Raw genomic sequence first — 57671 nt, 5'->3', positions numbered from 1 at the left:
GCGTCGGAGGCGTCATTCCGGCGTGCGCCGATGCGTGCGAGGCGGACGGCGGTCTCGGCAACAAGGAATATCCCGAAGAAATCGACGCCGCAGGAGGCCGCAAGCGGGCGAAGCTGGTTTCGCTCGTCTTCCTTCAGGAACGCTGCGTCGACCAGCGCGGAAAATCCCTGCGCCAGCATAGCTCGCGCGCGATCGAGCATTGCGTCATAAACGCGCGCGGACGTTCCGGGCGCGTACGCTGACTCGGGGAGCTTGACCAGGGGGCCGACTCCGAAGATCTTCTTGCGGATCACGTCCGAGCGCAGCAGCACCGCGCCGGGCGCCGGCTGGATCACTCCGGCAATGGCGCGCGCCAACACGCTCTTGCCGGTGCCTGAGCGGCCGCCGACCGCGATCAGCGACGGCTTGCCCGGCGCGATCAGTTCGCCTGCGAGTTCGAAATACGACTGCGCATCTGACAGCACGGCGGCGCCGCCGCCTTGCGCATGCTTGGTCAGGAGCACATTGGCTCTGATTGCCGCGCGGATGGACAGGAACAGCGGCAGCAAGGCAAGCGCGCCGGCGTTCTGCTGCCACGTGGCCTGCAGATAGGAGTTCAACAGCCGGTTCGCGGCAGCACGGTTGCCGAAATGCAAGAGGTCCATCAGCGGAAAGGCGAGGTCATAGAGCACATCCGTGGTGGCGATGACGGGGTCGAATTCGATCGCATCGAACAGGCGCGGCTTGCCATCGATCATCACGATGTTGCCGAGATGCGCGTCGCCATGGCATCGGCGCACCCTACGAGCGGCGGCGCGCTGCTTGAGAAGCACCTTGTTCTTGGTGAGCAGATCGCAGCTCAGCAGATGCAGGCGCTCGACCTCGGCGCTTGCAAGTGCGGGATGGCTGCGAAACGCTGTTGTGTTGCGCTCGATGATTACGGGGAGCGAGGCGAGCCAGGTCTCGCCATCCGAAACCGGTGCGCTGTCGTGGGACGCGGCGATCGCCTCGGCCAGCGGTTCGGCGAGTTCTGGCGTGATCTCGCCTCGTGCCGCCAGATGGTCGAGCGTCTGGTTCTCGTCGAACCGCGCCATCTCGACCGCCCACTCGATGACGTCGCGCTTGCCGCCGATTTCAGGGCCAGCTTCGCCTTCCGTGATCGGCACCACGCCGCGATAGATTTCCGGCGCGAAACGCCGATTGATGGCGATCTCCTCCTCGCAGGCGTGCTTGCGTTTGTCGAGCGAGGAGTAATCCAGATAGGGCAGCCGCACCGCACGCTTGACCTTGTAAACGCGGTCGGGCTTCAGGAACACGATCGAGCCGTGCGTGTCGACGCGAAGGGTATCATGCCCGCCGGACGGCTTGCCGAGAAAATCCAGCACGCGGTCCTGGTCGGTCGTGCCTTGATGCGAGGACGGTGGCGTCATGGCCGCAGCACCGCCGCGCCGACCAGATTGCCGCTGCGCAGGCGCGCCAGCGCTTCATTGGCCTGATCCAGAGGAAAGGTGGTGGTCGTCGTCTTGATGTTCGCCTCGCGCGCCACTTTCAGAAAATCCCTGCCGTCCTGGCGTGTCAGATTGGCGACCGAGACGATCTGCCGCTCCTCCCAGAGAATATCATAAGGAAAGGACGGAATGTCCGACATGTGGATGCCGGCGCAGACCACGCGGCCGCCTTTGCGTACAGCGCGCAACGCCTGCGGCACCAAGGCGCCGACAGGGGCATAGATAATGGCGGCGTCGAGCTCGGCCGGCGGCTTGTCACCGGAGGCGCCCGCCCAGTCGGCGCCGAGCGACAAAGCAAGCTGTTGCGCCTCGGTGTCGCCGTCGCGCGTGAAGGCGCAGATGCTGCGGCCCTGCCAGCGCGCGACCTGCGCGATGATGTGGCCGGCAGCACCAAAGCCGTAGATGCCGAGGCGCTTGCCGTCGCCGGCCATCAGCAGCGAGCGCCAGCCGATCAAGCCGGCGCAGAGCAGCGGCGCCAGCGCGACATCGTCGCCGCCTTCGCCGAGCGGAAAGCAATAGCGCGCATCGGCGATCAGGTGGCTCGCAAATCCCCCATCGCGGGTGTAGCCGGTGAAGCGCGGATGGTCGCAGAGATTCTCCTTGCCCTCGCGGCAATAAGGGCACGTGCCACAGGTGAAGCCGAGCCAGGGCACGCCGACGCGCGCACCTGGCGCGAGGCCGTCAACGCCTTCGCCGAGCAGATCGACCCGGCCGACGACCTCGTGACCGGGAATGATGGGATAACGGATGTCAGGCAATTCGCCGTCGACGACATGCAGGTCGGTGCGGCAGACGCCGCACGCGGAAACTTCGATGCGCACCTCGCCCGGTCCGGGCAACGGATCGGGACGCTGCTCACGCATGAGCGGCCTGTTGGGTGCTTGAAGAACCATGGCGTACATCAACAACACCTCTCTGAGGCCTCAAGGGAAACCGCTCACCTTCTCGCGTTAATTCCAGTCTGCCGCACATGTGCCGGGTCTCGCTTGATTTCGCTCAACGCCCGTTGTTCGGCCGGGCGTAAAGTTCCGACACCGGTTCGGCTTACATAGGAGGCAATCATGATCAAGCCTATGCGGCCGGCAGAAGGCTGCCGAGCATGGATGTCAGCGAGACCGACAAGGCGATCGAGATCACGGCGGAACTTCCCGGTCTCGAGCAGAAGGACGTCGAGCTCAATCTCACCGACAACCTTCTCACCATTCGCGGCGAAAAGAAGAACGAGCGCGAGGAGAAGAGCAAGGATTACCACCTGGTCGAGCGAAGCTTCGGCTCGTTCGCGCGCTCCGTCGAATTACCGCCGGGTGTGAAAGCGGAAGATATCTCCGCTGAGATCTCCAAGGGCGTCCTCAAGGTGACCGTGCGCAAGCCCGAGCCGAAGCAAAGCAAGCAGATTGAGATCAAGACGGCGCCGTGACGCGGAAGATGGGGACGACGGTCGTGGGTTAGACGTCGTCAAACCGGCTCGGTCATTCCGCGGCGATGCGCAGCCTCGAACCCGGAATCCATTTCACAACTTGCGGCACGCGGCATAATGGCTTCCGGGCGCGCGCTGCGCGCCCCGGAATGACAAGTTGCTGGAATCGCTGAACGTTGCGCTATATGCTGCAGCGCGATGATCGATGGTACAGGCGAAGTTCTTATCCTTACCGGTCCGCCAGGATCGGGAAAGACAACCACGGCAAAAATCCTTGCCCACGAGCCGGGTATGCCCAAGGTGCATCTTCATGCCGACGATTTCTGGCATTTCATCAAGCACGGTGCGATTCCCCCCTATCTGCCGGAGGCGCACGAGCAGAATCGGAGCGTGGTTCGTATCCTCGCAAACGTGGCGGAGGGATACGCCAGAAGCGGCTATTTTGTTCTCCTGGATGGCATTTTCGGGCCGTGGTTTCTGGGGCACTTCCACTCACTCAGGGTCGCTCTGCACTACATCGTTCTCAGGCCCCCGCTCGAGATTGCCATCCAACGCTGTCGCGCACGCGGAGGCGATACACTGACCGATGCGGAACAGATCACGGTGATGCATCAGCAATTCTGCTCGTTGGGAGATCTCGAACGGCATGTACTCCAAACCGACGGATATGACCCGGAACTGACAGCGCGCGAGGTGAGCAGGGCGGTGCAGAGCGGAGCGTTCCGATTGCCTGGATGATGGGGTGCTGTGCTGGAACGATGATTGCCGGGCCGCGGCACTCTTCACCGTTCTCGGCGTTGTAGCGCTGGGACTTGCGCAGTCCGCATCCAACAGCAATACGGAGCAAGCATGGCTGTCGAGACGGAACTGAAATTCCGCGTGGCCGCGCGCGACCTCAAATCTCTCGCCGGCTGGCGCATTCCCGGTGGAAAAATGGGTGAGCGATCGGACAGCGATCTTGTCTCGACCTATTTCGATACCGGGAAACACAAGCTGAAGAGTCGCGGTCTGACACTGCGCGTGCGGCAAAACGGCAGCACGAACATCCAGACGATCAAGTCGGCGAACGGCGCGCAGTTTGGCCGAGGCGAATGGGAAGCGGAGATCAAGGACGACGCGCCGGACCTTCGTGAGGTCGACGACACGCCGCTCGAGCCGCTCGCCACCGGCAAGCTACGCCGCAAGCTGAAGCCTGTGTTCAAGACATCGGTTCATCGCACCATCGTTCCGGTCCGGACCCGCAGGAGTGAGATCGAACTCGCCATCGATCGGGGAAAGATCGTTGCGGGTCACCGTGCGAGCCCCATCGAGGAACTCGAACTTGAGCTGAAAAGCGGCCGGCTCGCTGACCTATTCCGTATTGCCAGAGCGATCGAGCAACGGTTGGGAGCCGAACTCGACTTGCGATCAAAATCGGACCGCGGCTATGGCCTCGCCGAGGGCAGGGAGGAACAGGTCGTTTTCGCCGAGCCGATCGAGCTCCCCGCCGACATGACGGCGGGCGAGGCATTCCGGGTCATCGCCCGCGCGACGGTTCGTCATTTCTCTGGAAATGCGGATGCGGTCCGCAATCTTGACGCGGAAGGTGTTCATCAGATGCGGGTGGGCCTGCGCAGACTCCGCGCGGCGATCTCGCTGTTTTCGAAGGTGCTGCCTGGTGCCGGGACGGGAGCCGCCAAGCGCGAGCTGAAGTGGCTCACGGCTGAGCTCGCGCCTGCGCGCGAAATCGACGTGTTCATCAGCGAGCAGGTCGAGCCGGTTACGCACGACCGCGCGCTGAGCCGCGGCGGCAAGGCCATCAAGGACGAGTTCGACGAGAAGCGCGCCCATGCCCTTACACGGGCGAAGAGGGCGGTGAGCTCGATACGGTTCCGCAGGCTGCTGGTCGACACGCTGGAGTGGGTCGAGTCGAAGCCGCCTTCGGCGAACGAGCATATGGACGTTCCGATCGAAAAATTTGCGGCTGACGTCTTGCACCGTCGCATCAGGAAGGCGCGCAAGCAAGGCCAGCACCTTGACCGCCTGTCGCCGCGCGCGCGGCATAAGCTCCGGATCAGGATCAAGAAGATCAGGTATGCGGTGGACTTCTTCAAGTCGCTTTTTCCGGCCAAGCGCGAGCAGAAGAGACTTAAACGCCTGTCCGGCCATCTCAAGAAGATCCAGGATGCGCTTGGCGCGCTGAACGACTTTGTTGCGCATCGGAAGATGGCCATGGCAGCAGCGCTGCAGGCGCCGCGCGAGAACAGGCGCGCCCGCGCACTTGCGGCCGGCGTGGTGGTTGGCCGGGAGGACAAGGCGATCAGGCCGCTGATGAAGGTCGCCCTCAAGGAGGCGCAACGGCTGCAAGTGGCGTGAAGCCGACGGCGTCTATGTCGATTTGCCCGGCGTCGCGCGTTTGCTGCCGGCGATCTCCGCTTCCCATCCGAACACCGAGCGGCCGCCGAGCGCGGGCGATCGGTTGCGCTCTTGCGCGACGAACGCATCGAAGGATGGGCCGGTTGCGGTTCGCTCCAAGAGGCGCGCCTGACTGTCGAGGCGCTTCAATGCCTGGATCTCCTCCTCGCGGCCAAGGCTCGCCTGCTGCACGGCGGATTTCAGCACGCGGATGGTCTCGTCATAGACCTTGATCGGCACCGGATAGGGATGGCGGTCCTTGCCGCCATGGGCGAGCGAAAACCGCGCGGGATCCTTGAACCGGTAGGGTGCGCCGTGGACGACCTCGGCGACCATCGCGAGCGACTGCACGGTGCGCGCGCCGACGCCCGGCGTCAGCAGCAATTCCCGAAAATCGCGCGGGCCGCATTCGGCGGCCGCCGCCAGCGTGCCGTGCAGGCGGCGCGTAAACACGTCGCTGGCGCGGACGTCGTGATGCGCGGGCATGATCAGATGCGGCAGCTCCGGCTGCGCCTCGGGCTGTTTCGACAGCGCGGCATATTCGCGCGCGATGCCGTCGGGCCCAAGCGCGCCGAGCAGATCGAGCTGCGCCGCGCGCGATTGTTCGGCGCGATGATCGGTCAGGTTGATGATCTCGCCCTGCGCGGGACCATCGATGGCGCTGTGCGGCTCGTCGACGAAGCTCTTCAGAGTTTCGGAATGCCAGTGATAGCGGCGCGCCTGCCGCTTGTCGCCGTTCATGCCCTGCTGCACCACGGTCCACTTGCCGTCCTCGGTGACGAAGAAGCCGTGCAGATAAAGCTCGAAGCCGTCCTGGACGGCGGCGCTATCGACCTTGGCCACCAGCCGGCTGGCACGCGTCAGCGCCACGCCATCGAAGCCGGTGCGTTCGCCGAGCGCGGTCAACTCGTCCGGCGTGCGGCGCGAGTTGCTGCCGCGGCCGCCGCAGACATAGATGCCAAGCTCGTCTTGCAGCGGCACGAGCCCGCGCTTCAATGCGCCGATCACCGACGTGGTGATTCCAGAGGAATGCCAATCCATCCCCATGACCGCGCCGAAGGATTGGAACCAGAACGGATGGGCGAGCCGCTGCAGGAACTCCTCGCGCCCGTAATGGTGGACGATCGCCTGCGTGATGATCGCGCCGAGCGTGGACATGCGCTGGCCGAGCCACGCGGGCACGCGCCCGTTATGGAGCGGAAGATCGGCGCTACCGGTTCGTCGTGCCATGAGGCTCCTGGTGCTGAATCAGGTGGAGTATAGCAGTTCTTGCTTCACCTCTCCCATAGGGAGAGGTGATCGAAGCGTCCCTCGCGACTAGTCCCGCATCGTGCGCAACGTAATGGAATAGCGCGGCGCTTCGACCGCTGGGATGCTGTGCTCCCAGATTTGTCTCGCCTCGCCCGAGAGCAGGTAGATCGATCGGGGCTGCGCCTCCAAGGTGAAACGTTCCCACTTGTCGCCGGCCGGGCGGCGGAAGCGGAACTTGCACGGCGATCCCAGCGACAGGCCGAAGACCCGCTCGTAATGCGGCTTGTCGCGATGCCAGCCGATGCCGACGCCGGTCTCGTATTCGGTGCAGAGCGCCTGGGCGATCTCGGTCCGTGGCCCGCCGAAGGCCTCAACCTGCTCGATCAAGGGGCGGAGCCAGTCCGGGATGAAATCGGCCTCGCGCATCCGGCGCTCCGTATAGTCGTAGCGGAAGCCGAACGAGGCCACCCGCCGCTTGCCCTGATATTGGCCGAACTGGAACGGTTGCAGCGGCAGCGCAGCGATGCGCGCGATCAATTCCCGCTCGACGTCAGGCGAAATGAAATCGGCGGCATAGCGCAATCCCTCCGGCGCTGATGACGCGGAGGAATTGTCGGCAAAGAGGGCGAGCTGCTCGGTCAAGCCGGCGGTCCTTATCTCGGCCTGCAGGGGCACCACCTAAATATAGGGCGGAGCAGCGCGACATGAAGGGGCGCGGGTAGCATCGCCGGACCAGGCGCGATGGCCCTTCACGCGGGCGTGCGTTACTCCGCGGCCATCTCCTGCGCACCGCCGAGCAGTTTCACATTGAGCCGGCCGCCGGCGAACAGCATGTCGTCGAGCGCCTCGTCGATGTCGGCCGACATCACCGACTTGCCGCCGTCGCGGGCGATGCTGGCCTGTGCGAGGCGCCGCATCAGCTCCTTGATGAAGGCGGCGCTGACGCCGTCCGTGCGCCGCACCGCTTCATCGACGGTGGTCTCCTCAAGCGGCAGGTTCTTGCCATAGAGCCGCACGAGCTTGCCGCGCCCGATCGCATCCGGCAGCGGCACCTCGATCGCCTGGTCGATGCGGCCGGGCCGGCCGGCCAGCGCGCTTTCGAGCTCCTCGGGTCGGTTGGTGGTGAGCACGAACAGGATGTCGGCATCCTCCTTCAACCCATCCATCTCGTTGAGCAGCTTGTTGAGCAGCGATTCCTCGCACGGGCCCATCAGCTCGCGGTCGGTGGCGATCAGGTCGACGTCCTCGATCACGACCATCGTCGGCTGCAGCAGCCGCGCCAGATTCATGTAGGCTTCGAGCAGCCCGATCTGTTCGGCGGTGATGATCAGTGTCGTATGTCCCGGCAGGTTGGTGGCGAGGTAGCGGATGGTGTGAGTCTTCCCGGTGCCCGGCGGTCCATAAAGCAGGATGCCCTTGCGCGTCGACTGGCCAAGCCGGCGCAACGCGTCGCGGCTGCCGACAAAGTTCAGGACGTTGCGCTCAAGCAGTCTCAGGGTCGGTTCGTGCAGGATAACGGCCTCGCGATCGACCGGCGGCAACCGGTGCACAGTTACGCCCCTTGAACGTCCGCGATACTCGGCCCCGCTGTCGAGCGAAAGAATCTTGCCGCGATAGGAGCGTGCTGTCTGCACCGCTTGCTCGAGTTCCGAAAAACAGCGCTGAACGAAGGTGTCGCCGGCCGCGCCGGTCGGCACCGCGATCTCGATTCGGATCGCGTCCTCGTTGCGGGATTCGCGATAAATGGACAGCAGCACCGCGTAGCGAAGCTCGCCGGCGCGGCACAGCCACAATCCGTTGTTAAGACATTTCACCGCCGCCGGCTCACCGACATCGACTTCATAATATTGCGGCGGAGCGATCACCGGCGCATTGCGCCCGTCGTTCATCAATCCCGCAAAAGTCAGCGTCTCGTAGCGATATTCTTCGTGAACGCCGAAGAAGTGGATCGGTGAGGAGAGCAGTCGATCCAGCGCGACCTGAACGTCCGCACGCATGTGACCCGGAAAGCCGCGCGCCCGCGTCACGAGCTGGTTGCGTGGAATGCCCGCAAAATGCCAATCGATCGCGACGTATGTGTATCTGAATTCTTCGCCCTGCAATTTTTCGGATGCATCCCTTGCCGCGAGCAGGCAGTCGCTGCAGAGGCAGGCAATCTTGTCGTCGAGTTGCACCTCCTGCACCGGCGGCGGCGCGCCGCACAGATCGCAGGGACCGCTGGTCCTTACCGCTTCGCTGGTAATCTGAAGACCATGCCCGGCTGCGTTGATGCGCTGTTGCGCTGTTTTCCATAGCGCTGCCGCGACCCGGGACGGATAGGGGCCACAGGTGGCGTTGCCCTGCTGGTCGATCTCGGCCGCGAACAGGATGGCCTCCCGCTCCGACTTGCCGAACACGGCGCGCAAAAGCTCTCTGACGAACTCTCGAGGCGTCTCGTTATCGTTGTGGAAGACAAATTGAAACGATTCGGCGCCGGTATACCCGTCGTCCATGAAATACCTCTTGCGCACAATTTAAGATCGAAAGAACAAAAAAAGAACATCATGAAACCTGCCGTTCGTCAAGCAGGCCAAACTGGAAAATGTTGGGAGCGCTTCGCTGGAGAGCCATTCGACACATCTTCGGCAGATTGACGGCGCACAGACCGCGATACCGATTCGCCGTTTCGCGCGGCCGCGCTTGTGAACTGCCTCTCTCTGCCGCTTGATCAAATCGGCGGGCATGTCCATAAGCGGCGCCTTGCGACCGGCGGTTCGGTTGCTTCGAAGTGGTGCAGAGGGAATTGCGTGGCAAAGATTCATCAGCAGATTGCGCAGGAGCTTGGCGTGCGCGAGCAGCAGGTCGAGGCGGCCGTCACGCTGCTCGACGGCGGCGCCACGGTGCCGTTCATTGCCCGCTATCGCAAGGAATTGACCGGCGCGCTCGATGACGCGCAATTGCGCACGCTGGAAGAACGGCTGACCTATCTGCGCGAGCTCGAGGAGCGCCGCACCGCGATCCTCAATTCGATCCGCGAGCAGGGCAAGCTCGACGCCGCGCTCGAAGCGCAGATCATGGCCGCCGACAACAAGGCGCGTCTCGAGGATATCTATCTTCCCTACAAGCCGAAGCGTCGCACCAAGGCCGAGATCGCCAAGGAGGCCGGGCTCGAACCGTTGTCCGAGCTGTTGATGACGCAGCCGCAGCATGATCCGAAAGCGCAGGCGGCAGCCTTTGTCGATGCCGACAAGGGTGTGGCCGACGTGGCCGCGGCGCTGGAAGGCGCGCGCGCGATCCTGGTCGAGCGCTTCGACGAGGATGCCGATCTGATCGGCGCGCTGCGCGAGGAGGTGTGGGCGAACGCGCGCATGGTCTCGACCGTGCGCAAGGGCAAGAAGACCGAGGGCGAAAAGTTCAAGGACTATTTCGACTTCAGCGAGCCGCTGCACAAGCTGCCGTCGCACCGCATCCTGGCGCTGTTCCGCGGCGAGAAGGAGGAGATTCTCGATCTGCAGATGCAGCCGGAGGCGGAGCCGCCGGTGGCCGGCGTGCCCAGCGCCTATGAACTGAAGATCATGAAGCGTTTCGCCATTTCCGATCTCGGCCGTCCCGGCGACAAATGGCTGATCGAAACCGTGCGTTGGGCCTGGCGCACCAAGATCCAGGTGCATCTCAACATCGACCTGCGCATGCGGCTGTGGACCGCGGCGGAGACCGAAGGCGTGCGCGTGTTCGCCTCCAACCTGCGCGACCTCCTGCTGGCGGCGCCCGCCGGTGCGCGCGTGACCATGGGGCTCGATCCCGGCTATCGCACCGGCGTCAAGGTCGCCGTCGTCGATGCGACCGGCAAGGTGCTGGCGACGACAGCGGTCTATCCGCACGAACCGCAGCGGCAATGGGACGAGGCGCTCGCGACCCTGGGCAAGCTCGCGATTCAGCATCGCGTCAACCTGATTGCGATCGGTAACGGCACGGCCTCGCGCGAGACCGACAAGCTCGCGACCGAACTGGTGAAGCGGCTGCCGGACTTGAAGATGACGAAGATCGTCGTCTCCGAGGCCGGCGCTTCCGTCTATTCGGCTTCGGCCTATGCGTCCGAGGAACTGCCCGGGCTCGACGTCACCCTGCGCGGCGCGGTGTCGATCGCGCGGCGCCTGCAGGATCCGCTCGCCGAGCTCGTGAAGATCGATCCCAAGGCGATCGGCGTCGGCCAGTATCAGCACGATCTCGGCGAGAGCAAGCTCGCACGCTCGCTCGACGCCGTCGTGGAAGACTGCGTGAATGCCGTGGGCGTCGACGTCAACACCGCCTCCGTGCCGCTGCTGTCGCGGGTGTCGGGCATCGGGCCCGGCTTGGCGCAAAGCATCGTGCAGCACCGCGACTCGAACGGCCCGTTCAAGTCGCGCAAGGCGCTGAAGGAGGTGCCGCGGCTGGGGCCGAAGGCCTTCGAGCAATGCGCGGGCTTCCTGCGCATCAACGACGGCGAGGATCCGCTCGATGCCTCGGGCGTGCACCCCGAGGCCTATCCGGTGGTGCGCCGGATTCTCACGGCGACCAAGAGCGACATCAAGGCGCTGATCGGCAACAGCGAGATCATGCGCCAGTTGAAGCCGCAGTCGTTCGTGGACGAGACCTTTGGTCTGCCGACGGTCACCGACATCCTGCGCGAACTGGAAAAACCCGGCCGCGATCCCCGTCCGGCGTTCAAGGCCGCGGTGTTCAAGGAAGGCGTCGAGGAGATCAAGGACCTCAGAGTCGGCATGATCCTCGAGGGCACCGTCACCAATGTCGCCGCCTTCGGCGCCTTCGTCGATATCGGCGTGCATCAGGACGGTCTGGTGCACATCTCGGCGATGTCCAGGACCTTCATCAAGGATCCACGCGAAGTCGTCAAACCCGGCGACATCGTCAAGGTGAAGGTGCTCGACGTCGAAGTCGCCCGCAAGCGCATCGCGCTGACGCTGCGGCTCGATGATGAGACCGGCAAGAAGGATTCGAAGGGCTCGTCGAGCGACCGTGTTCGCGGGCCGATGACGTCCTCCGCCCCGCGCAAGCAAGAACAACCCGGCAACGCCTTCGCCGACGCCTTCCGCCGCGCCAGCGAGAAGAACGGCAAGCCGCTACGCTGAGCGGAACTGCTTAGTCTGGCACGGAAGCTAACTTCCGTGTCAGAATCTGTCGCCTTTGTCAGTTGAAGTCGAAGGAGCTTTTAGCTCTCCTGATCGTTCTCCTGTTGCGACGCGATGCGTCGCTGCAATTCAACCAGGGAGGAATCGGGATGAAGAGCAAGCTCGTCAATTCCCTTATCGCGGGTGCGCTCACGACCGCGCTTGCGTTCGCGTCGCCGGCCTTCGCTCGCGGTGGCTTCGGGGGCGGCGGCGGTGGCTTCCATGGCGGCGGCATGGGCGGCGGTTTTCACGGCGGCGGCATGGGCGGAGGCTTCCGCGGCGGTGGCATGGCCGGAGGTTTCCGCGGCGGCGGCTTCGGAGGCGGGATGCACGCCATAGGCGGAGGAACGCGCTTCGGCGGCATGGGTGGAGGGACGCGTTTCGCGAGCATTGGCGGAGGACCGCGTTTTGCTACCATCGGCGGAGGACCGCGTTTTGTGGGTGGGCGGTTTGCTGGTGCGCGGTTCGCGAATGCGAATGCTGCATTCGCGCCGCGCTTCGCGAGCCCCGGCTTTCGAGGCGCAGCTTTTCGAAGCGCAGCCTTCCGGCATGGCTTCCATAACCGCTTCTTCCGCAACCGCTTCAATCGCTTTGCGTTCATCGGCGTGCCCTTCGGCTACGCCGCCTACGCTGGCTACTACGACGACTGCTGGACCCAAGTGTGGACGGGCTATGGGCTGCAGTGGGTCAACGTCTGCGGGTACGACGGTTACTACTGACTGCCGACCCACGGTGTGATGAGCGCGACACGGCACCTTCCGGCGCAGCCTCGCCGGGTGGGCCTGGGGTGACCGTCACATTCATGGGAGCCGTCCCGCGCAACCATCGGAGTACGATGAGCATCTCCGACAAAGCCAGCTGCGCGACGTCCTGGACTGCAGGAACGCCGCGCGTTCGTGGCCAGTCATTCGGAAGAAGACCATGACGGCAGGTCATCGCCGCATTCTCGTCGTCGAGGACGACGCGGAAACTGCCGGCCAACTCGCCGAGCAACTCACGAGCAGCGGCTATGAGGTGGATCTGGCCGCGAGCGGCAACGAAGCCCTTCGGCGCGGCACGTCTCGCGATCATGCCGTGATCACGATCGACCGCATGCTTCCCGACATCGATGGCCTCACGGTCATGCGTCAATTGCGCGACGGTGGCGTCGCTGCTCCCTTCCTGATCATCAGCGCGCTCGGCGAGGTCGATGATCGGGTCCGTGGCCTGCGCGCCGGCGGCGATGATTATCTGGTCAAGCCCTTCTCCTTTGTCGAATTGCTGGCGCGGCTGGAAGCGCTTGGCCGGCGCAGCGAGACCATCGCCAAGGACACCATCCTGCGGGTCGGCGATCTCGCCATCGACCTGATCTCGCGCACCGCCAACCGCGGCGGCAAGGCCATTCCACTGCTTCCGCGGGAATTCCAGCTTCTGGAGTATCTGGTCCGCAACGAAAACCGCGTTGTCTCCCGCGCGATGCTGCTGCAGCACGTGTGGGATCTCCACTTCGATCCCTCGACCAATATCATCGACGTCTATGTCGGACGCGTGCGGCGCAAGGTCGACGACCAGCAGGCCTATCCGTTGATCCATACCGTCCGCGGCATGGGGTACTGTCTCCGTGCTCCTGGCTGATACCCTGAGGTCGACGACCTTCAAGCTGGCGCTGGCCGCGATCGTGACCTTTGGCGTAATCGCCGCCACCATCTTCGCCTATGTCTATCTGTCGACCGCCTCTTTCGTGCGCAGCCGATCAGATCAGGCCATCATGGCCGAATATTCCGGCCTGCTCGGCGCTTACGAGCGATCAGGACGCAAGGAATTGATTGAGCTGATCCGAAACCGGATGGCCGACAGCAGTTCCGCAGAAAAACTGTATCTTCTGGTCGATCATGCGTCCGCCGTTCTCGCCGGGAATCTCGACAAATGGCCTTCGGCGGCCACGACTGCGCAGGGATTGACGGAGTTTCATGCCCCTCGTGCGTCGGATGCCGCAAGCCAATCGCGGTTTCGTGCCATGTCTGCAACGCTACCGGGCGGCGATCGTCTGCTGGTGGGAACTGATATCAGCGACCTCGACAGCTTTGCCGCCAAGATCTGGGCGGCGGTGATTGCAATCATTTTCCTGATGTTCGTGGTTGCGGTGGTGGCGAGCATCCTGGTCACGCAGCGGACAGTGGGACGAATAGAAGAGATCAACGCCACCAGCCGGGCCATCATGCAAAGCGGCCTCGACAAGCGCATTCCGCTGCGCGGCAGCCATGACGAATGGGATCGTGTGGCGGAGAATCTGAACCTGATGCTCGACCGCATCGAGGCCTTGATGGGAGACGTCAAGCAGGTGAGCGACAATGTCGCCCATGATCTGCGGACGCCGCTCACGCGGATGCGCGGACGGCTGGAGAAGGCCTATCACGGCGAACGTATTGGCGAGAAAGATCTAGCGCTGATCGGCGACACGATCGCGGACCTCGATGCCGTCCTGGGGATGTTCTCCTCGATCACGCGGATCGCGCACATCGAGACCCAGGTGCGCAAAGGCGCGTTTCGCAACGTGAACCTGGTCGAGATCGCAAGCGAGGTCGTCGAGCTCTATGACGCCGCGGCGGAGCGCGACGGTACCGATCTCTCCATCACTGGCGACCGCGAGGTGCGGGTGACCGGCGACCGCGATCTGTTGTTCGATGCCATCGCCAACCTCGTGGACAATGCCATCAAGCACGGTCGCGCCGGAGGCAAGATCGTCGTTGCCTGCGAAAACGTCGATGAGGAGGCCGTCATTGCGATCACCGATGACGGGCCCGGAATTCCTCCCGGCGAACGCGACCATGTCTTCAAGCGGTTTTACCGGCTCGAGCAGAGCCGCTACACGCCTGGAAACGGCCTTGGACTGAGCCTCGTCGCCGCCGTGGCCCACCTCCATGGCGCCCGGATCGAGCTGCTCGATCAGTCACCGGGTGTTCAGGTCAAGCTCTGGTTCTCAGCGCCAGCGAATTAGAGCATGATGAGATCACATTGAATCTTCACCTCTCCCGCTTGCGGGAGAGGCCGGCGCGTAGCGCCGGGTGAGGGCTCTCTCCACTCGGGGAGTCCCAATGCGGAGACACCCTCATCCCAACCCTCTCCCGCAAGCGGGAGAGGGAGCGCAGTTCCGCCGGGACTATCTTTCACCTAGAACGATCCCTTAGTCAGGTTGAGGCTGCTCGCGATCCGCTCCAGCGATGCGCCGCGATAGCCCTGTTCATTCACCATCATGGTGGCCGCGCGCAAGAAGGCCTCTGGAACGACATCCCGTGCGGTCGCGGCTCGCAGCCAACCGAGCTCGGGCGCTGCGCCTTCCCGCCAGGACTTGGGCGATCGGGCAAGGCCATCGATCAGGATCGCAGACATCCGTTCAGCCGCTGGCCGATAGTCGGACGGCTCATAGCGTGAGATCCACGCCCGCATCATATTAACGAGCGACAGCAGGAGGTGGGTCCGGGCATTTCGCGACAGGCGATCTTCCGTCGACTCGCTGCGGGGAAGCAGCGAGCGCACGCTGCGGAACAGATCGTTGTAGGCGTCGAATACGCGACGCGCATGAGATCCGGTCAATGCGCGGATATCGTTGAAGAACACCAGCTCGTCCCGCGCGCCGGTGGTGATCTCCGCCAACAGATCGGCGTAGCCGCATACGTAGCTGCGGATTCTGTCTTCCGGCCGGTTCTCCCGTGCCGCGTCGAGGACCACGGTTTTGGTTGTCTCTATCGCCGCAAGCAGACAGGCCGCCGCGAGATCCTCCTTGCGGCGATAGTAATAGGTGATGCTGTGGGTCAGCAGCCCGACATCCCCAGCGATCTCGGCCAAAGTCGCGCCCTTCAGGCCATCGCGGTTGAAAAGGCGCGCCGAGGTTCCGATGATCGCCTCGCGCCGCTTCAGGTATTTTTGCGTGTACGCAGCCGGATCACCGCGCCGCGTCGACCTCTCGGACGGCATTATTGTGCGGCCATGTCGTGCAGGTGGCAAGCCACGGCCCGACCGGCACCGAGGTCGCGCAACGCAGGGTCCTCGTGTCGGCAGCGATCGATCGCAAGCGGACAGCGCGTGTGGAAGCGGCAGCCGGACGGCGGATTCATCGCGCTCGGCACCTCGCCCGAGACCGGAACGCGCTTGCGGGTGGCCTCGACAACGGGATCGGCGACCGGCACGGCCGCCAGCAGCGCCTGGGTATAGGGATGGAGCGGCTTTCGATAGATCTCGTCCCGTGCCGCGATTTCGACGATCCGGCCAAGATACATCACGGCGATGCGGTCACTGACGTGGCGGACCACGGCAAGGTCGTGGGCGATGAAGAGGTAGGCCATTCCGAGCCGCTGCTGCAGCTCGACGAAGACGTTCACGACCTGCGCCTGGATCGACACGTCGAGCGCGGAGACTGGCTCATCGCAGATAATCAGCGCGGGCTCGAGCGCCAGCGCGCGCGCGATGCCGATCCGCTGTCGCTGGCCGCCGGAGAATTCGTGTGGAAAGCGGTCGGCCATGTCAGGCAGCAGCCCGACCGTCCGCATCAGCTGCGCGATCCGTTGATCAAAGGCCTTTCTGTCGTTCGCGAGGCCATGAACCTCGAGCGGTTCGCCGATGATGTCGCGGACCTTCATGCGCGGATTGAGCGATCCGAAGGGGTCCTGATAGACCATCTGCATGCGCCGGCGCAGCGGACGCAGGCTGGACTTGTCGAAATGGGTGATGTCCTTGCCCTCGAACTCGATGCGCCCCCCAGACGGCTCCAGCATCCGGAGGATTGCAAGGCCCGTTGTCGACTTTCCGCAACCGCTTTCGCCGACAAGGCCAAGCGTTTCGCCGCGCTTCAACTGGAAGGAGACGCCGTCGACGGCCTTTACCGTCGCCACCTGCTTGCGGAACACCGCGCCCTTGTGCACGGGAAAGTGCACCCGCAGATCGTCGACGCGGAGGAGGACATCGGCCTCAGACATGTGCAGGTGTCTCCAGCCAGCAGGCGGTTTGGTGTTGCGGTCTGATCTCGGCCAGCGCCGGCCGCTCGCGGTGGCAAAGGTCGGTGGCCTGCTTGCAACGCGGCGCGAACGCGCATCCTGTCGGGAGCCGGGCGAGGTTGGGCGGCTGTCCGTCGATCGGCACCAGACGTTTATTGGTGTCGCCGTCGAGCCGCGGCACCGATGCCATCAAGCCGCGCGTGTAGGGATGGCGGGGATTGGCATAAAGCTCGCGCGCGGGCGCCTGTTCCACCACGCGCCCCGCATACATCACGACGACCCGGTCGGCATAGCGTGCGACCACTCCGAGGTCGTGCGTGATCAGGATCAGCGAGCAGCGAGAACCTTGCGCGAGATCCTTCAACAGGTCGAGGATCTGCGCCTGAACCGTGACGTCGAGCGCCGTGGTCGGCTCGTCCGCGATGATCAGCCGCGGCTCGCAGGCCAGCGCCATCGCGATCATGGCGCGCTGGCGCATGCCGCCCGAGAACTGATGCGGATAGGCGCGGAGCCGCGATTCCGTATCCGACATCCGCACCCGGCCGAGCAGTTGTTTCGCGGTGCCAAGCGCTGCATCCCAGGGCTTGCGTCGATGGACATTGATCGGTTCGGCAACCTGCAATCCCACCGTGAGCACCGGGTTGAGCGAGCTCATCGGCTCCTGGAAGATCATGGCGATTCGGTTGCCACGAATCTCCATGATCTCGCGCTCGGAAAGCTTGGTGAGATCGGTGCCTTCGAACAGGATCTCGCCGCTTTCGATCCGGCCGGGCGGCGAGGGAATCAGGCGCAGGATCGACAGCGCGGTCACGCTTTTGCCTGAGCCCGACTCGCCGACAACAGCCACCGTTTCTCCCACGCCGACATCGAAGGAGACATCATCGACGGCGGTCACCGCTCCCCGGCCGCGACCGAACCGGGTCACGAGGTTGCGTACGCTGAGGAGAGGTTTGGCTGCCGCCGTCATTGCGAGGCCTCTAGTAACCAAGCTTCTTCTTGAGATCCTGATCGATCCAGAGTCGAGCATGGATCGGACCGGGTCGTTCGGAGCCGACACGCAGTTCGCCGCCATAGTTCTTCACCCACGGCCACCATGCCGTATAAAAGTAGTCGACGGGCAGCCAGATATAGGGGGCCTTGTCCACGATCTCGCGCGTCAGCGCCTTGATCATTTCCTGGCGCTTGGACTCGTCCCGCTCCAGGTAGACGTCGTTCATCTTCTTGTCGAATTCGGGATCGGAGTATTGCGACGGATTCCAGGTCTGCTTGGTGACGAAGCTCTTGCGGATCGAGGTCGTGGGATTGGTGTGGCCGTTGCGCATGAAATAGCCGGCGGCGTTGGTCTTCGTCGTCATGGCGGAGAGGAAGGCGCCATATTCCATCGGCTGGATCTCCAGCTTGACGCCGACTTTCTCCAGATAAGCCGCAACCAGCGGCAGCAAATCCATGTGATCCGGCGAGCAGGAGCAGACCTGGACCTTGAAGGAGAAGCCGTTGGGATAGCCGGCTTCCTTCAGCAGGGCCTTCGCCTTCTCCGGATTGTAGGTGAAGAGCTCCTTCACACTGTCGGGCATACTTTCCAGTGGCTCGTAGTAGCCGATGTAATCCGGATGCATGGGATAGGCGAACAGTTCGGCATTGCCATTATAGTAGGAAGCCACGATCTCCTTCTTGTTGACCGCCATGTTCAGCGCGCGCCGCACGCGAATGTCGTCGAACGGCTTGGTGTCGACGCGCATGGCGAGGAAGGTGCCGCCGGTGCCGAGCGAACGCGACCACTGCAATTGGGGCGCACTCTTCTTCAATTCGTCTACGGCGGTCCATCTGATCGCTTCGAGAAGGTCGAGCTTGGCCGTGCGCAGCGCGGTGAGGAACGTGGCCTCATCCTTGATAGTGCGATAGACGATCTTGTCGACGAACGGGAGCTTGTACTCCTGGCCGGCGATCTTTTCCTTGTCCCAGTAGACCGGGTTCTTCGAGAATGTGACGGCGTTGCCCTGGATATAGTCCGTCAGCATGAACGGGCCGGTGCCGTTGGCGTTCTTCCAGTTGCCGGCGCCGGCGTCGACCACTTCCTTCGGCACGATGCCGGAATAGTAGCCCCAGCCGAAACGGTAATCCCACTCGGCGTGATAGTTGTTGAAGGTAAAGACAACCGTGTGCGGGTCCGTCGCCTCGACTTTCTGCACATGATCGAAATAGGTCGGGACCTTCTTCGGGCTCTTGTCGAGGCGGTAGTAGCTTTGCACGACGTCGTCGGCGACGAGCTCGCGTGAGGCCATCACGCCTGGCTTTTCGGGAAACATCACGCCCTTGCGGAGCTTGACCTCGACGCGGAGCGGATTTTCCTTCCATTCCCAGCTTTCCGCGAGTTCGCCCTTGACGGCGTCGCTCGGCAGCCAGGCATCCGGCACGAAGCTGTATTTGCCGCCGTTGCGCTTTGTCTTGGAAAGATCGCCGACAAAGAGCTGCTCGTACATCAGCCCGGTGTCCTGCTGGAATTTCCAGGTCCAGTCGGCGGGATCCCACGATAGCGGCGACAGCGTCACGTAGACCATGCCGATGTTGAGCGTGCCGCCGACTTGCGGCTTTTCGTCCGCCAGGGCAGGCGACTGGGACAGGCCAAGGGTAGCTGCGATGGCCAAACCTCGCGCGAGACTGCCGAACGTCGTCTTCCGATCCATGCTTCTCTCCCTCCTCTTTGTTTGTTTTGTATGGCCGCCGGCTATCGCGACCCGCGCATGCGCGGGTCGAGCAGATCGCGCAGGGCATCGCCAAAGACGTTGGTGGCATAGACCACGATGGTCAGGCAGAGGCCCGGCGCCAGCGCCAACCATGGACCCTGGAACATGTAGGTTCGGCCGCTGCCCGACAGCAATCCGCCCCAGGTCGGCGCCGGCGGCGGAACGCCAAGCCCGAGGAACGACAGTCCGGACTCGACGAGGATCACGGCGCCGACGCGGGTGGTGAACAGCACGATGATCGGCGGCATGATGTTGGGCAGGATATGCCGCCAGAGGATGCGGCCGGTGGAGGCGCCGATCGACTGGCTGGCGTGCACATACATGTGCTCGCGCACGGAGACGACGGCGCCACGGATGATGCGCGAACCGGCGATGCCGAAGGCAAGGCTCAACACGCCGATGATTTGCGGCATGCCCGGACAGACCACGGAGACGACAGCGATCAGGATCACGAGTTCGGGAAAGGACATGTAGGCATCGACGAATCGCTGCGTGATCAGATCGAAGCGGCCGCCGAGATAGCCCGTCAGTGCGCCGATCAGCACCGAGATCACGGTTGCAAGAAACGCGGCCGAGAAACCGATGATCACCGAAAGGCGGGCGCCATACAGGCAGCGCGAGAACAGGTCCCGGCCGAGATTGTCGGTGCCGAAGAGATGCGCCCAGGACGGCGGCTTGAGCCGCTGTATGGGATTGATCTCGTTGAAGCCATAGGGCGCCAGCACATCCGCGAACAGGCCGGCAAAGACGAACAGCAGAAAGATGATCCCGGCCGCGGCACCAAACGGCTTCTCGCGGAACAGGCGGCCCAGAAACTGCAGTGCCGGGTTGCGTCTCGTCTCCTGACCGACGGAGGGATTGGCCTGTTCGATCGCCGTCATCTGGTCCTCACTCGCGGATCGAGCAGTCCGTAGCTGAGGTCGACCATGAGGTTGATGAGCATCACTGCGAGTCCCACCGTCAGGAACACGCCGGTGACGATCGGGTAGTCTCGCTGATTCACCGCCTCGAGCAGGAGAAGCCCCATGCCGGGGATGACGAAGATCTGCTCGATGATGATGGCGCCGCCGATCAGCAAGGGGGCCTGGAGACCCACCAGGGTAATCACCGGGATAAGCGCGTTGCGCAAGGCGTGGCGCATGATGACGAGGCGTTGGTTGAGACCCTTGGCGCGGGCGGTGCGGATGTAGTCCTGGCGCAGCACCTCCAGCATCATGGTGCGCGTCATGCGCATCGTGACGGCCGACAGGCTCGCGCCGAGAACCATGGCCGGCACGATGATCTGCTTGAGATTCTGGATCGGGTCGTCGGCGAACTTCACATAGTTCACTTCGGGCGACCAGCCCCACCAGATCGATGGGAACACCATGACCATGGTGCCCATCCAGAAGCTCGGCACGGCCAGTAAAAGAATCGAAAACGAGCGCGCGACGAAATCTCCCACCGTGTCCTGCCGGACGGCGGAGTAGACGCCGATCGGCAGCGCGATCACGAGACCCACCGCGAGCGCGATGACGCCGAGCTCAAAGGTGACGGGCAGGCGCTGCAGGACGAGTTCCAGGACCGGAGTCGATTGCCAGAGCGAGCGGCCGAAATCGCCTTTCAAGATGCCGGCGATCCAGATCAGGTATTGTTCGGCCATGGGCTTGTCGAGGCCGAGCGCTTGAACGAGCTGCTCGCGGCTCAGCTTGTCGGCCGCCAGATCGTTCTGGCTCAGCATCATGTCGATCACGTCGCCCGGAATCATCCGTACCGTGGCGAACACGATCAGACTCGCAAACAGCAGCGTGGGGATCAGCGCCAGCAGCCGGCGCACAATGTAGCCGTACAAGGGCCTACCCGCTGATCGTAGCAGCCATCAAGCATGCCGAAAGTTCGAAAAGAGTGTTCGCTGGCTTCACCTTGCAGTCCTCCCTCTTGCAATCGGTCTGTTGCCGATTTTTCGTGAGGAGAAATTTGCCGCTCAGCTTGCGTTGCAACGCGGCAATTTCAAGCGTTTCCCCACTATTGTTTGGATCGTATCACCGGCTAGCGCGCTTGCAACAGCTTCGTGGATGCGTCGACTGCTTCCGAGCACGCTGGCAGCTACCATACTCGGTTTTTGAAAATGCAGATGCGGCTCGTGGCCGCAGTGGAGACTCATAGCGCGTCATCATCACGCCAGAACCTGTCGCCGGGCGCGCCTTTGGCTAGCCCGGTGGGTGGGGCGTCTCGGAGAAGCGTAACAGGTGTGAAGTGGGATTGAAGCGCTATGGCTTTGCTTGAATCGGCGTGACGGCAGTTGTTCACCTCTCCCCGATGGGGAGAGGTGAGGCACCTTCGACCGGGCACCAACTCGAACCTGACCTTATCACGCGCTAGCTCAACCGGAATATCGCCACGGCTACTCCGCGGCTTCCGCACCGCGTGACTCGTCCTTCCGCTCGAAAGGCGACTGCAACACGAGCATGGTCTGCGGTGGCCGGGCGATCTGGATGTTGAGCTCGTGGAAGCGCTTCTTCATGCGCCGGTAGAACTCGCGCTGCACCGGCCAGCGGCCGGAGTCCGTGCATTGGATCTGGCCGACGATGGTCGTCATGGTGGCATCGACCTTGTCGACACCCCAGAGGTCGAGATCGCCGCGGATCATGTGCTGGAATGCTGGATCCTTGCGCAACTCGGCGCCGATCTCCTTTAGCACGGCGCCAACCCGATCGGGATCTTCCTTGTAATCCACGTTGACACTGACCGAGGCATTGCCGATGCCACGGTTGGTGTTGGTGACTGATGTCACCGAGCTGAAGGGGATGATGTGCACGGAGCCGTCGCCGGCCCGCAGCCGAATGGTGCGGATCGAGAGGTTCTCGACGACACCAGACAGGCCCGACACGGTGACGAAGTCGCCGACCTGCATCGCGTTCTCGAGCAGAAGGAACAGCCCGGTGATGACGTCCTGCACCAGTTTCTGCGAGCCGAAGCCGATGGCGATGCCGACGATGCCGGCGCCGGCGAGCAGCGGGGCGATGTTGACGCCGAGCTGGCTCAGCGCCGTCAGCGCGACGACGGTGAGGATGATCGACAGCAGCGTCGTGCGCAGCATCGGCAGGAAGGTACGCATCCGCGCCGCGCGGGCGTAGCGTCCTTCGCGCGAGAGCTGCAGCAGATGCTGCTCGACGGCGGCGTTGACCGCTTCCCAGATCGCAAGCGCGACCACGCCGGCGATCGCGACCGTGATCAGCGCCGATAGCAGGCGTCCGCCGATGTGATCGCTGGTGAACCATGCCGCCGCATCCAGGCCCCAGACCTCGAGCAGCGCGATCACGGTGATGACAGCGATCACGCCCGAGACGATGCTCCGCAATGCAGGGAAATACCGGTTGGCGCGTGCTTCGAGGCCCGGAAACTGGCGCGTGAATTCCGGGCTGATGCGGAACACGCGATCCAGCGCCGCCATCATCGCAATCTGTGCCAGCCGCGCGATCAGGAGCACGGCGACACTGGCGACGAAATAGCGGAACAGCAGCGCATAGCCGTTCTGCACCCGCAGCGCCCACACGGTCCATAGCGCGAGGTCGAGGACGATCGCGAGAATGTGCCAGACATCGGCGAAGCGGTTGCGCATCACCACCAGCGGGCCGCGCGCGCCCTCCGGCGCCCGGATCCAGTCGGCGACGCTGCGGCGGCATTGCAGGATGATGACGACCACGAACAGGTGCACCACCAGCATCACCAGCCGAACTACCGCGTGATAGGCCGGGCGGTACAGGCCGAGCAGCAGCGCGATGTTGGCGAGGGCGATGCCGAACACCGTGAAGGCGACGATCCGCCGCCACCAGATGTCGAGATAGGCGGCAGCCTCGTCGCGGATAATGAACAGGCTGGGCTGGCTGGAGGCCGGCGACATCACCGCCGCGGTGACGGCGAGGATGCTGCGGTAGATCACGTAAGCATTGACCATCGCCAGGATGACGACGCGGGGCGTCGGCGCCCGGCCGATGTCGGTTGCGAGCAGGAGATTGCCGATCGCCGCGAAGCAGACCACCGGCAGCAGGTCCAGGAACAACCGTGCCAATGCAAAGGGAAGCCGGATGGCGAGTTGCCAGGCGTAGGTGAGCGTTGCATGCCAGCGCCGGACCGGCTGCGTTTCGTTGGCCGCACTCGGATCCCGTACGGTATCGACATGCCGCGCGCGTAATGGAATGTAGCGGTCGATGGCGTTGAGCGGACGCCGGATCGCGCGGCGAATGATCCATTCCGCCATGAAAGCGCAGGCGATCACGAGCACGAGCCGCCACGCCGTGTCGAGCAGCATCTGCTGCATGTACGGATTGGTGGTGAGATTGACCAGCCAGCCCCAGATCATCGGAAAGTCGGACACCGCGCGGGCCGCGGTGGCGAGCTGGTCAGAGACGTCGCCGAACCAGTCCGAGACTTCGGCCAGAAGCTGCACGCCGAGATTATCGGTGAAGACCGGCGGCGACGCCGAACCTTGCGGCTGCGCTGGCGCGCCGGAGGAGGACGCTTTCGCAATGGTCTGCAGCGTCTGGATGAGCTGGGCCCGCTTCTGGTCGTCCTGCAGGATATCCAGCGTCGCTTGCGCCTGCGCCGCTGCTGACGGCTGCGGCGGAGGAGGCGGCGACGTGTTCGGGATCATCATCTGCGCTCGCGCAGGCGACATCAGCAGCAGACAGGTGAGCGCAATCGTGATGAGTCGGAGACAGTTGCTCGGCATGAAAACGCTGCGATGATGAGGGGTGGCGGGAATCGCGTGTATTTAACGCGGGTACGGCCATAGTTTGGCATGCCTGTGACAGGCGGCTCACTGCCTGCCAATGCATAGAGCGTTTTCGAGCGAAGCATGCCCTCGGACTTGATCCGAGGGTGGACACCGGTTAGCGTGAAGAAAACGCGCCAAAGCAAGAATCTAGAGCTTCGGTTCTGATGCAATTAGAACCGAAAACGCTCTAGTCACAAGATGTTCCAGTACCCCTACGAAAATGCCGCTGCAGGAAGCCCTGCCACTACGCCGCCCCGAGCGTAGTTCCGTAGACGACGCCTTTTTCCTTCAGCCAGCGCCGGTATACCACGGAGGAGGCATCCGCCCGGGGTCGGGATTTCCGCGCGCGGTTCCAGCGGCAGCAGCCGCGGGCGCTGGTTTTCCAGGATGATGCGGTCCTGCAGGAAGATCATCTGCTGGAACTGGATGAGATCGGCGAGTTCTGAGGTGTCGTCGATCAGGAACCCCACCGGGTGGGCGCGGCAATGGTCGGGGTCGAGCGGCTGTACGAACAGGCAGATCACATCCAAGCGATCGGCGGCATTCGGGCAGGTCTTGTAGAGCAGCGTCGCGAAGGGGGCGGCGACCCGGTAAATATATTGCGTGACAATGCCGTCGCTTGCCGATAGCGCCGCCTGCGGCTGGAAGAATTCGCAGTCGGTGGCCCAGACCTCGTCCACGTCGCGGCGGATCTCGGTCGTGTAGTGGCGCACCTCGGTGTGCGGCTCGGCGCCGAGGATGTCGGTGTGGACGAACGGGAAATGCGCCATGTCCAGGAAGTTCTCGACGATGCGCAGGCCCGAAGCGTGCACCGAGACTGCGCCGCAGACGATATGCCGCCGGTCCGCTTCGTCAGCTTCGGGAAGCGGCAACACGTCGCGATCGGGCTTTCCGAGCGTGGTCCAGAGGTAGCCGTAACGCTCGCGTACCGGCAGCGGATCGTCGCGATCTTCCGCCGAGACGACGACCGCGCCATCTGCGTCGCGGAGCGTGGTCAGCTCAACGCCGAGCAGGCGATTGCGCCGCGGCGATGCCGGGATGTCGCTGAGCGCATCCAGCACATACCACTGGTTCAGCGTGCCGGGGTCGATATTGCCATTCATGGTGCAAGCTCCGCTTCGTTGCGGTGGGGCTATTGCCGGTAGATTCGTTGCATGATCTTCGCGTGATCCGCAAGCGAGGCCTCGACGTCGTGATGCACAAATTCTCCGCGGCGGATGATGTTGCGCCCGTTGATGAAGGAATAGTCCACCTTGAACGGGCCGCACATGATCATCGCCGCCAGCGGATCGCGCTGGGTGCCGGAGAGCCCGAGCTGGTTCAATCTGATCGCGATGAAATCCGCGCTCATGCCGGGCGCGAGATACCCGATATCGTCGCGGCCGAGCAGTCTGGCGCCGCCGCGCGTCGCCATGTCCAGCGCCTCGCGCGCCGACAGCGCTTTCGGGCTGCCACCAAATCCGCCGCGGCCGCCTGGCGTCTCGGAGAGATAGCGGTGCGGCGCGACCCGCTGCAGCATCTGCGCCAGCCGCGCCTCGAGGAAGAGGTTCGAGGTGTCGTTGGAGGCGGAGCCGTCGACGCCGAGCCCGCAGGTGACCCCGGCGTCACGCATCTCGCGGATCTTTGCGATCCCCTGGCCGCACCGCATGTTGGCGGAGGGGCAATGCGCCATGCCGGTGCCGGTCTCGGCGAAGGTCTTGATCTCGTTGCTGTCGAGGAAGATGGCGTGCGCGAACCAGACGTCCGGCCCGAGCCAGTCGACCGAGCCGGCGAATTCCACCGGCCGCATGCCGTAGATATCGCGGCAATAAACCTCTTCGTCGAGGTCTTCGGCGAGATGCGCGTGCAGGTGCACGGCCTTGTGGCTGCGCGCAAGCTGGGCGGCTTCCTTCATCAGGCCTGGTGTCACCGAGAAGGGCGAGCAGGGCGCGAGCACGATCCGGCTCATCGCGTGCCGGCTCGGGTCGTGGTAGGTCTGGATCAGCCGTTCGGCGTCCTTGAGGATGTCCGCTTCCTTCTCGACGCAACTGTCCGGCGGCAGTCCGCCCTGGCTCTTGCCGCGGGACATCGCGCCGCGCGCGGCGTGGAAGCGCAGGCCCAGCTCCTGCGCCGCCTGGATCGTGCTGTCGAGCCGGACATTGTTGGGCTGGATGTAGAGATGGTCAGAGCTCGTAGTGCAGCCGGAGGCGATCAGTTCGGCCATCGCGACGCGGGCCGAGACATAGATCGCCTCGTCATCGAGCTCGGACCAGATCGGATAGAGCGTGGTCAGCCAGACGAACAATTCATCGTCCTGCACCATCACGCGCGTCAGGTTCTGGTACATGTGATGATGCGTGTTGACCATGCCCGGCATCACCAGATGGCCGGAAAGATCGAGCACGTCGTCGGCAGCAAGATGCGCCAGCTCCGCATTGCTGCCGACCGCCTCGATCACATTGTCGCGGACGAACAGCGCGCCACCCTTGATCTCGCGATTGGCGTCGTCGAAGGTCGCGAGGTGATCGATGTTCTTTACAAGCAGCGTCGACATAAGCTCACCGCAGGTCACGATAATAGGGAATGCCGAGCGCGGCAGGTGCGGCCATCACCTGGCGCATGCGGTGCCAGGCGACGACGGGAACGACGATGAAGGCGATGGTGCCGAGATAGGGCAGCATCGAGAGCACGGGTGCGGCGATCGGCCAGTTGCGCGCCTGCCCGACGAAGCCGAGCGAGGTGATGACGCCGAACAGCAGCGCGGCCAGCACCGCATTCAGTGGGCGATAGCCGGCGAAGATCACCAGCGCCACCGCGATCCAGCCGCGGCCGGCGACGACGCCTTCGGACCATGACGGCACGAAGGCGAGCGTGAGATAGGCGCCGGCGCCGGCAGCGAGCGCCGCGCCCGCGGTTACATACCAGAAGCGGATCCGTTGCACGGCGATCCCTGCCGCATCGGCCGCGGCCGGGTTCTCGCCGACGGCGCGCAGGTTGAGGCCGTGGCGAGTGCGGAAGATCAGGACGTGCAGCATCACCGGCAGGATGATGTAGATCAGGTAGACCAGCACATTCTGCGTGAACAGCACCTGGCCGATCAGCGGGATCGAGCTGAGATAGGGGATCTCGACGCTCGTAAACGTCGCCGGCGCCGGGATTCCGGAATAGGCCTTGCCGACGGTCGCGGCAAAGCCCGTGCCCATCAAGGTCAATGCGAGTCCGCACAGCACCTGGTTGGCGCGCAGATAGACCGTGATCGCGGCAAACACCATGCCGACCACAAACCCCACCGCGAGCGCCAGCGCGAAACCGGCGGTCGGACTCCTGGTCGTGACGACGGCGGCAATCCCTGATATCGCGCCGAGCGCCATCAATCCTTCGACACCGAGATTGACCACGCCGACACGCTCGGCCAGCACCTCGCCGAGCGCGGCCAGCGCCAGCACGCCGCCGGCGAGCAGAGAGGTGTGCAGGATGCCCGCGATCAGATCCATCTTCAGGCCTCCGCCGGTTTGCTGCTGACGATGCGGAAATGCGCGAGCTCGTCGCCGACAGCGGTGAAGAACAGGATCAATCCGGTGATGGCGAGCACCGTGGATGTGTTGACGCCCTGGGTCTGCAGGATGATGCCGGAGTTGAGGATCACGGCCATCAGCGCCGCGCCGGCGATCACGCCGATGCAGGAGCCGCGCGCCAGCACCGCGACCATGATGCCGAGATAGCCGAAATTGTTTGATATGCCGCCCTGCAGGCGATGCACGGTGCCGGCGACCTCGAGCATGCCGGCGATGCCTGCGATCGCGCCCGACAGCAGCATCACCACGATCAAATGGCGGCGGAACGGCATGCCGGCATATTTGGCGGCCTGCGGGTTCGAGCCCGCGATCCGCACCTCATAGCCCCAGCGCGTGAAGCTGAAGGTGGCGGCCGTGATCACGGCCACCAGGATCGCGATCGGAAAGCCCCAATGCACCATGCCGATGAATTCGGGGATGTCGTGCTTCAGCCGCGCGGTGGTCCCCAGCGCATGGCCGCCAGGATCGAGCCAGGGGCCGGTCGCGACATAGTAGACCATCAGTGTGGCGACGAAGTTGAGCAGCAGCGTCGTGATGAGCTCGCTGACATCGGCATAGGCGCGTGCAAGCGTCGGGATCAAAATCCAGATCAGCCCGCGGAGCGCGCCGGCGATGAACATCAGCGGCAGCATCACGATGGTGGGACCGGGGACGAACAGCGCCATGCCAGTCGCGGCAAAGGCGCCGGCATAGAACTGTCCTTCCGCGCCGATATTCCAGGCGCCGATTCTGAGCGCGACGGCGACAGAAAGCCCGGTGAGGATCAGCGGCGTTACCAGCAGGCCGACATCCTCAAGGCCAAAACCGGAGCCGAAGGTCGACTTCAACACCTGCTGCGCCAGCTTGAGCGGTTGCGCGCCGCTGGCCGCGAGCAGGAGACCGGCGGTGACAAGCGCCATCAGGATCGCAATCGCGCGCGCCGCAAGCGCGATTGCAGGCGAGGCCGATGGCAGGCGTTGCAAACGGACTGCCATCGTCAATGCACCATCGCAGCCGCGCGCGCCGGTGTGGCCGCGCGCTGGCCGCCCATCATCAGGCCGATCTGTTCGATATCGGCGCCTGCGCTATCGACAATGCCCATGATCTCGCCGTGGAACATCACCGCGATGCGGTCGGAGAGATTGAGCAGTTCCTCGAGCTCTTCCGAGATTACGACGATGCCGACGCCGGCATCGCGCAGCTCGACGAAATAGCGCATCATGGTGTTGATCGCGCCGACGTCGAGGCCGCGGCTCGGATAGGCGGCGACGAGAAGCTTGGTCGCGATCCGCATCTCGCGCCGCGCCACGAAGCGCTGCTGGTTGCCGCCGGAGAGGTTGCGGATCGGCATCGCATAGTTCGGCACCATCACGGCGGCGGCTTCTGCTATCTTGCGCGCCAGCGCCGCTGCCGCGCGCGGCCGGTACCACGGTCCGAGCGAGACCGGCGCGCGGTCATATTCGCGGATCACCGCGTTGTCGGTGACGCTGAGCGCGGGTGCCAGTCCGCTGCGCAGCCGGTCCTCGGGGATATGGCCGACGCCGAAATCCGCGAAGTCGCCGGCGTCCGCGGCCGAGACATCGCGCCCGCCGAGCATGATCTGTCCGGAGCTGGCCGCGCGCATGCCGGTCAGAAGTTCGCTCAACTCTTTCTGCCCATTGCCGGCCACTCCTGCGATGCCGAGGATCTCCCCGCCCGCGATATCGAGCGAGACCCTGTTCAGTACGACATGGCCGGTGCTGTCCCGTGCCGTCACCTCGCGCAAGCTGACGACCGGCTCGTTGGCTTTGGCGACTGCGTTCGGTCCCCGTGCGCGTAAATCGTCGAGCACGATCTCGTGCCCAACCATCAATTTCGCCAGCATCTTTTCGCTGCAGGCGCCGGTTGGTTCGGTCGCCACCTTGCGGCCGCCGCGCAGCACGGTGACGCGGTGGGAAATCTCCAGCACCTCGTCCAGCTTGTGGCTGATGAAGATCACGGCGTTGCCGCGCGCGACGAATTCCTTCAGCGCCTTGAACAATTCGCGCGCTTCCGACGGCGTCAGCACAGCGGTCGGCTCGTCCAGGATCAATACCCGCGCTCTTCGCGCCAGCACGCGCAAGATCTCGACCCGCTGCTGCTCGCCGGTCGAGAGTTCGTCGATCCGCGCGCCCGGGCGGACCGCGAGATTGAGCGAGGCCGAGAGCTGCGCGGTGCGCGCTTCCAGTTCCTGCGCACTGATCGCGCGGGGCGTTTCCGACCAGCCGAGATGGATGTTCTCGGCGACGGTGAAAGCACGCACCAGCTTGAAATGCTGGTGCACCATGCCGATGCCAGCCGCGATCGCTTCCACCGGCGAGGCAAAGCTTTTCAAGTAACCGTCGATGATGATCTCCCCGGCATCGGGCTGGTAGATGCCGGTTAGGATATTCATCAAGGTGGATTTCCCGGCGCCGTTCTCACCCAGCAGTGCGTGGATCTCGCCGGGCCATACTTCGAGGTCCACGTCCTGATTGGCAACGACGCCGGGAAAATACTTGGCGATGCCCCGGAGCTGCACCAGTGGCGGCGTGCCGGGAGGACGGTCGGTGACACCGGGCATCGCCATCACGGTCAGCTTCAGAGCCCCGAAATGCCGGCGATCGGCCAATCCCAGTTGTAGAGCTCGGTCTCGCTCATGCGCTTGCCACTGGCGACTTTCACATTGCCCTTGGCGTCCTTGATCTCGCCGACGAAAGGCGACCAGCCGCCGAGGATCTTTTCGCGCACGGCGTCAGCCTGCTTGCGCACATCCTCCGGCACGCTCTCGCCCCAGGCGTCGCGGTCGACGCCGGCGCCCATCGGCAGGATGGTGCTGGAGGGCGTCCAGGTGCCTTCGAGCCGCTTCTTCACCTCGCCGACATAATATTGCTTGAAGTCGATGACGATCGAGCTGATGTAGGCCTTCGGCCCGTAGCGGCGGATATCCGTGTTCCACATTACCGCCTTTGCGCCGCGCTTCTCGGCGACCTGCAGATAGCCGGCCTCGTCCATGATGCCGAACAGGAGGTCGCAGCCATTGTCGAGCAGCGCCGTGCCGGCTTGGGTGGCGGCCTGCGGATCGAACCAGGAATTGATGGTGATGACCTGCATGGTCGCGTTCGGATTGACCGAGCGCGCGCCCATCAGGAACGCGTTGGTGCCGGAGAACACCGAAGGCACCGGGAAGGATGCGACATAGCCGAGCTTGCCGCTCTTGCTCATCAGGCCGGCGGCGACGCCGGTGACATAGGTCGGGTACCAGTGCCCGACATAATAGGTGCTGAGATTGTCGAGCGGGTTGCGGCCGTCGCATTCGTAGAACGCGACCTTCGGCGAGCGCTTCGCCACGTCGTAGAGGAAGTCGCCATAGTTCGAAGTCGCGAACACCATGCAGGCATTCTCGGAGACGAACTGCCGGTACGTGCGCGTCGCATCGGCGGAGTAGGGGATGCTCTCCACGAACACGGTCTTCACTTGCGGGAACGCAGCCTTCACCGCCTTCATCCCCTGGTCGTGACTCCAGGTCCAGCCTTCATCGGTGACGGGCCCGGTGTGGCCGAAGGCGATCACGGCGTCCTTCTCGGCGACCGCGGGCAGCGGTGCCGCGGCATGCGCGGACCGGATCAGGCCCGGCGGCAACAGGAGCGAAGAGCCGGCGGCGGCGCCGAGGTTCAGGAAGCGCCGGCGGGACAGATGGCGGAGGTCTGACATGGTTGAGCTAAGCCTCGTGTTGGAGCCCGTGTTCTGTTGCGGATCGTTGCCGTGGCCAAACCAGCCGGAAACTCCGGGCAATGCCGATCGTCGACACAGCGTGTCGGCGCTCTGTTACCGAAAGATTTCCGTAGCAAGGTCCATGCCGCAGTCCGCGCATCGGCGGCATCACCGGCCCATCCCGCACGCTTGCGCATAGTCAGCGTGTCTGGCGCTGGCTGTTTCGCATAGGCGCTTTTTTTCGATTGCGGTGATCGATCCAGCGCAACATCGTTCGGCAACGATGCCTTAAAAAACAAGCAGATCGCTGCTTCTCTGCTCAAAGGATATGCATGGGCAATCTTTCCGCTTGCCCTGATCGCGGCACGCTCGAATAAATCGAACCACAGGGATGTGAGCGCATGCAGGGAGCAACCGTTATCGTCTTCGCAGGGCAGTTTCGCGTCGACAGCTTCGTCGAGTTCGTCAACCACCGCGCGCGGCGGTTGCAGCTCGACGCGGTGGTGGAGACGGCGACGCCTGATTGCATCGAGGTGGCGGTTTCAGGACAGCCGGAGCTGGTCGATGCGTTCGAGATGGCGTGCAGCCTCGGGCCGATCGACTGCCTGGTGCGGGATGTCTGGCGGAAGAATGCCTCGGCGTAAGTCTTGCAGCGCGTTCGCCGGGTTCGCGATGGAGATGGGTTGATGGAAACAGGGTGGTATCCGGTCGCGCTGGCGGAGGGGCTGGAGCGCGGCACTTCTACTGGCACGCGGCTGTTCGGCCGCGAGCTCGTGGTCTGGCGCGACAGCGCGGGCGCTTCACACGTCTGGGAAGATCGCTGCCCGCATCGTGGCATGCGCTTGAGTTTCGGCTTCGTGCGCGACAACCACATCGCCTGCCTCTATCACGGCTGGCAGTACGATACGGCGGCGCAATGCAGCTATATTCCGGCGCATCCCGATCTTGCCGTCCCCAGCACGATCCGGGTTGCGAGCTGTCCTTCGATCGAACGGCTCGGCATCGTCTGGGCCTACAACGAACTCGACAGCGACGCGCCGCAGGACATCGGGTTTGCCGAGCGCGCGCCGGTGACACCGGTGCGCAGCCTCTATGTCGATGCTTCGGCAGCCAAGATTTTCGACGCGCTCGTGCTGGCCGAATGCCCACTGTTGACGATTGCCGGCGGCCCGACGCAGCGGTCGCGAACCGATGCGCTGGTCTCGCTCAAGAGCGGCGGCGACGAAATTCTGGTCGCGGTGCAGCCGCTATCCGATGTGGAGGCGGCGCTGCATATCGTCATCGCCGGACCGCCGGACGTCCATTCCGGCGATAGCCAGAAGCGCGTCTCCGCCTGGGGTGAAGCCTTGCGGCGTGAGATCGAAGGAGCGGCGCGGCCCGCCGGCGAACTGCGTCACGGGGTGACGCCGTGAGCGAGATGGCCCTCTACGACTTCGAGCTCGACGAAAATTGCTACAAGGTGCGGCTCGTCCTGTCTGTGCTCGGATTGTCCTACCGCAAGGTCGCGGTCAACATGGTGCCAGGCCGTGAACATCTTGGGCCCGCGCTGATGGCACTCAATCCGCGCGGCGGCCTGCCGATCCTAACTGATGGCGAGATCGTGCTGAGCGAAGCGGAAGCGATCATGACCTATCTCGCCAGCGCTTATGACAACGGTAACGCGTGGCTGCCCGCCGAACCGAAGGCGCACGGCCTGGTCGCAGCGTGGCTGCAATTTGCCAGCCGCGATCTCCATGCCGCCTTCCTCGCGCGGCGGCTGGCGATGTTCGACGAACCAGGGGATGAGGTGGCGCTGGGCTTTGCCGCGCGGCGCGCCTTCCGCCTGATGGAGGATCACATGACGGCACGCGAATTTGATCGCGCCGCCTGGTTCGTTGGCGATAATCCATCGCTTGCCGATCTCGCGCTGTTCCCGGCAATCGCGCTGAGCCGCGATTTCGGCATCGAACATGAGGCCTATCCGGCACTGCGGCGCTGGATGCGCCGCGTGCGGACTACCCCGGGGTTCGTGACCATGCCGGGCATTCCCGACTATTATTGAGGCCGATCACGCACGCGCAACGTAAGAGGCCGCCATGACCAGGCTCACCCGCTTTTCCGTCCAGCCGCTCCACACCATGACCCGCCGTCTCGCCGACGTTGCCTCGGGACGGGCGGCGCCCGATCTCGTCATCACGGGCGCGCGCGTGCTCTCGACTTATTCGGAGCGGATCATCGACAACAGGGAGATCTGGATTGCAGGCGGGCGGATCGCCGCGGTGAAGCCGGCCGGCGCGCACAAGGCTGCCGCTGGCGACGCCGCGATCAAGGACGTTGCTGGCGGCATCATCGCGCCAGGGCTGGTCGATCCGCACATCCATATCGAATCCTCGATGGTGACGGCTTGCGCCTATGCCGAAGCGGCCCTGCTCAACGGCACCACGACGATCTTCTGCGACAGCCATGAGATCGGCAATGTGATGGATGTCGCCGGCGTCGAGGCGATGCTGGAGGATGCGCGCGAGGCACCGCTCTCGATCTTCCTGACCGTGCCGAGCACGGTGCCCGCCACCTCGCCGGAACTCGAGACCGCCGGCGGCGATCTCACCGCGGAGAAGATCGCCGGCCTGTTCGACCGCTGGCCGGAGGCGGTGGCGCTCGGCGAGAAGATGGATTTCGTCCCCGTGACGCTCGGCGACGAGCGCAGCCACGCGATCCTTGCCGCGGCGCTCAAGCGCGGACGGCCGGTGTCGGGCCATGTCTATGGTCGCGAATTCGTTGCGGCCTATGCCGCGAGCGGCGTCACCGACACCCATGAAGCGATCGACCGCGATATCGCCGACGATCTCTTGGAAGCCGGCGTCTGGATCTTCCTGCGCGGCGGTCCGCCGACCACGCCGTGGCACTCGCTGCCGCAGGCGATTCGAACAATCACCGAACTCGGCGCGTCGCATAAGCGCGTCGCCGTCTGCACCGACGACCGCGATGCCGACGATCTCCTGCAATTCGGTCTCGACTGGGTGGTCCGCGAAGCTGTCAAAGCCGGCATGTCGCCGGAACAGGCATGGTCGATGGGGTCGCTGCATGGCGCTACGCGCTTCGGTGCCGAGGGCGAGATCGGCGGACTCGGCGGCGGCCGGCGCGCCGACCTGGTGCTGCTCGATGATTCGCTGAGGCCACACGCCACCTGGTATGGCGGCGAATGCGTGGTCGAGAACGGCAAGATCACGCCATTGCTCGATGCCGCGCTGTCGAAGCGCTACCGCTATCCGCAAGCCGCCTATTCGACGGTGAAATTGCCTGACGAGGTGAAGCTGACGCCGGCGCTGCCGACCGAGGCCTGCACCGTCAATGCTATCAGAACCGCGCTGCCCGGCATCACCCTGATCCACGACCGCATCGCGATCGAGCCCGCCAATGACTGGCAGCCGCTGTTCGAGCGCTACGGCCTCTGTTTCGTCACTGTGGTGGAACGCCACGGCAAATCGGCCGGCAATGTTGCCCACGGTGTCCTCAAGGATTTCGGTCTCAAGCACGGCGCGGTGGCATCGAGCGTAGGGCATGACAGCCACAACATCATCATTGCCGGCACCAACGAAGATGACATGCAGGTCGCGCTTGCTGCGATCAGGGATCATCAAGGCGGCGTCTGCGTCGTTGCCGACGGCAAGGTGAAGGCGATGGTGCCGCTGCCGATCGCGGGCCTGCTCTCCGACAAGCGGGTGACCGAGGTCGCCGAAGAGGTGCAGAAACTCAAGGTGGCATGGCAGAAAGCCGGCTGCACCATCCCCTATATGGGCTTCAACCTGATCCCGCTGTCGGTGATCCCCGAAATCCGCATCACCGACAAGGGGCTGGTGCTGGTGCCGGAAATGCGGCTCGCGCCGCTGTTCGAGTAGCAGATGGATCCACACCGGCTCGGCCTGATCTCGACGCGCCTGCATTATTTCCAGCTCGTCGCCCAGCTCGGCTCGATCCGGCAGGCCGCGCGCGTGCTCAATGTCGCGCCGTCCTCGATCAGTCGCGTGATCGGTCAGCTCGAGGACGAACTGCAGACGCCGCTGTTCGAGCGCATCCGCCAGCGGCTGAAACTCACCAGCGCCGGCGAAATCCTGCTCTACCGCACGCGCGCCAGCCAGGGCGAGATGACGCGCGCCTACACCGAGATCACCGACCTCCAGGGTCTTCGTCGCGGCACTGTTACGGTGGCGGTGGTGGAGAGCATCGCGCGCGGGTTGTTGCTCGACGTGATGTCGACGTTCTGGGAGAGCTATCCGGCGATCACCGTCGACATCAAGGTGATGGGATCGGAACATGCGTTCGACGCGGTGGCCGACGGCGAATGCGACATCGGCATCGCTTTCGACATCAAGACGCCGCGCAACGCGCAGCGGCTCGCCGGCACGGTGCTGAATATGGGGGCGCTGATGCATCCCGGGCACCGGCTCGCCGGCCGCAGCGAGCTCAGGCTGTTCGATCTCGCCGGCGAGCGCGTCGTGCTGTCGGATGCCAGCCTTTCGCTCGGTGCCTCGATCGAGGAAGCGCTGAACGGCTCATCGATCGATTTCGGGCGCCGCGCGCTGACCAACTCGATCACGGTCATGGCCGATCTTGCCATGCGCGGCAACGGCGTCGCGCTGCAGACGCGGATCGGCGTTCAGCGCGAGATCAGGAGCGGGGCGCTGGTGTTCGTGCCGCTGCGCGATCCCAAATTGCGGCCACGAAAGCTGGTGCTGCTGTCGCGCGCCAAGTCCGGCATGTCGGAAGCGGCCTCGAGCCTCGCCACCATGCTGACGCGGGCGATCGAGGGCCTGTCCGGCGGCTGAGACATGTTGCGCATGGCGCATCAGGCTGGTGAGAAATCAGGGCCTATTCAGAACATCTCGCGCCTGAGATTTTGCCCGAAAGGGGAATCTGCATGAAGCCATCCGCCGTCGACGCCGTGATCCGCGGCTTGAAGCAAGCAGGTGTCAGCCTCGTTTGCTATCTGCCGGACTCGCTATTCAAAGAGCTCTATCCGGCGCTCGACGCCGACCCGGATATCCGCACCATTCGCGTCACCAATGAAGGCGAGGGCGCCGCGATCTGCGGTGGCGTGTTCCTGTCGGGCAAGCGCGCGGCGCTGGTGATGGAGAATTCGGGCCTGCGCGCCTCGGTCGAGCCGCTGGCGCGGATGGGGCTCGGGGCCGGCATCCCAGTGGTGATGCTGATGAGCTATCGCGGCGAACTCGGCGAGAACAATTGGTGGGCGATCCCGCACGGCATCACCATGGAGCCGGTGCTGAACGCGCTGCGCATTCCCTATCGCATCGTGACGGAAGAGGAGCGGATCGAGCGCGCCATCACCGATGCGTTCAGTTGGTCCTATTCGGCCTATTATCACTCGGCGGTCGCGCTGGGCGGGAGCGTGGTGCGATGAAGCGGTTCCACTGCATGAAGGCGCTGGCGCGCCGGCTCTCCGACGAGCTCGTGATTCTTTCGCTCGGCGCGAGTGTCGACGAATGGTACAACGCCGCTCCCCATATGCGCGATGCCAGCCTGTTCCAGCAGCAGCTCGGTTGCGTCAGCGCGCAGGCGTTTGGTCTTGCGGCAGGCCTGCCGCATCGGCGCATCGTCTCGCTCGATACTGACGGCGGCATGATGTTCAACCTCGGCATCCTCGCCACCATCGCCAACGAGCAGCCGAAGAATCTGTTCGTCGTGGTCTGGGACAATGAATGCTACCAGTCGATCGGCGGCCCGCCGACGCATACGGCAAGCGGCCGCGTCGACATCGCCGCGATCGCGCGCGGCGCGGGCGTGACGCGGGCCTATACCGCGCGCACAATCGAGGAATTCGACGGCCATTGCGCGGACGGGCTGGCGGCGCAGGAGCCATATCTGGTCGTGGCAAAAGTGTCCGGCACGGTGCAGCCCGACATCAAGCGCAAGCACAGCGATGGGCGCGAGGACAAATACATCTTCGTCCGCCACGTCGAGCGCACCGAGAACATCGTCATCATGGGCCCGAGCGAGCATAACTAAGGCATGACGTTATTGGCTCGATCTGCTTGCGCGTCGCCTCTTCACCTCTCCCCTTGTGGGAGAGGTCGGATCGCATCGCAAGATGCGATCCGGGTGAGGGGTTTCGCTCTCTCGTCGGACCGGCGGCCCCTCACCCGCGCCGGAGCCTGTCATCGGGCGCGCCTTCGGCGCGACCCGTTGGGCGCGACCTTTCCCCGATGGGGAGAGGTGACACGCGCAAGCGGACCCATTGAGCCAAGAATGCAACAGCCATGACCGCGCTCCTCCCCGCCTATGATTACATCGTGCTCGGTGGCGGGTCCGGCGGCGCGGTGGTGGCGCGGCGGCTGGCCGAACGCAGCGATGCGAGTGTGCTGCTGCTCGAAGCCGGACCGTCGGATGCCGGCATCGCCGCGATCGAGGATGCCGCGAACTGGACCGCGCTGCTCGGCGGCCCCTACGACTGGGGTTATCGCTACGCGCCGCAGCGCGAGTTGAACGATCGCAGCATCGCGATTCCGCGCGGCCGCGTGCTCGGGGGATCGTCGAGCCTCAACGCGATGCTGTGGTACCGCGGCCACCCCTCCGACTATGATGCCTGGGAGGCAGCGGGCGCTGTGGGATGGAATTTCCGTTCCGTGCTGCCTTACTTCCAGCGAGCTGAGGATTGGGAGGGCGGCGCCTCCGACTGTCGCGGTGCCGGCGGTCCTTTGCGCATCGAGCGGCCGCGCGATCCGCATCCGATCGCGCTCGCCATGCTCGCGGGCGCCGCCGAACTCGGCATCCCCGTGATCGACGATCCGAACGGCGCGAGCAATGAGGGCGCCAGCCTCGCCAATCTCAACGTCGGCGAAGGCAAGCGCTGGAGCGCGGCGCGCGGCTATCTCCGCCCCGTGGCGGAGCGGAATAATCTCACCATCCGCACCAACGCGCTCGCGATCGGTCTTTTGTTCGAGGGCCGCCGCGCCCGCGCGGTGCGCGCGATCATCGACGGCGCCATCGTTGAGACGCGTGCGGACTCCGAGATCATCCTGGCGCTCGGCGCGATCGACACGCCGCGGCTGCTCCTCATGAGCGGCATCGGTCCGGCGGAGGAACTCGCGCGGCTCGGCGTATCAGTCATTGCCGACCTCGCAGGCGTCGGCGAGAATCTGCAGGACCATCCGCTGCTGATGGGCATGAATTTTCGCGCCAAGGCGCCGCTCGGGCCGGTCCGCGACAATGGCGGCGGCAGCATGATGAACTGGAAGAGCGCTGCCACGCTCGCCGCGCCCGATCTCCACGCTTTCGTCGTGCAGGGCCGTCACGCCAACGATGAGGTTGCCGCGGGTTACGATCTCTCCGGCGACATCTTCGCGATGTCGCCGGGCTTGATGGGCTCGGCCAGCATCGGCCGCATGCGGCTCAACAGCGCCGAGCCGGGTGCGGCGATCGAGCTGCAGCCGAACTTCCTCGCCGAGCCCGCCGACCTCGAGGCGCTGATCGCCGGCATCGACACCATCATGGAACTCTCTGCTACCAAGGCCTTCGCCGATCTCATCGCGGCGCCGGCCGCGCCCACCCGTCTGCTATCGCGCAGCGAGAAGATCGCGTTCATCCGCATGAGCTGCTCGACCTTCTTCCACACCTGCGGCACCTGCGCGATGGGCGTAGGCGAGCGCGCCGTGGTCGACCCGGAGTTGCGGGTGCGCGGCGTCGAGGGCCTCCGCATCGCGGATGCCTCGGTGATCCCGATCATCCCGTCCTGCAATACCCATGCGCCCGTGGTGATGATCGGCGAGCGCGCCGCCGATTTGATCACCGGCATGAAACCTGCAGAGCAGGCGGCATGAACGCAAAGGACCAGATCATCGCCGCCGACTTCGTTCTCACCATGGACGAAGCCAACCGTGTTATCTCCGACGGCGCGGTGCTGGTGCGCGGCGCCCGCATTGCTGCGGTGGGCAAGAGCAACGCGCTCTGTGCCGCCGAGCCGGCGGCCGAGGTCACTTACCTCAAGAACTGCCTGGTGATGCCGGGGCTGGTGAACTGCCACATGCATTCCGGCTTCCTGCGCGGCACCGCCGAGCACCTGCCGGTGTGGGACTGGTTGCGCCTGCACATCAATCCGATGCATCGCGTGCTCCGGCCGCACGAGGCGGAGGCCGCGTCCTATCTCTGCTACGCCGAGAGCGTGCTCTCCGGCACCACCACGACGGTCGACATGTGGCGCTTCATGGATGGCAGCGCACGCGCGGCCAGCGCCATCGGCAACCGCCTCGTCGCGGTGCCCTATGTCGGCGAGCATCCGGACTACAATTATTTCGACACGCTCGACGACAACGAACGGATGATCGAGAGCTGGCACGGCAAGGAGGACGGTCGCATCTCCGTCTGGGTCGGGCTCGAGCATCTCTTCTATGCCGACGAAGCCGCGCAACGCCGCGCGGTCGAGATGGCGAAACGCCAGCGCACTGGTTTCCACACCCATTGCAGCGAGGCCTCGATCGAGGTCGCCGAGTTCGAGAAGCGCTACGGCAAGCGGCCGATGTTCGTGCTCGACGATCTCGGCTTGTTCGAGACGCCGCGGGCGATGATCGCGCATGCGGTCTGGCTCGACGACGCCGAGATCGCGCTGCTCGCCCGCCGCGGCGTTTCGGTCGCGCACAATCCCGTCAGCAACATGAAGCTCGCCAGCGGCATCGCGCAGGTCGAGGCGATGCTGCAGGCTGGCCTCGCCGTCGGCCTCGGCACCGACGGTGAGAAGGAGAACAACAATCTCGACATGTTCGAGGAGATGAAGGCGGCCTCGCTGCTCGGCAAGCTGAAGTCGCTCAATGCCGCAGCGCTGGATTCCTGGACCGCGCTGCGGATGGGCACGATCCTGGGCGCGCGCGCCATCGGCCTCGACCACGAGATCGGCTCGCTCGAAATCGGCAAGAAGGCCGACCTGATCGCGGTGCGCACCGACACGCCGCGGATGACGCCGCTGTTCGGCGAGGGACCCTATTTCAACCTGCAGCACAATCTGGTGCACGCCGTGCGCGGCGGCGATGTCGCGCTGACAATGGTCGACGGCCGGATCGTCGTCGAGGACGGCCGGTTGAAGACAGCCGATCTGCGCGCGCTGATCGATCACGTTCACGAGGTGGCGCCGGGATTGTTCGCGCGCCGCGCCGCCTGGCTCGCCGAGCACGTCCACGGCTCGGTGCAGTGGACCGGCGCGGCTGGGGGAGGCGATGGCCAAGACCACTGATCCCGTCGCGCTGAACGAATGGTACGCGATCGAGACATTGTCCGAGGTGACGGCAACGCCGCGCCTCACGCGCCTGCTCGGCCAGGATCTGATCATCGACTGCGACGCCGATGGCGCCCCGCGCGTACGGGAAATCGTCGCGGGTACACCGGCCGCGCCGCTGCCGACCCGCGAGCGCTATGGCTGCCTCTGGACCACGCTCGGCCAGCCGCGGCGCGAGATCTTCGACATCGCCGAGGCCGCGGAGGAGGACCGCCGTTTCGTGATTTGCAGCTGGGTCAAGATGCGCACTTCCGCGCCGCGGGTGATCGAGAATTTCCTCGACATGGCGCATTTCCCTTACGTCCATCACGACATCCTCGGCGCCGTGCCGCACACGGAGGTGCCGAGCTATGTGAGCGAGATCCGCCGCGACGTCGACGAGGTCTGGGCGAGTAATTGCCGCTTCTTCCAGCCGCGCATCGCGGTGACGGAATCATCAGGCGATTTCGTGCAGCTCACCTACCGCGTGCCGTCGCCGTTCACGGTGATGCTCTACCGGGTCTGCCCCTCGGCTCCCTCGCGGCTCGATGCGATCGCGCTGTTCATCCAGCCGATCGAGGAGGAACTGTGCCGCGCCCAGCCGGTGATGTTCCTGGTCGATGCGCAGTCGGCCTACAACGACATGCTGAAGTTCGAGCAGGTGATCTTTTCGCAGGACCGCATCATCGTCGAGAACCAGCGTCCCCTGCGGCTGCCGCTCGAGCCGCGCGCGGAAATCCCGACCCGGGCCGACGGCTCCTCCGTCGCCTATCGCCGGTGGCTCAAGGAAAAGGGCCTGCGCTTCGGCATCATCGCCGGATCGCCATGATCTCCTGAGATCTCTATAGGCGGGCTACGGCACTGATTCGCCGGCCGCCTCGTCATGCTGTTGCCCTCCGGTCCGCCGGGACAGGCCTTTTATGCCTTTATTCCGTGGAATGACAGGGCCGTTAACGGATGATTAACCATGGCTACCGATCATTAACCATTCGAAAAGGAGCTGAGTCGGCCGCGATGGACGCACCTGTGCAGTCAAACCGTCAACTGGTCCGCATGCGGGGCCGATCCTACGTTGCGTTCGTGTTTACCCCCGTGGTCCCGATCATGAACTGGCTCGGGGAAATCGACGCGACGCTCGCCCGTTCACCCGGATTCTTCGTCGGCAAGCCGGTGGTGCTCGACCTCTCGGCGCTGGACCTCAGCCAGAGCGCGATCCAGCATCTCGTCGCCAACCTCGAGCAGCGCAACATCCGCGTGCTCGGCATCGAGGGCGTCAGCCCCGACCATCTCACCAACAGCCTGCCGCCGCTGCTCACGGGCGGCCGGCCCTGCGGGCTCCCGCAGTCTGAGCCGCCAAAGCCGCAAACCAAGCCGGCGAAGCCGAAACAGACATCGCTGCTGCTCGACCAGCCGGTGCGTTCCGGCCAGTCGATCGTGTTCACGGATGGCGATGTCACCGTGCTGGGCTCGGTCGGCTCGGGCGCCGAAATCGTCGCCGGCGGTTCCATTCATGTCTATGGAACGCTGCGCGGCCGGGCGATGGCCGGCATCAACGGCAATTCATCGGCACGGATCTTCTGCCAGAGGATCGAAGCCGAACTACTGGCCATCGATGGCTACTACCAGACCGCAGAGGACATCGGCGAAAGCCTGCGCAGCCGGCCGGCCCAGGCGTGGCTCGAAGACGATTCCCTCAAAATCACAGCGCTGAATTGATCGACCAAAGGAGGAGAGAAAATGGCCAAGGTTTTGGTCGTGACGTCTGGGAAGGGAGGCGTCGGCAAGACGACGTCCACGGCTGCGCTCGGTGCGGCTCTTGCGCAAGCCGGACAAAGCGTTGTCGTGATCGACTTCGATGTCGGCTTGCGCAACCTCGACCTGGTGATGGGCGCGGAACGGCGGGTCGTGTTCGACCTCATCAACGTGGTGCAGGGCGTCGCCAAGCTCTCGCAGGCGCTGATCCGCGACAAGCGCCTGGAGAATCTGTGGCTGATTCCGGCGTCGCAAACCCGCGACAAGGACGCGCTCACGGATGAGGGCGTGCGGCGGGTCATCAACGAGCTTAGGACCAAGTTCGACTGGATCCTGTGCGACAGCCCGGCCGGCATCGAGCGCGGCGCGACGCTGGCGATGCGCTATGCGGACGAGGCGGTCATCGTCACCAATCCCGAAGTCTCCTCGGTGCGCGACTCCGACCGCATCATCGGCATGCTGGATTCGAAAACCGCCAAAGCAGAGCGGGGCGAGCGGGTCGAGAAGCACCTCCTGGTCACCCGGTACGACGCCTCGCGCGCCTCGCGCGGCGAGATGCTCTCGATCGACGATATCCTGGAGATCCTTGCGACGCCGCTGCTCGGCATCATCCCCGAAAGCCAGGACGTGCTGCGCGCATCCAATGTCGGTTGCCCGGTCACGCTGAACAGCACGAACAGCGCGCCGTCCCGCGCCTATATGGACGCTGTACGCCGCCTGATGGGCGAGACGGTGCCCATGACGGTGCCGGTTGAACGCAAGGGACTGATGAACAGGCTATTACGACGGAGGGCGGCATGATGAATCTCCTGCGGCTTATGAGCGGCCGCTCCGGCTCCGCGCCAGTCGCGCGGGAACGGCTGCAGATCCTGCTTGCGCATGAACGCGGGGTGGGTGGCAGCGGCGCGCCCGAACTGTTGGAGCTGCTGCGCTCCGAAATCCTCGCCGTGGTTTCCAAGCATGTGGATCTCGATCCGGAGAAGGTCGTGGTCAAGCTGGATCGGGGCAAATTTGTCTCGATGCTCGAGGTTGACATCGAAGTGCCCAATGCCGCGCAACGATCCAAGCTGGTGGCTGCAACATGACGGCGGACAGCGATAGCCATATTGCCTGGCAACGGGCGCAGGTCAGGAAGCACCGCGCTGCGCTCAAGGAATTGGAAATCGCCCGGTTCGGGGGGGCCGCTATCCCGACTTTCAACCGAAAAACCGAGCAAGCGATCAGCGAGCTGAAGCGGAAGATCATGGAAGCGGAGCGCTGCATCGGCGATTACGAGCGGCGAACCAAGCGGCCGCTGGCCACCGACGGGCGAAGCCTCGCAAGCGTGAGCTGGAGCCACTGGGACGCTAATGGCACCACGCCGCAGCGCCGCCGCGCCTGACGCTTCCGTAGCCTGATACTTTCGTAGCCCGGGTGAAGCGAAGCGCAACCGGGACGCCTGTATCCTCGTTTGCCGGCGGTCCCCGGGTTACGCTTCGCTCCACCCGGGCTACGATTGCATGCGGCTTGATGCCGCGCAACGCGCACACGCGTGTGTGAACTGCCCCCGAACCGCTATGACAGAGCCAGGGCTTTGGCATAGGCTGCTGTTGCTCTGACCAGAGCGGCAGAGAAAATGCGCATGCGATCGAGGATCGTCATCGCACGGGTTCCGGAGGTCGCATGCAGCTCATCGTCAACGGCAGGACGCATGAGGTTGACGTCGAAGACGAGATGCCCCTGCTGTGGGTCTTGCGCGACGTGCTTGACGTCACCGGTCCCAAATATGGCTGCGGCATTGCGATGTGCGGGGCCTGCACAGTGCATGTCGGTGGTGAGCCGGTGCGTTCCTGCTCACTGCCGGTCGGCGACGTCAAAGCCGACGTCATCACGATCGAAGGATTAGGCACACCGGCGGCGCTGCATGCGGTCCAAAAGGCGTGGGTCGAGCATCAGGTCGCGCAATGCGGCTACTGCCAATCCGGCCAGATCATGTCGGCCGCCGCGCTGCTCAGCGCGAACGGCAATCCGAGCGACGACGATATCGATGAGGCGATGTCCGGCAATCTGTGCCGCTGCGGTACTTATCCGCGCATCCGCGCTGCGATCAAGACCGCAGCGCGTGAACTCAAAGGCCGCCCGACATGAGCAGGGCCGGCACCATCGCGCGGCGCACCTTCCTGATCGGTACTGCTGTGATCGCAGGCGGCGTCGCGTTCGGCGTCTATGCCTATAAGCGCGAGCCGATCAATCCGCTGCTGAAGGAGCTTGGCGACGGGCAAGCGGCGCTGACGCCTTACGTGCGCATCGACCAGGCCGGCGTCACCATCATCACGCCGCGCGCCGATCTCGGACAGGGTGTCGCGTCAGTGCTTGCGGCTTTGGTCGCCGAGGAGCTCGATATCGCCTGGAACGACATCAGGATCGATTTCGGACCGCCGAGCAGCGCGTACTATAACGGCATCGCCGCCGCCGAGGGCCTTCCCGTTCCGGCAACCGACGACAGCATCAAGGCGCGCTCCGCGCGCGTCGTGGGCGACGCGGTGAGCAAGTTCCTGGGGCTGCAGATCACCGGTGGATCGTCGTCGGTTGCCGATGCCTATGAGAAGATGCGCATTGCCGGCGCGGCTGCTCGCGAAGTCCTGTTGCAGGCGGCAGCGATGCAGACCGGAATTCCAAAGCACCAGTTGAAGACCAGGGACGGCAGCGTGATCACGCCGCGCGGCGAGGCGCTGAGCTACGCGTCGCTGGCAGCGGAAGCCGCCAAGATCGAACCGCCGCGCAAGGTCCGGCTGAAGCCGGAGTCGGAGTGGCGCTATCTCGGCAAGCCGATGCAGCGCATCGACATCGTCGCGAAGTCGACCGGCACAGCCACGTTCGGCATCGATATCAGCATGCCCGGCATGGTCTACGCGACGGTTCGCGCCAATCCTTCCATCGGCGGCGGCATCAAGGGATATGACGCGAGCGCGGCGGAGAAGGCGAGGGGTGTCATTGCGGTCGTGCCGATCAGCGGCGGCGTCGGCGTGATCGCCGACAACACCTGGCGTGCCTTCCAGGCGGCGGAATTGATCAAATGCGATTGGGGCCCGGCGCCCTATCCTCCATCCAGCGCAGCGATGTTCGAGACGGTCGCGGCGTCCTTCACAGGCGAGCGCCAGGATAGCCGGCTCAAGGATGAGGGCGATGTCGAGACGGCGCTGCAGGGCGATGGCGCGATCGCGGCCGAATACAAGGTGCCATATCTCGCGCATGCGCCGCTCGAGCCGATGAACGCCGTGGTCCAGCTCAAGGACGGACGGCTCGATATCTGGACGGCCACGCAGATGCCGCTGTTCTTGGTGGCGGCGGCGGCCGAAGTCAGTGGGCTCGCACCTGACAAGATTCACCTTCATTCGCTGATGTCGGGCGGCAGCTTTGGCCGGCGCCTCGAGGACGATTATGTCCGCCAGGCGGTCGAGCTCGCAAAGGCGCATCCCGGATCTCCGATCAAGATGACCTGGAGGCGCGAAGAGGACATGACCCACGACTTCCCGCGCCCGCTCGGCATGGCGCGCATGCGCGGCGCGGTCAGGGATGGCAAGGTCGAAGCCTATGACCTCAAGGTCGCCTGTCCGTCGGTGACAGCCTCTCAGATCGGGCGGCTGCAGATGCCGACCTTCGGACCTGATATCGCGATCGTGGCGGGGGCCTGGGACCAGCCGTTCCGGATTCCGCATTATCGCGTCACCGGCTATCGCGTGCCGGAGTTGGTGCCGGTGAGCTCCTGGCGCTCGGTCGGCGCGTCGGCAAACGGCTTCCTGCACAATGGCTTCCTCGACGAGTTGATCCACGCGGCGGGCGCCGATCCGCTGCAGGAACTGATCCGGCTATGCTGGCACGAGCCGTCGCGCAGAGTGCTTGCCACCGTGGGCGAGATGTCGAAATGGGGCAGCGCTACAGGCAAGGATCGCGGCCGCGGCATCGCGTTCACGCTGTCATTCGGCGTGCCGGTGGCCGAGGTCGTGGAAGTCTCGAACACGCCGCGCGGCATCCGGATCGACAAGGTGTTCGTCGCCGCCGATGTCGGCAAGGTGCTGGACCCGACCAATTTCGAGAACCAGGTTCAGGGCGCTGTGATCTGGGGATTGGGCCACGCCGTCAATTGCGAACTGACCTTCAAGGACGGCGTCGCCGAGCAGACGAACTTCGACGCCTACCAAGGCTTGCGCCTCAATCAGGCGCCGGCGATCGAAGTGCGCGCCGTCGACAACGGCAGCCCGATCCGCGGCATCGGCGAGCCCCCGGTTCCTCCCGCCGCGCCAGCACTCGCCAACGCCATCTTCGCCGCCACCGGCAAGCGCATCCGCGAGTTGCCGCTGAACAAGCACATCGATTTCGTGTAGCCGCGCCTCGTTGTTCCGAACCCAGCCGAAGTCAGTATTCGCTCCGTCAATCAGAAACGGACCAAAGTGACGCCGAGAACGAGAAGGGCTGCACCGGCGAGCCGGACCGGGTTTGCTGAATGTTGCGGAATACCAAGAACGCCGAAATGATCGAAAGCCAGTGATCCGATCATTTGACCGACGACAATCAAGGCAAGCACTGTCGCGGCACCGAGGCGAGGCACCATAAGAATAGCGGTTCCGATGAAGATCGCACCGAAGATGCCGCCTGCCCATGAAATGAAGGAGGTGCGCACGACCATGGCGGCCGACAGCCATGGTTGATCGGAGATTGTAGCAGCCGCCAGCATGACTATCGTGCCGACGAGATAGCTGATGAACCCTGCCCACCAGGGGGAGTCCAGCTCTGTCCGGAGGTTCGAGTTGAGAACTTGCTGGAATGCGACGCTGACTCCCGCGCCCACCACCACGAGACAGAACAACACGTTGACATAGCCTCCTGGCATCGCACCACCTCATCAAATGGGTATGAGCCGGTGCCATGAGTGGCTATCGCCGCAGTCGAGTGACTGGCTCTCCGCGCTCTATCGCGCCTCCATTAAGGGAGCCGGATCGGCGCGTCTGGAATGTTTGTGACAGGCTCAGCCCAAGCGGTATTGGCCCGGCGTAACGCCAAAGATCCGCCGGAACCATCGACCGAGATGGCTCTGGTCGGCGAACCCGGTTTCCGCCGCGACCGCGGCAATGGTCTCACCGGCACGCAGCAATTTGCGCGCCCGATTGAGCCTGCTCGCGAGCCTGAAGGCGTGAGGAGGCATACCGGCACGCCGGGTGAACATGCGGGAAAAGCCTTCACGGCTCATTCCCATTCGCGCCGCGATCTCTCCGACGGGTTTATCGCAGATGGTGCGAACGGGCGCGGCAGGGCTGGCCAGCATCTCATCCTGGCGGTGTTCGCGGATCACTGCAATGAGGTCGTTCCATCGAACTTGATCGGATTTGCGCCACTGGCGTTCGATTTCCTTCAACATCGGGCCGACCGCATATCTCCCCGCGGGGACATAGGCATTAAGGCAGACCACTCCGGCAGGTTCTGCGATGGAACGATGAGGAATGCCGGCAGGAATCAGCGTGCCCTGGCCAGCAGCAAGATCGATGACGTTGCCTTCAACGACAAATCTTCGCCTGCCGGAAAGAACGAACGTGATCTGGTTCTCGTCGTGGAAATGCGTCGGCAGACCTACCTCGCGACCGTGCAGGGTGCCCAGCTCTACAACGTGCTCCGCCATTGGGCGCCAATAGGTCCATCTGCCGCTGGACGTGGCTGGCACATCACTGTTGAGGAAAAGACGCTCCATATTGGTTCATCTACTGCCATTCGGTTCTGAGCGCCAACGTTTATGTGATCGGCCCGTTTGGCAGCCCTTCGGAATAAGACGCGCCTGCACGCGTCACACCCCCACAACCCAATCAATATGGAGGCCAGAATGCGTAGGCCATCGTTTCACGGCGCCGTGACGGCACTGTCAGGCATGCTTCCGAGACCAGGTCCAGGCACTGCGGTTCTTGGCGCGCGCCTTCTCATCGCGCTTTCTCTTCCGTCGCATGTGCTTGCGCACGAAGCCCACCAGCCTGCGCAGCCGGCAGTTGCCGCCGACGAGGCTCCGTTTTGGAAAGAGAACGAGGCTGCGATGACCAGGATGATGAACGACATGGAGATCAAGCCGACCGGCGATGTCGATCGCGATTTTGTGGCGATGATGTCCCCTCATCATCAAGGCGCGATCGACATGGCGATCAGCGAATTGCGCTACGGCAAGAACGAACAGTTACGGCGCATCGCGCAGGAGATCATCGTCGATCAGATGCAGGAAATCGCGGCTATGAAGCTTGCGATCGGTCAGCCGGTGACGGATGCCGCGCCTGCTCCCACACAACAGTAACCGGCTTCGACACCGGTCGAACATCACCACTCAGGCATGCCGATGGACATGTCATCGGGAACGAAGAAGTAGGAGCAAACCATGACGATCTGGAAAAGCCTTCTCCTTGCCGGTACGATGCTTGCGACCTGTTCCGCCGCGTGGGCAGGACAAGCGCCCGGCGCGCTGTCCGCGCCCGATGTGCCGATCAGCCATCACGACCGCGTTTACGCGGCGGAGCAATTCTCGAATACGGTCTCGGTGACGGACCCCCTCGATAACAAGCTCCTCGGCGTGATCAGGTTGGGCGATCCGCAACCCGTTAACTTCAGCCCGCTCTACAAGGGGCAGGTTCTGGTCCACGGAATGGGCTATTCGCCCGATCATCGCACCCTGGCGGTGGTCTCGATCGGATCGAACTCGGTAACCTTCATCGACACCGCGACCAATGCCGCCAAGCATGTGACCTATGTCGGCCGATCGCCGCATGAAGCATTCTTTACGCTCGATGGCCGCGAGGCCTGGGTCACCGTGCGCGGCGAGAATTACATCTCACCATCGCAAACAGCACTCCAACGGAGTATGCCGGGTTACGTTTGGTAAGCACGAAAGAAGTGATGAGCGATACGGTCACCACCGAAAGCCATGGACACCCCGACAACGTCACGAGCCGCCAAGCTCGTCGCAATGATAGGGGCCACGGCAATCGGATTTCATCAGGGCCAGCGGTCATAAGCCCGCACCAACAGGCCGGACATATGACCGAAGCAGACCAGCTCGTTCGATACTTCAAAAGGTGCTTGCCAATTGGGGCCGTCCACATATGACGATGTGAATGCAGCGTCGTAGGGTGGGCTAAGCGCAGCAGGCCTACCATTGCGAGCGGAGTGCTGATGGTAGGCACGCTGCGCTTAGCCCACCCTACAATCGCGCGTCTCTCGCGAGCGTGAGCGCGGATGTGTTAGCGGGCTAATACGTTCGACGCTCTCACCTGCATCCGCATCGCACACGTTCCTTGGCGCGCCGCACAAATTCAGGAGCGTCCAACCTGATCCGAAAAATCATCATTGCATTGCTGCTCGCGCGTGATGTGATGAGGGCTTGAGCATCGCGGCTGCTGTCGACAACGAACGGCAAGAGAAAAAACCACCCGCTGCAACGGAGTCATTGATTGCCTTGTTTTCGGCAGAGTTCCGGCGCTCATTTGCACCGGGTCTGAATTCAAGCTCGGTGTTACACCTCAACTCAAGATGGAACTCGAGATGCACCATCCAGACCAGACACGTCGTTCGCTTCTGAAGGTTCTTGCCACCGGCGCCTGCGTTGCGGCCGCCTCGCCTGTTGCGGCGCAAGAGGATCAGCCCGGCAGCAGCGATCGGCCGAAGAAGGGCGATCTCCTCGTTATCGCCGAAGGCGACCGCGCCGGCCAAGTCATCAAGTCCGACGACCTCAAGCTAGGCGGCCCTCCGGTACGCGCCTGGCCGAAGGATCCCGCCACCTCGGTGGTCCGCAAAGGTTCGCGTTTGAATGAAGTGCTCGTCATCAGGCTAAATCCCGATGAACTCGATGATGACACGCGCGCGCGTTCGGCCGACGGCATCGTCGCCTATTCAGTGATCTGCGCGCATGCCGGATGTCCGATCACCGGTTGGGTGAAGGCGGCCGAAAGCGACCAGAAGGTCCTCAAGTGTTTTTGCCATAATTCCGAATATGACCCGCGGCACAACGCGGACGTCGTGTTCGGGCCGGCAACCCGTCGTCTGGCGGCGCTTCCGTTGGCTCTTACTGACGGTTCGCTCACAGTGTCTGCGGCGTTCGTAGGAAAGGTAGGTGTTTGAGGCGAAGGATCAGGCAACGCGAACGAATTGGAGTTATGCAACTAAAAGTTGCGAAAGGTCGTAAATGAAAAACAGAGCAGGGAGGTAGCATCTAATGAGCAGGAAACAATGGCTTCTTACGAGTGCAGCGGCGTTCGCGTGCCTTGTCTCAACCGCCGCGGTGGCTGGCCCGATCGAGAATTACAGCCCGGTGACCTCGGCGCGTCTCGAAAATCCCGAGCCGGGCAACTGGATGCTGTATCGGCGGACCTATGACGGGCAGGGCTATAGCCCGCTCGAGCAGATCAACACCTCGAACGTCAAGAGCCTGACGCCGGTATGGACCTTCTCCACCGGCGTGATCGAAGGCCACGAGGCGCCGCCGATCGTCAACAACGGCGTGATGTTCGTTGCAACCCCGATGGGGCAGGTGATCGCGCTCGACGCCAAGACCGGCGACGAATATTGGCGCTACAAGCGGCAGCTTCCCGAGGACCTGTTCCAGCTGCATCCGACCAGCCGCGGCGTCGGCCTGTGGCAGGACAAGCTCTATCTCGCCACGACGGATGACCATGTGGTTGCGCTCGATGCCAAGACCGGCAAGGTGGTTTGGGATACGAAGGTGCAGGATTACAAGAAGGGCCAGTATATGACCCTGATGCCGCTGATCGTCGACGGCAAGGTCATCGTCGGCGGCTCCGGCGGCGAATTCGGAGTCCGTGGTTATGTCGTCGCATATGACGCCAATAGCGGCAAGGAGCTGTGGCGGACCTTCACTATTCCCGCCCCCGGCGAGCCCGGCAGCGAGACGTGGAGCGGCGACGACTGGAAGACCGGCGGCGGATCGGCCTGGATGACCGGCAATTACGACAAGGACACGAAGACGATCTATTGGGGCGTCGGCAACGCCGCACCATGGCCCGGCTCGGCGCATGCTGGCGACAACCTCTACACCAGCTCAGTGCTCGCGCTCGATCCGGACACCGGCAAGATCAAGACCCACTTCCAGTATCACCAGAACGATTCCTGGGATTGGGACGAGGTTGAAGCGCCGATCCTGGTCAACGTGGAACGGGAAGGCCGTCCGTTCAAGGCGCTCATTCACCCCGGGCGCGATGCGATCTTCTGGGTTCTCGAAGCAAAGCCCGATCGCATCAACTATGTGACCGGCTGGCCGTTCGTGTACACCAATGTCTGGAAGGGCATCGAGAAGGAGACCGGCAGGCCGATCGTCGATCCCGAGCACAAGCCGGTGCTTGGCAAGCGGGTCGAATTCTGTCCGTCGCTGTGGGGCGGCAAGGATTGGCCGTCGGCGGCCTATAGCCAGAAGACCAAGCTCGTCTACGTTCCCGCCAACGAGAACTTCTGCGGCGGCTTCTCCGGCGAGAAAACGCCGCTGGTTCCCGGCCAGCTCTGGCTCGGCACCAAGCCGGAGGATATCGGTCTGACCGTGCGCCCCGGCGCCACTCACATGGGCGAGTTGCAGGCTTGGGATCCAGCCAGCGGCAAGAAGGTCTGGTCGCACACCTTCCCGAAATCGCAACTGTTCGGTTCGGTGCTCGCGACCGCGGGTGATCTGGTCTTTGCCGGAGGCACCAACGATCGCAACTTCCGCGCCTTCGATGCCAAGAGTGGCGAGCTGCTGTGGGAGCAGAAGACCAATTCCGGCATCATGGGCATGCCGATGTCCTATGAGGTCGACGGCACGCAATATATCGCGATCCAGTCGGGCTGGGGCGTCGACGCGCAGCGCATCCAGGATGCCTTGGCCACCCAGAATGTCGGCGTGGAGAACAACGTTCCCCAGGGCGGCGTCGTCTGGGTGTTCGCGGTCAAGAAATAGCGCCGCGGCGGAGCGGGGGGACAAAGCGGCGGACCGAAAGGTCCGCCGTTCTTTATTAGGAACAGGAAATTACTTGCCTTTGTTGTCGACCTTCGCCTTCTCGTCCTCGTTCATCTTCTTGATCGTCGGGTCGCGGCTGGCTTCGCCCGTGGTCTGGTTGGTGGTCGCCGGTGGGGCGTTGTTCGGCAGGGAATTCTGCTCTGCGGGCGTCTTCGCCGGCCGGGTGGCAGTTGCAGGTGGTGACGTGTTCGCTTGTGCGTTCGCCGCCTGCGTATTCAAAAGAAAGGCGCCCGCCAGTAGCGACACCGCGAGCGCCGGGAAATTGTGTTTCATCGATCTGTCTCCTCTCCAGATCGATGAAACGGTTGGTGCGAGCTTGCGTTCCGCCTCATGCCTCCAGTTGCTTGCCGATCGGCATCGCCCGGATACGTTTTCCGGTCGCGGCGAAGATCGCGTTGATCAGCGCCGGCGCGAACGGGGGGACGCCGGGTTCGCCGACGCCGCTCGGGGGCGTATCGGGGCTGGCGGGCGGCACGATGTAGACATTGGTCACGGCAGGGGATTCGTCGATCCGGATTACCGGGTAATCGTCGAAATTGCCCTGCTGCACCTTGCCGTCCTTGAAGGTGACCTCGCCATATTTGGCGAGGCTCAGGCCCATGATCGCCGCGCCCTCGATCTGCGACTGGATACGCTCGGGGTTGACATAGGTGCCGCAGTCGATCGCGGTGTCGACCCTTGGCACCGTCAGCTTGCCCTTGTCGTCGACAGCCACCTCGATGATGGTCGCGATGTAGCTGACGAAGCTCCTGTGCACCGCGATGCCGAGGCCATGGCCCTTGGGCACGGAGCGTCCCCAGCCGCCCTTGTCGGCAACCACTTCGACCACCTTGCGAAGCCGCGCGGTGTCGATCGGGTAGCTGTCATAGGGCTCGCCGTAGTTCCAGGGATCCTTCACCGAGGACAGATTGACGATTCGCGGCGAACCGATCAGCTCCAGCAGCATATCCTTCGGATCGCGGTTGGTGGCCTGGGCGATTTCGGCGACCATGGACTGCACCGCGAACGCGCGCGGGATGTTCGAGACCGAACGGAACCAGCCGATGCGGGTATGTGCGGCCGCTTCCGGATTCTCGCACTGCAGGTTGGCGATCTCGAACGGATTGTCGATCAATCCCATGCCGAGCTCGAACGGCGCCTGGTGAACGGTCCCGGCGGCGAACGTCGAGGCGATCGATGGAGCCACGCTGCGATGGCGCCAGGCGATCACCTTGCCACTCTTGTCGAGACCGGCCTCGATCCGCTCGACCGAGACGGTGTGGAGGAAGTCGTGGCGCACATCGTCTTCGCGCGTCCACTGCACCTTCACGGGCACCCCGAGCTCCTTCGAGAGCAGCACGGCCTCAAGCGCGAAGTCGCATTTCGACTTGCGCCCGAAACCGCCGCCGAGCAGCGTGACGTTGACGGTCACGTTCTCCTCGGGAATGCCGAGCGTCTTGGCGACGTCCTCGCGCGTTCCGCCCGGGCTCTGCACGGGGGCCCAGACCTCCGCCTTGTCGCCCTTGACGTTGGCGACCGCGACCGGCGGTTCCATGCTGGCATGGGCGAAATGGGGCAGATAGTACTCGCCGACGATGACCTTGTCGGCGCTCTTTAACGCCGCCTCGACGTCGCCTTCCTTGCGTACGATGAGGCCTGGCTTGCGCGCGGCTGCCTCGAGCTCGGCACGATAGGCGACCGAGTCGTATTTGGCATTGGCGCCGTCCTCCCAGGTCACCTTCAGCGCGTTGCAGCCCTTGATCGCCGCGCCGGTGTTGCGTGCGATCACGGCCACCCCGCCGAGCGGCTGGAATTTCGACGGCCACGGCCATCCCCTCACTTCCATCACCTTCTCGACGCCGGAGACCTTCAGCGCGTCGGCGGGGTCGAAGGAGGCGAGCTTGCCGCCGGTCACCGGCGGACGCGCGATGACGGCATACTTCATGCCGGGCAGCCGCACGTCGGCGCCATAACGGGCCGCACCCGTCGTGATGTCGTGCAGGTCGACAATGCTGATCTCGCCCTTGCCGAGGTAGCGGAAGTCCTTTGGGTTCTTGAGCTTCAGGCCTTCGATGCTTGGAACCGACTCCTTTGCCGCATCGGCCGCCAGCTCGCCGAAGCCGAGCTTGCGCCCGCTTGCGCTGTGGACGACTTCGTGATTGGCGGCCTTCACCTCGCCCGCTGGCACGCCCCAGCGTTTCGCCGCGGCCTGCTCCAGCATGGTGCGAGCCGAGGCGCCGATCTGGCGCATCGGGATCAGATAGTGCCGCGTGCTGCGCGAGCCGTCGGTGTCCTGGTTGCCGAACTTGACCTCATCGCCATGCGCCTGCTGGACGCGGACGCGCGACCAGTCGGCTTCAAGCTCTTCGGCCACGATCAGCGGCAGGCTAGTGCGCACACCGGTTCCCATCTCGGAGCGGTGCGCGACGATCGTGACGATGCCGTCAGGCGCGATCGAGACGAAGACACGCGGGTCGACCACGACGCCGTGCGGCATCTTCCCCGCGCCGGTGTCGTAGGCAAAGCTCGGACGTATCATCACAGGTGCAGCGAGCACGAACCCGCCGGCCAGCCCTAAGGTCTTCAGGATGCTGCGGCGCGAAACGTTCTCGATCTTGATGTGCTTCTCGAAACCGCGAAGCTTGTTGGGATTGGTGAGGATATTCATGTCACACCCCCGTCGATGCGAGATGAACCGCGTTCTCGATCCGCTGGTAGCAGCCGCAGCGGCAGATGTTGCCGGACATGGCTTCGCGGATTTGGTCGTGCGACGGTTTTGGATTGTCCGCCAACAGCGCGGCGGCCTGCATGATCTGGCCGGCCTGGCAATAGCCGCATTGCGGCACGTTGACCTGCCGCCAGGCCTTCTGCACCGGGTGATCGCCGGTCGGGTGCAGGCCCTCGATGGTGGTGATCTCGCGGCCGGCCGCATCCGACACCGAGGTGATGCAGGCGCGCACCGCCTGCTTGTCTATGATCACGGTGCAGGAGCCGCACAGCGCCTGACCGCAACCGAATTTGGTGCCGGTGAGCCCGACTTCGTCACGGATGAACCAGAGTAGCGGAAGATCGGGATCGCCATCCCAATTCTGTTCCTGACCATTAATCTTCAACTTGACCATGATCGTCCCTCGCTCTTCTTAAGCTGTTGATGTCTGCAGGCCACGAGCGAGAACATATTTCTCCCTGCGCTCGCGACCACTTCTGGGTCTCGTGCGGCGGGCAGGTCCTTGGAGATGTTTAAGGAGAGCCCGTTGCACGATCGGTAGTCCGTGTCCGGCTGCTCCTTTGCTATGTTCAAATGAAATGCGCCGCCCGCGCGCATCGAGAAAAACAAATGTTATCAGAAACCGATGCGACAGTGACTTCACAGCCCGGTGTTCTGCATTTGCCGTTTGTCAAAAGCGGGGCCGACCGTCGGTGATGTTAGATCGTCAGGATATTTTTGCAAACGCGGCCGACGAAAAATTCACCGCCGCGAGGCAGACGCGGATCGGGAAAAGGCGGAACTGACTTAATTTACGGGAGCAATATGAAGGATGGGCGCGTGCAGCGGAAAATGCTGCGGTGCAGGCACGGATGGCACCGCTGGCGGTCAAGCACCGCCAGCGGGAGCGCGGGCAAATCAGGCAGCCTTGTTAAGCGGCCCTATCAGGCAGCCTTGGATTTCGCCACGTGAGTCGCGATCGCATCCATCAGTGCCGGCGACAGGCAGTCATAGGGCTCGAGTCCCAATTCCTTCAGCCGGCCGCGGATCGCCGGCATATCCTCCGGCTTGGCGCCGGACTCGATCACCGACGAGACGAACGCAGCAAATCCCGGCGCCGCCGAGCCGCTTTCCTGGAAGAGTTCGGGATGGATGAAGTCAAGGCCGTAGAACGGATGCGCCTTGTTCTCGATCCGCCCATACATATGCGTGCCGCAATCCTTGCAGGCATAGCGTTGGATCACGGCCGCGGGGTCGACGATCTGCAGCTTGTCGCCGTTTTCCAGCACCGTCAGGTTCTGTCTCGGTACCACCGCAACGACCGAGAACATCGCCCCTTCCGGCTTCCAGCATTTGGTGCAGCCACAGGCGTGGTTGTGGGCAACGTCGCCCTTGATCTCGACCTTCACCGGTCGGTCCGAGCATTTGCAGACCAGCGTGCCACCGGCAAAGCTGCCGGAACCCTTCTGGATGCCGTTGTCAATCGACGGGTGGAGATGAACAGTCATGGGTCAATCCTCCTGGTGTTTGACACGTTGATTCTGGAACGGGGCATCGTGATCCCGTTCCACCTTTTGCTGGAGCATGACCCTTCCGGGGAGCCGGGTCCGCTTCCGCCGACCTGGCACTCCGATTCGGATCACGCCCTAGTAGACGACGACCGAACGGATCGACTTGCCCTCGTGCATCAAGTCGAATCCCTTGTTGATGTCCTCGAGCTTGAGCACGTGGGTGATCATCGGATCGATCTGGATCTTTCCGTTCATGTACCAGTCGACGATCTTCGGCGTGTCGGTGCGGCCGCGCGCGCCGCCGAAGGCCGTGCCCTTCCAGACCCGTCCGGTGACGAGTTGGAACGGCCGGGTCGCGATCTCCTTGCCGGATTCCGCAACGCCGATGATCACGGAGACGCCCCAGCCGCGGTGGCAGGCTTCCAGCGCCTGGCGCATCACATTGGTGTTGCCGGTGCAGTCGAAGGTGTAATCGGCGCCGCCATCGGTGAGGCCGAACAGGTGCTGGACGATATCGCCGCCGACTTTCGTCGGATTGACGAAATGCGTCATGCCGAAGCGGCGGCCCCAATCTTCCTTGGAGTCGTTGATGTCAACGCCGATGATCTTGTCCGCGCCGACCATCTTGGCGCCCTGGATCACGTTGAGCCCGATACCGCCGAGGCCGAACACCACGACGTTGGAGCCTGGCGTGACCTTGGCGGTGTTGACCACGGCGCCGACGCCGGTGGTCACGCCGCAGCCGACATAGCAGCTCTTGTCGAACGGAGCGTCCTCGCGGATCTTCGCCACCGCGATCTCCGGCAGCACCGTGTAGTTCGAGAAGGTCGAGCAACCCATGTAGTGGTAGATGGTCTGGCCCTTGTAGCTGAAGCGCGAGGTGCCATCCGGCATCACGCCCTTGCCCTGAGTGGCGCGGATCGCGGTGCAGAGGTTGGTCTTCTGGCTCAGGCAGCTTTTGCACTGCCTGCATTCGGGCGTGTAGAGCGGGATCACGTGATCGCCCGGCTTCACCGAGGTCACGCCTGCACCGACCTCGCGGACGATGCCGGCGCCCTCATGGCCGAG

48 protein-coding genes and 4 pseudogenes (2 of these 52 running past the window's edge) are annotated in these 57671 nt (G+C 63.9%); 26 read left to right on the top strand and 26 right to left on the bottom strand.

All coding sequences use genetic code 11. From position 1 onward, the window contains the following. Together ACZIRK_RS02885 and ACZIRK_RS02880 are read right to left on the bottom strand one after the other, a co-directional pair. Nucleotides 1-1409, bottom strand: the 5' portion of a protein-coding gene (locus tag ACZIRK_RS02885) for a bifunctional aminoglycoside phosphotransferase/ATP-binding protein (RefSeq protein ID WP_130228146.1). Its footprint begins 142 nt before the window's first position; the window shows 1409 of its 1551 coding nt (coding positions 1-1409); the start codon lies at nucleotides 1407-1409; the stop codon falls past the left edge of the window. Further along, nucleotides 1406-2389 (bottom strand): zinc-dependent alcohol dehydrogenase family protein, encoded by a 984-nt coding sequence (locus ACZIRK_RS02880; RefSeq protein WP_463326937.1) that lies wholly within the window; start codon nucleotides 2387-2389, stop codon nucleotides 1406-1408. Before ACZIRK_RS02880 ends, ACZIRK_RS02885 begins: the two co-directional genes overlap by 4 nt. A gap of 197 nt (nucleotides 2390-2586) precedes the next feature. Between ACZIRK_RS02880 and ACZIRK_RS02875 the strand changes: the two genes are divergently transcribed. The 3 genes from ACZIRK_RS02875 (at nucleotide 2587) to ACZIRK_RS02865 (ending at nucleotide 5259) form a co-directional block, all read left to right on the top strand. Beyond that, nucleotides 2587-2904: an Hsp20/alpha crystallin family protein gene (locus tag ACZIRK_RS02875; RefSeq protein WP_130228148.1), complete on the top strand. Its 318-nt coding sequence runs from the start codon at nucleotides 2587-2589 to the stop codon at nucleotides 2902-2904. A gap of 201 nt (nucleotides 2905-3105) precedes the next feature. After that, nucleotides 3106-3642 (top strand): AAA family ATPase, encoded by a 537-nt coding sequence (locus ACZIRK_RS02870; RefSeq protein ID WP_130228154.1) that lies wholly within the window; start codon nucleotides 3106-3108, stop codon nucleotides 3640-3642. Between the two features lie 111 nt (nucleotides 3643-3753). After that, nucleotides 3754-5259 (top strand): CYTH and CHAD domain-containing protein, encoded by a 1506-nt coding sequence (locus ACZIRK_RS02865; RefSeq protein WP_130228149.1) that lies wholly within the window; start codon nucleotides 3754-3756, stop codon nucleotides 5257-5259. A 12-nt stretch (nucleotides 5260-5271) separates the two neighbouring features. Here the strand turns inward: ACZIRK_RS02865 and ACZIRK_RS02860 are convergent, their stop codons facing one another. The 3 genes from ACZIRK_RS02860 to ACZIRK_RS02850 all read right to left on the bottom strand — a co-directional run bounded on the left by ACZIRK_RS02860 (nucleotide 5272) and on the right by ACZIRK_RS02850 (nucleotide 9041). Continuing rightward, a complete protein-coding gene (locus ACZIRK_RS02860; RefSeq protein WP_130228150.1) occupies nucleotides 5272-6528 on the bottom strand; it encodes a DUF763 domain-containing protein in 1257 nt (418 codons plus the stop codon). Between the two features lie 87 nt (nucleotides 6529-6615). Further along, on the bottom strand, nucleotides 6616-7191 hold the full coding sequence (locus ACZIRK_RS02855) for an alpha-ketoglutarate-dependent dioxygenase AlkB (RefSeq protein ID WP_130228151.1): 576 nt from the start codon (nucleotides 7189-7191) through the stop codon (nucleotides 6616-6618). A gap of 122 nt (nucleotides 7192-7313) precedes the next feature. Then, nucleotides 7314-9041 carry an ATP-dependent Clp protease adaptor ClpS gene (locus ACZIRK_RS02850; protein ID WP_463326936.1) on the bottom strand — a complete coding sequence of 576 codons (1728 nt, stop codon included), beginning with the start codon at nucleotides 9039-9041 and terminating at the stop codon, nucleotides 7314-7316. Between the two features lie 294 nt (nucleotides 9042-9335). Between ACZIRK_RS02850 and ACZIRK_RS02845 the strand changes: the two genes are divergently transcribed. Next, nucleotides 9336-11657, top strand: coding sequence for a Tex family protein (locus ACZIRK_RS02845; RefSeq protein ID WP_130231654.1), 2322 nt, complete (start codon nucleotides 9336-9338; stop codon nucleotides 11655-11657). 80 nt (nucleotides 11658-11737) lie between these two features. Here ACZIRK_RS02845 and ACZIRK_RS02840 read toward each other — a convergent pair whose 3' ends face one another. Further along, entirely contained in the window at nucleotides 11738-12256 is a 519-nt protein-coding gene (locus ACZIRK_RS02840; protein ID WP_456642563.1) for a hypothetical protein, read from the bottom strand. Between the two features lie 361 nt (nucleotides 12257-12617). On the opposite strand from ACZIRK_RS02840, the gene ACZIRK_RS02835 reads away from it, so the two are divergent. Further along, complete coding sequence (locus ACZIRK_RS02835) at nucleotides 12618-13310, top strand: response regulator transcription factor (protein WP_130231752.1); 693 nt, start codon at nucleotides 12618-12620, stop codon at nucleotides 13308-13310. 427 nt (nucleotides 13311-13737) lie between these two features. Then, a pseudogene (locus ACZIRK_RS02830) lies at nucleotides 13738-14673 on the top strand (sensor histidine kinase); the annotation flags it as partial. Nucleotides 14674-14846: 173 nt separating this feature from the next. Here ACZIRK_RS02830 and ACZIRK_RS02825 read toward each other — a convergent pair. From ACZIRK_RS02825 to ACZIRK_RS02765, 13 genes and pseudogenes are all read right to left on the bottom strand, one after another. Continuing rightward, nucleotides 14847-15650, bottom strand: coding sequence for a TetR/AcrR family transcriptional regulator (locus ACZIRK_RS02825; protein WP_463326935.1), 804 nt, complete (start codon nucleotides 15648-15650; stop codon nucleotides 14847-14849). Then, on the bottom strand, nucleotides 15650-16648 hold the full coding sequence (locus ACZIRK_RS02820; protein ID WP_130225872.1) for an ABC transporter ATP-binding protein: 999 nt from the start codon (nucleotides 16646-16648) through the stop codon (nucleotides 15650-15652). The genes ACZIRK_RS02825 and ACZIRK_RS02820 overlap by 1 nt, the downstream gene beginning before the upstream one ends. Further along, a complete protein-coding gene (locus ACZIRK_RS02815; RefSeq protein ID WP_130225873.1) occupies nucleotides 16641-17633 on the bottom strand; it encodes an ABC transporter ATP-binding protein in 993 nt (330 codons plus the stop codon). Before ACZIRK_RS02815 ends, ACZIRK_RS02820 begins: the two co-directional genes overlap by 8 nt. Before the next feature lie 10 nt (nucleotides 17634-17643). Then, nucleotides 17644-19350 carry an ABC transporter substrate-binding protein gene (locus ACZIRK_RS02810; protein WP_463326934.1) on the bottom strand — a complete coding sequence of 569 codons (1707 nt, stop codon included), beginning with the start codon at nucleotides 19348-19350 and terminating at the stop codon, nucleotides 17644-17646. Nucleotides 19351-19391: 41 nt separating this feature from the next. After that, complete coding sequence (locus ACZIRK_RS02805) at nucleotides 19392-20291, bottom strand: ABC transporter permease (protein ID WP_130225875.1); 900 nt, start codon at nucleotides 20289-20291, stop codon at nucleotides 19392-19394. Continuing rightward, complete coding sequence (locus ACZIRK_RS02800; RefSeq protein WP_028162678.1) at nucleotides 20288-21241, bottom strand: ABC transporter permease; 954 nt, start codon at nucleotides 21239-21241, stop codon at nucleotides 20288-20290. The genes ACZIRK_RS02805 and ACZIRK_RS02800 overlap by 4 nt, the downstream gene beginning before the upstream one ends. Before the next feature lie 552 nt (nucleotides 21242-21793). Then, nucleotides 21794-24121 (bottom strand): mechanosensitive ion channel domain-containing protein, encoded by a 2328-nt coding sequence (locus tag ACZIRK_RS02795; protein ID WP_463326933.1) that lies wholly within the window; start codon nucleotides 24119-24121, stop codon nucleotides 21794-21796. A 289-nt stretch (nucleotides 24122-24410) separates the two neighbouring features. Next, a pseudogene (locus tag ACZIRK_RS02790) lies at nucleotides 24411-25269 on the bottom strand (aromatic ring-hydroxylating dioxygenase subunit alpha). Between the two features lie 29 nt (nucleotides 25270-25298). After that, a complete protein-coding gene (locus ACZIRK_RS02785) occupies nucleotides 25299-26699 on the bottom strand; it encodes an 8-oxoguanine deaminase (RefSeq protein ID WP_130225878.1) in 1401 nt (466 codons plus the stop codon). A 4-nt stretch (nucleotides 26700-26703) separates the two neighbouring features. Then, entirely contained in the window at nucleotides 26704-27639 is a 936-nt protein-coding gene (locus ACZIRK_RS02780; protein ID WP_130225879.1) for an ABC transporter permease, read from the bottom strand. A 2-nt stretch (nucleotides 27640-27641) separates the two neighbouring features. Further along, nucleotides 27642-28694, bottom strand: a complete 1053-nt coding sequence (locus tag ACZIRK_RS02775) for an ABC transporter permease (protein WP_463326932.1) — start codon at nucleotides 28692-28694, stop codon at nucleotides 27642-27644. A gap of 2 nt (nucleotides 28695-28696) precedes the next feature. Continuing rightward, nucleotides 28697-30286, bottom strand: a complete 1590-nt coding sequence (locus ACZIRK_RS02770; protein ID WP_207231022.1) for an ABC transporter ATP-binding protein — start codon at nucleotides 30284-30286, stop codon at nucleotides 28697-28699. Nucleotides 30287-30297: 11 nt separating this feature from the next. Next, nucleotides 30298-31410 (bottom strand): BMP family ABC transporter substrate-binding protein, encoded by a 1113-nt coding sequence (locus ACZIRK_RS02765; protein ID WP_130225881.1) that lies wholly within the window; start codon nucleotides 31408-31410, stop codon nucleotides 30298-30300. Nucleotides 31411-31811: 401 nt separating this feature from the next. Here ACZIRK_RS02765 and ACZIRK_RS02760 point away from each other — a divergent pair, with 401 nt between their 5' ends. The 16 genes from ACZIRK_RS02760 to ACZIRK_RS02685 all read left to right on the top strand — a co-directional run bounded on the left by ACZIRK_RS02760 (nucleotide 31812) and on the right by ACZIRK_RS02685 (nucleotide 46764). Next, nucleotides 31812-32054: a hypothetical protein gene (locus ACZIRK_RS02760; protein WP_130225882.1), complete on the top strand. Its 243-nt coding sequence runs from the start codon at nucleotides 31812-31814 to the stop codon at nucleotides 32052-32054. A 42-nt stretch (nucleotides 32055-32096) separates the two neighbouring features. Further along, a complete protein-coding gene (locus ACZIRK_RS02755) occupies nucleotides 32097-32822 on the top strand; it encodes a Rieske 2Fe-2S domain-containing protein (protein WP_130225883.1) in 726 nt (241 codons plus the stop codon). 5 nt (nucleotides 32823-32827) lie between these two features. Further along, entirely contained in the window at nucleotides 32828-33451 is a 624-nt protein-coding gene (locus ACZIRK_RS02750; protein WP_463326986.1) for a glutathione S-transferase family protein, read from the top strand. 34 nt (nucleotides 33452-33485) lie between these two features. Beyond that, nucleotides 33486-35288: an adenine deaminase gene (locus tag ACZIRK_RS02745; protein WP_130225885.1), complete on the top strand. Its 1803-nt coding sequence runs from the start codon at nucleotides 33486-33488 to the stop codon at nucleotides 35286-35288. Nucleotides 35289-35291: 3 nt separating this feature from the next. Beyond that, entirely contained in the window at nucleotides 35292-36215 is a 924-nt protein-coding gene (locus ACZIRK_RS02740; RefSeq protein ID WP_130225886.1) for a LysR family transcriptional regulator, read from the top strand. A 92-nt stretch (nucleotides 36216-36307) separates the two neighbouring features. Next, entirely contained in the window at nucleotides 36308-36808 is a 501-nt protein-coding gene (locus tag ACZIRK_RS02735; RefSeq protein ID WP_130225887.1) for a thiamine pyrophosphate-binding protein, read from the top strand. Continuing rightward, nucleotides 36805-37413 carry a thiamine pyrophosphate-dependent enzyme gene (locus ACZIRK_RS02730; protein WP_130225888.1) on the top strand — a complete coding sequence of 203 codons (609 nt, stop codon included), beginning with the start codon at nucleotides 36805-36807 and terminating at the stop codon, nucleotides 37411-37413. The genes ACZIRK_RS02735 and ACZIRK_RS02730 overlap by 4 nt, the downstream gene beginning before the upstream one ends. Nucleotides 37414-37664: 251 nt before the next feature. Beyond that, on the top strand, nucleotides 37665-39224 hold the full coding sequence (locus tag ACZIRK_RS02725) for a GMC family oxidoreductase (RefSeq protein ID WP_130225889.1): 1560 nt from the start codon (nucleotides 37665-37667) through the stop codon (nucleotides 39222-39224). Beyond that, nucleotides 39221-40627, top strand: a complete 1407-nt coding sequence (locus ACZIRK_RS02720; protein ID WP_130225890.1) for an amidohydrolase family protein — start codon at nucleotides 39221-39223, stop codon at nucleotides 40625-40627. Before ACZIRK_RS02725 ends, ACZIRK_RS02720 begins: the two co-directional genes overlap by 4 nt. Continuing rightward, a complete protein-coding gene (locus ACZIRK_RS02715) occupies nucleotides 40611-41477 on the top strand; it encodes an aromatic ring-hydroxylating dioxygenase subunit alpha (protein ID WP_463326931.1) in 867 nt (288 codons plus the stop codon). The genes ACZIRK_RS02720 and ACZIRK_RS02715 overlap by 17 nt, the downstream gene beginning before the upstream one ends. Before the next feature lie 185 nt (nucleotides 41478-41662). Continuing rightward, nucleotides 41663-42364, top strand: coding sequence for a septum site-determining protein MinC (gene minC, locus ACZIRK_RS02710; RefSeq protein WP_130225892.1), 702 nt, complete (start codon nucleotides 41663-41665; stop codon nucleotides 42362-42364). A gap of 21 nt (nucleotides 42365-42385) precedes the next feature. Continuing rightward, nucleotides 42386-43201, top strand: coding sequence for a septum site-determining protein MinD (gene minD, locus ACZIRK_RS02705; protein ID WP_130225893.1), 816 nt, complete (start codon nucleotides 42386-42388; stop codon nucleotides 43199-43201). Continuing rightward, nucleotides 43201-43485 carry a cell division topological specificity factor MinE gene (gene minE, locus ACZIRK_RS02700; protein ID WP_028162659.1) on the top strand — a complete coding sequence of 95 codons (285 nt, stop codon included), beginning with the start codon at nucleotides 43201-43203 and terminating at the stop codon, nucleotides 43483-43485. The genes minD and minE overlap by 1 nt, the downstream gene beginning before the upstream one ends. After that, complete coding sequence (locus ACZIRK_RS02695) at nucleotides 43482-43781, top strand: hypothetical protein (protein WP_130225894.1); 300 nt, start codon at nucleotides 43482-43484, stop codon at nucleotides 43779-43781. Before minE ends, ACZIRK_RS02695 begins: the two co-directional genes overlap by 4 nt. A 281-nt stretch (nucleotides 43782-44062) precedes the next feature. Continuing rightward, nucleotides 44063-44527, top strand: coding sequence for a (2Fe-2S)-binding protein (locus tag ACZIRK_RS02690; protein ID WP_130225895.1), 465 nt, complete (start codon nucleotides 44063-44065; stop codon nucleotides 44525-44527). Beyond that, nucleotides 44524-46764: a xanthine dehydrogenase family protein molybdopterin-binding subunit gene (locus ACZIRK_RS02685; RefSeq protein ID WP_130225896.1), complete on the top strand. Its 2241-nt coding sequence runs from the start codon at nucleotides 44524-44526 to the stop codon at nucleotides 46762-46764. Before ACZIRK_RS02690 ends, ACZIRK_RS02685 begins: the two co-directional genes overlap by 4 nt. 50 nt (nucleotides 46765-46814) lie before the next feature. On the opposite strand, the gene ACZIRK_RS02680 is transcribed toward ACZIRK_RS02685, so the two are convergent. Together ACZIRK_RS02680 and ACZIRK_RS02675 are read right to left on the bottom strand one after the other, a co-directional pair. Continuing rightward, nucleotides 46815-47270, bottom strand: a complete 456-nt coding sequence (locus ACZIRK_RS02680; protein ID WP_130225897.1) for a DMT family transporter — start codon at nucleotides 47268-47270, stop codon at nucleotides 46815-46817. A gap of 135 nt (nucleotides 47271-47405) precedes the next feature. Then, complete coding sequence (locus tag ACZIRK_RS02675; RefSeq protein WP_130225898.1) at nucleotides 47406-48122, bottom strand: AraC family transcriptional regulator; 717 nt, start codon at nucleotides 48120-48122, stop codon at nucleotides 47406-47408. Between the two features lie 174 nt (nucleotides 48123-48296). Between ACZIRK_RS02675 and ACZIRK_RS02670 the strand changes: the two are divergent. The 4 genes and pseudogenes from ACZIRK_RS02670 to ACZIRK_RS02655 form a co-directional block, all read left to right on the top strand. Further along, nucleotides 48297-48704: pseudogene (locus ACZIRK_RS02670) on the top strand (DUF305 domain-containing protein); the annotation flags it as partial. A gap of 84 nt (nucleotides 48705-48788) precedes the next feature. Next, a pseudogene (locus tag ACZIRK_RS02665) lies at nucleotides 48789-49241 on the top strand (YncE family protein); the annotation flags it as partial. Between the two features lie 707 nt (nucleotides 49242-49948). Further along, a complete protein-coding gene (locus tag ACZIRK_RS02660) occupies nucleotides 49949-50524 on the top strand; it encodes a QcrA and Rieske domain-containing protein (protein ID WP_349645072.1) in 576 nt (191 codons plus the stop codon). Nucleotides 50525-50618: 94 nt separating this feature from the next. Then, nucleotides 50619-52346 carry a methanol/ethanol family PQQ-dependent dehydrogenase gene (locus tag ACZIRK_RS02655; RefSeq protein WP_463326930.1) on the top strand — a complete coding sequence of 576 codons (1728 nt, stop codon included), beginning with the start codon at nucleotides 50619-50621 and terminating at the stop codon, nucleotides 52344-52346. A 69-nt stretch (nucleotides 52347-52415) separates the two neighbouring features. Here ACZIRK_RS02655 and ACZIRK_RS02650 read toward each other — a convergent pair whose 3' ends face one another. The 5 genes from ACZIRK_RS02650 to ACZIRK_RS02630 form a co-directional block, all read right to left on the bottom strand. Continuing rightward, nucleotides 52416-52679: a hypothetical protein gene (locus ACZIRK_RS02650; RefSeq protein ID WP_130225901.1), complete on the bottom strand. Its 264-nt coding sequence runs from the start codon at nucleotides 52677-52679 to the stop codon at nucleotides 52416-52418. 55 nt (nucleotides 52680-52734) lie between these two features. Beyond that, on the bottom strand, nucleotides 52735-55053 hold the full coding sequence (locus ACZIRK_RS02645; protein WP_130225902.1) for a xanthine dehydrogenase family protein molybdopterin-binding subunit: 2319 nt from the start codon (nucleotides 55051-55053) through the stop codon (nucleotides 52735-52737). A 1-nt stretch (nucleotide 55054) separates the two neighbouring features. Continuing rightward, nucleotides 55055-55507 (bottom strand): (2Fe-2S)-binding protein, encoded by a 453-nt coding sequence (locus ACZIRK_RS02640; RefSeq protein WP_130225903.1) that lies wholly within the window; start codon nucleotides 55505-55507, stop codon nucleotides 55055-55057. Nucleotides 55508-56036: 529 nt separating this feature from the next. Then, nucleotides 56037-56600 (bottom strand): S-(hydroxymethyl)glutathione synthase, encoded by a 564-nt coding sequence (gene gfa / locus ACZIRK_RS02635; protein WP_130225904.1) that lies wholly within the window; start codon nucleotides 56598-56600, stop codon nucleotides 56037-56039. Between the two features lie 138 nt (nucleotides 56601-56738). Next, nucleotides 56739-57671: the 3' portion of an S-(hydroxymethyl)glutathione dehydrogenase/class III alcohol dehydrogenase gene (locus ACZIRK_RS02630; protein WP_463326929.1), read on the bottom strand. 177 nt of this gene lie beyond the right edge of the window; only the last 933 of its 1110 coding nucleotides appear in the window; its start codon lies beyond the right edge, outside the window; its stop codon occupies nucleotides 56739-56741.

It is taken from the genome of Bradyrhizobium sp. Leo114, assembly GCF_055229415.2.
The sequence above is the reverse complement of the archived record's forward strand: the minus strand, read 5'-3'. Positions and strand labels throughout refer to the sequence as shown.

Bases quoted from the DNA above. Each gene is read 5' to 3' on its own strand.
- ACZIRK_RS02880 (WP_463326937.1), bottom strand. From the start codon at position 2,389: ATGTACGCCATGGTTCTTCAAGCACCCAACAGGCCGCTCATGCGTGAG.
- ACZIRK_RS02875 (WP_130228148.1), top strand. From the start codon at position 2,587: ATGGATGTCAGCGAGACCGACAAGGCGATCGAGATCACGGCGGAACTT.
- ACZIRK_RS02865 (WP_130228149.1), top strand. From the start codon at position 3,754: ATGGCTGTCGAGACGGAACTGAAATTCCGCGTGGCCGCGCGCGACCTC.
- ACZIRK_RS02860 (WP_130228150.1), bottom strand. From the start codon at position 6,528: ATGGCACGACGAACCGGTAGCGCCGATCTTCCGCTCCATAACGGGCGC.
- ACZIRK_RS02850 (WP_463326936.1), bottom strand. From the start codon at position 9,041: ATGGACGACGGGTATACCGGCGCCGAATCGTTTCAATTTGTCTTCCAC.
- ACZIRK_RS02840 (WP_456642563.1), bottom strand. From the start codon at position 12,256: ATGGAAGCCATGCCGGAAGGCTGCGCTTCGAAAAGCTGCGCCTCGAAA.
- ACZIRK_RS02835 (WP_130231752.1), top strand. From the start codon at position 12,618: ATGACGGCAGGTCATCGCCGCATTCTCGTCGTCGAGGACGACGCGGAA.
- ACZIRK_RS02825 (WP_463326935.1), bottom strand. From the start codon at position 15,650: ATGCCGTCCGAGAGGTCGACGCGGCGCGGTGATCCGGCTGCGTACACG.
- ACZIRK_RS02820 (WP_130225872.1), bottom strand. From the start codon at position 16,648: ATGTCTGAGGCCGATGTCCTCCTCCGCGTCGACGATCTGCGGGTGCAC.
- ACZIRK_RS02815 (WP_130225873.1), bottom strand. From the start codon at position 17,633: ATGACGGCGGCAGCCAAACCTCTCCTCAGCGTACGCAACCTCGTGACC.
- ACZIRK_RS02810 (WP_463326934.1), bottom strand. From the start codon at position 19,350: ATGGATCGGAAGACGACGTTCGGCAGTCTCGCGCGAGGTTTGGCCATC.
- ACZIRK_RS02805 (WP_130225875.1), bottom strand. From the start codon at position 20,291: ATGACGGCGATCGAACAGGCCAATCCCTCCGTCGGTCAGGAGACGAGA.
- ACZIRK_RS02795 (WP_463326933.1), bottom strand. From the start codon at position 24,121: ATGCCGAGCAACTGTCTCCGACTCATCACGATTGCGCTCACCTGTCTG.
- ACZIRK_RS02785 (WP_130225878.1), bottom strand. From the start codon at position 26,699: ATGTCGACGCTGCTTGTAAAGAACATCGATCACCTCGCGACCTTCGAC.
- ACZIRK_RS02780 (WP_130225879.1), bottom strand. From the start codon at position 27,639: ATGGATCTGATCGCGGGCATCCTGCACACCTCTCTGCTCGCCGGCGGC.
- ACZIRK_RS02775 (WP_463326932.1), bottom strand. From the start codon at position 28,694: ATGGCAGTCCGTTTGCAACGCCTGCCATCGGCCTCGCCTGCAATCGCG.
- ACZIRK_RS02770 (WP_207231022.1), bottom strand. From the start codon at position 30,286: ATGGCGATGCCCGGTGTCACCGACCGTCCTCCCGGCACGCCGCCACTG.
- ACZIRK_RS02765 (WP_130225881.1), bottom strand. From the start codon at position 31,410: ATGTCAGACCTCCGCCATCTGTCCCGCCGGCGCTTCCTGAACCTCGGC.
- ACZIRK_RS02760 (WP_130225882.1), top strand. From the start codon at position 31,812: ATGCAGGGAGCAACCGTTATCGTCTTCGCAGGGCAGTTTCGCGTCGAC.
- ACZIRK_RS02755 (WP_130225883.1), top strand. From the start codon at position 32,097: ATGGAAACAGGGTGGTATCCGGTCGCGCTGGCGGAGGGGCTGGAGCGC.
- ACZIRK_RS02750 (WP_463326986.1), top strand. From the start codon at position 32,828: ATGGCCCTCTACGACTTCGAGCTCGACGAAAATTGCTACAAGGTGCGG.
- ACZIRK_RS02745 (WP_130225885.1), top strand. From the start codon at position 33,486: ATGACCAGGCTCACCCGCTTTTCCGTCCAGCCGCTCCACACCATGACC.
- ACZIRK_RS02740 (WP_130225886.1), top strand. From the start codon at position 35,292: ATGGATCCACACCGGCTCGGCCTGATCTCGACGCGCCTGCATTATTTC.
- ACZIRK_RS02735 (WP_130225887.1), top strand. From the start codon at position 36,308: ATGAAGCCATCCGCCGTCGACGCCGTGATCCGCGGCTTGAAGCAAGCA.
- ACZIRK_RS02730 (WP_130225888.1), top strand. From the start codon at position 36,805: ATGAAGCGGTTCCACTGCATGAAGGCGCTGGCGCGCCGGCTCTCCGAC.
- ACZIRK_RS02725 (WP_130225889.1), top strand. From the start codon at position 37,665: ATGACCGCGCTCCTCCCCGCCTATGATTACATCGTGCTCGGTGGCGGG.
- ACZIRK_RS02720 (WP_130225890.1), top strand. From the start codon at position 39,221: ATGAACGCAAAGGACCAGATCATCGCCGCCGACTTCGTTCTCACCATG.
- ACZIRK_RS02715 (WP_463326931.1), top strand. From the start codon at position 40,611: ATGGCCAAGACCACTGATCCCGTCGCGCTGAACGAATGGTACGCGATC.
- minC (WP_130225892.1), top strand. From the start codon at position 41,663: ATGGACGCACCTGTGCAGTCAAACCGTCAACTGGTCCGCATGCGGGGC.
- minD (WP_130225893.1), top strand. From the start codon at position 42,386: ATGGCCAAGGTTTTGGTCGTGACGTCTGGGAAGGGAGGCGTCGGCAAG.
- minE (WP_028162659.1), top strand. From the start codon at position 43,201: ATGAATCTCCTGCGGCTTATGAGCGGCCGCTCCGGCTCCGCGCCAGTC.
- ACZIRK_RS02695 (WP_130225894.1), top strand. From the start codon at position 43,482: ATGACGGCGGACAGCGATAGCCATATTGCCTGGCAACGGGCGCAGGTC.
- ACZIRK_RS02690 (WP_130225895.1), top strand. From the start codon at position 44,063: ATGCAGCTCATCGTCAACGGCAGGACGCATGAGGTTGACGTCGAAGAC.
- ACZIRK_RS02685 (WP_130225896.1), top strand. From the start codon at position 44,524: ATGAGCAGGGCCGGCACCATCGCGCGGCGCACCTTCCTGATCGGTACT.
- ACZIRK_RS02680 (WP_130225897.1), bottom strand. From the start codon at position 47,270: ATGCCAGGAGGCTATGTCAACGTGTTGTTCTGTCTCGTGGTGGTGGGC.
- ACZIRK_RS02675 (WP_130225898.1), bottom strand. From the start codon at position 48,122: ATGGAGCGTCTTTTCCTCAACAGTGATGTGCCAGCCACGTCCAGCGGC.
- ACZIRK_RS02660 (WP_349645072.1), top strand. From the start codon at position 49,949: ATGCACCATCCAGACCAGACACGTCGTTCGCTTCTGAAGGTTCTTGCC.
- ACZIRK_RS02655 (WP_463326930.1), top strand. From the start codon at position 50,619: ATGAGCAGGAAACAATGGCTTCTTACGAGTGCAGCGGCGTTCGCGTGC.
- ACZIRK_RS02650 (WP_130225901.1), bottom strand. From the start codon at position 52,679: ATGAAACACAATTTCCCGGCGCTCGCGGTGTCGCTACTGGCGGGCGCC.
- ACZIRK_RS02645 (WP_130225902.1), bottom strand. From the start codon at position 55,053: ATGAATATCCTCACCAATCCCAACAAGCTTCGCGGTTTCGAGAAGCAC.
- ACZIRK_RS02640 (WP_130225903.1), bottom strand. From the start codon at position 55,507: ATGGTCAAGTTGAAGATTAATGGTCAGGAACAGAATTGGGATGGCGAT.
- gfa (WP_130225904.1), bottom strand. From the start codon at position 56,600: ATGACTGTTCATCTCCACCCGTCGATTGACAACGGCATCCAGAAGGGT.